Raw genomic sequence first — 55,450 nt, forward strand, 5'->3', positions numbered from 1 at the left:
CGGTCGGGGTCAGGACACCACGCAGCTCGCTGCTGCCGTCGGGTCGCTGCTTGGACACCACCAGCGCCCGGTCCCGGTGGGGTTCCGGGTCCCGGTCATCAGGTTCGGGACCATCCTGATCCCACTCATACAGCTTGCGCCGGACCACCGACCGCAGCGATTCAGGCGTGAGATTGCGGGCCGCGGCCACCAACGCCTGCTCGCACTCGTCGAGGCTGGCCAGGTTCGCCCAGGTGGGCAGTTTGGCGAAGAACGATTCGATGACATCGACATGATCAGCATTGATCGCGCCCGCGGCGACCGCGGCCGCGACATGCGGCCGCAGCGGCGGCAACGGTTCCCCGGTCAACGACCACCGCGGCCCCAACAACTCGGCGTGCCGGACCCGGCGGCGGGATTCCTCCAGGCTGAGCCGGTCCCGGGTACGCAGCGCGTCCGCCCAGTTTTTCGCCCCGATGTCTTTCGCCGTGGTCTGGGCCGCCAAAGCGGCCTGGATATGGTGATCGACCGCCGCCGCGGCACACGTCCACCGTTCCCGCTCCGATTGCAGCGCCAGGAGTTCGGGCACCGAGAGGGTGCTGTAGTCCAGCGACGCCACCTCGGCCAGCGCCGCGCCGAGGCCGGCGTACGCCGCCTCGGCACGGGTGGGGCTCGCAACGTCCATATTCGAACACTAGTACGAACCACCGACAAAAATCGGTCAGACTGTGTGACGCTAGTTATCTACCGTGGCTGGTGAGACCATTGAGATCAAAGTTGTTAAGAACACTCCTACGAGAAGACCGGCTGACCGTCCGCGCCGAGCAGATACCGCTCGGTACCCTCGCTGACCCGCGGTGCGTCGCCGCCCAGCGCGACCGCGATCTTGTTGATGCCGTTGCGCATCACGTCGAGGGTGATCTCGGTGGCCTCGGCGTCGGAGAAGTGCGCACGAACCCCTGCGGCGACGTCGGCCGGGATCCGCGACGGCGTCCACACCAGGGCGTCGACGTAGCGCAGCGCGGCTTTCTGCCTGTCGTCGAGCAGCTCCGACGACTCGTACAGCTCGATCTCCGAATACAGCGACTCATTGCCGCCGGCATCCAGCGCCGTGCCCTCGCGCAGCGACTTGCACAGCCGGCAGTTGTGCGCCGCCGCACCGCGCAGCCGGACCACCTCGGTCATCACCGGATCGAGCTCGCGCAACGCGCCGACAGTACTTGCGAAGCGGTTCAACAGCAGGTCCACCGGATCAGTGGAGTGGTCCCAACCGTCGGGATCGGCGATCGGCGGCAGCCCAAGTGCCGCGAATCCGGCCCGCACTCGCGGCACGAAGTCGGCGATGTACATCAGCGCCACCACGCGAAAAGTGTTGGCCCCCAGCGCTGCGGTGAGCTGTTCGCGCTGAGCCACAGAGATCACCGACACGTCGGTGCTGAACTGCTCGGCGAACTCGGCCACCAGCGGCTCGGTGTCGGACACGGGCCCGAACACCTCTTCGTAGGGCAACGCCTCGAGGCCCAACGTCTCGGCACACGTCTGCCGCATGACCGCATTGAGCCGCCGATCAGCCGGTGGCGACAACGCGATCAGGGCAGTCAGTAGATCCTCCACACTTCGGATTATTGCCGCGATGAGACCATCGACGCATGGGTTCGACCGTCTCGGCCGCATTCGCCTCCGACAACGCTGCTGGTGCTCACCCTCGCGTCATGGAGGCCATCGTCAGGGTCAATCACGACAGTGTGAGCTCCTACGGCACCGACGCGAGCACCGGACGCGCGGCGCAGGCCCTCAGAGAAGCCTTCGAGGCCCCCGACGCCGACGTGCTGTTCGCCTTCACCGGCACCGCGGCCAACATCATCGCGCTGGCCTCCGCCGTGCAGCCGTGGCAGGAAATTCTGTGCAGCGACATCGCACACTCCTTGCTCGACGAAGCCGGCGGACCCGTGCGACTCTCCGGCGCGCAGCTGACTCCCCTACCCAGCGATGACGGCCTGATCGCGCCGCGGGAGCTGGATCGGCACATCGCCCGCCGCGGCGAGGTGCACCACTCGCAGCCGCGCATCGTCACCATCACTCAGTCGACCGAGAACGGCCGCGTCTGGTCACCTGCCGCGCTGACGGAGTTCATCGACTACGCCCACCAGCACGACCTGTTGGTGCATGTGGACGGCTCGCGCATCGCCAATGCCATTGCCGCCCTTGGCATAAGCCCAAAGGAGGCCATCGGCGACGCCGACATCGTCACCGTCGGCGGCACCAAGAACGGCATGCTGTTCGGTGACGCCGTGCTCGTGCGCCGACCCGAGCATTTCCACGGAATTCGCTTCGTACAGAAACAGATCGGACACCTCGCCAGCAAGCACCGCTTCATCTCGGCGCAGTTCGATGCCATGCTGCACGACGATCTCTGGTTGCAGACCGCGGCACACGCCAACCGCATGGCCGCGACTTTGAGCGCCGGATTTGCGGAGGCGGGGCTGCAACTGGCCGCGCCGACCGAGGCCAACGAGGTGTTCGTCATCCTCGACGCCGCGATCACCGCGCGCGTGCGGGAACGCTTCGCGGTCCACGCTCCGGACCCACTGCGACCAGTCGTCCGCTTCGTCTGCTCATGGGCCACCACCGACGACGACGTCGCCACGGCGCTGAAAGTTATTGCGCCTGACTGACCGACGACATGTGGAAGTCCGGAATCCGCAACGACGGCATCTGCGCCCGGGTGGCCCAGTCGCCCCATTCGCGCGGCAGCGTGGTCTCGCTGATGCCGGCTTCGGTGGCGCGCCGCAGGAGGTCGAGTGGGCTCTCGTTGAACCGGAAGTTGTTGACTGCGCCCGTCACTTCACCGTCCTCGATGAGGTAGACGCCGTCGCGCGTCAGCCCGGTCAGCAGCAGCACCGTCGGATCGACCTCACGGATGTACCAGAGCGTGGTCAGCAGCAGGCCGCGTTGCGTGCCGGCGATCATCTCGGCCAGGCTCGCGGTGCCGCCGGTCATCAGCAGATTGTCGGCCGGCACGGCGACGGGCGCGTCGAATTCCGCTGCGGCCGAACGCGGATAGGCCAGGGCGTTCACCACACCGTCGCGAATCCAGTCGACGCGGCCGATGTCCAGGCCGTTGTCGAACACCGACACCCGTTCCGACGAACTCGACGTCGCCACGAACGGCAAGCAATCCAACCCTGGCGCAAAGGGGTCCGAGTACAGCGTCAGACCAAGGTCGGTGAGCTTCTCCCCCACCCGGGTGCCGCCCGGCGCCGACAGCGCGGTGCGCCCCTCCTGCGCTCCCCGGCCGTCCATCGTCCAGCCGAGGTAGATCATCATGTCGGCCACGGTCGATGGCGGCATCAACGTTTCGTACCGGCCGGCGGGCAGTTCGACGGTCCGGGACGCCCACCCGAGCCGCAGGCACAGGTCATCGAGCATGGAATCGATTGGCACACCGATGAAATCGGCAGTGCTGACCCCGGCCCAGGCGCTGGCGCCGTCGCGCTTGGCATTGACCTCGACTGAGCCGGTGGGTTGGGTGAACCGGCGCCGGATTCCGCCTGAGGTGGCCAGGTAGGTGGTGTCGAGTTCGTGTCGGGCGAACCCGTACAGCGCGTCGCTGCGGTGGAAACCGTCGACCAGGCGCGCCGCGACGTTGCCGAACACCGCGGCACCGGTCAGCGGCGACGGAGCCTCCCAATCGTCGGAAACTTCCTGCCCGGCCAGTGCCGGTGCGCTGTCCCGAGCTTCTGGCGCGGCCTGCGCGGCATCCTGCGATGCCGCGACCAGACCGGCGATGGCCTCCGGATCGACCTCACTGGACTTCACCGCGCCGACCCGGGCTTTATCCCCTTGCCGGACAATCGAAATGACGGTGGTCTCGCGACTCACCGACTCGCCATTGGTGGTCATGGTATTGCGGGCCCAGCGCAGCGACGCGGTGGACCGGTCGGTGACGAGAACGATGGTCTCGTCGGTGCGACCCCGGCGGGCCGCCTCGGCCAGGACGAGGTCGACAACCTGTGGTGCGCTGAGGCGAGCGAAGCGACGGGGAGTAGGACTGATCATCAACGCCCCGATTCAGTTCGCGTGTTGAGCACATTGATGCCGCGGAACAGCGCGGACGGGCAGCCGTGGCTGACGGCGGCCACCTGGCCGGGTTGGGCCTTGCCGCAGTTGAATGCCCCGCCGAGCCGCCAGGTCGACTGTCCACCAACGGCTTCCATCGATCTCCAGAAGTCGGTCGTGGTGGCCTGGTAGGCGACATCGCGCAGCTGACCGTCCAGCTTTCCGTCGCGAATCTTGAAGAACCGCTGGCCGGTGAACTGGAAGTTGTACCGCTGCATGTCAATCGACCACGACTTGTCGCCGACGATGTAGATGCCGTCCTCGACCCGGCTGATCAGATCGTCCGTGCTCAGGTCCTCGCTGCCGGGTTGCAGGGACACGTTGGCCATCCGCTGGATCGGCACGTGATGCGGCGAGTCGGCATACGAGCAACCGTTGGAGCGGGCCACCCCGAGTCTTGGTGCGAACACCCGGTCCAGCTGATATCCGACAAAGACGCCGTCGCGCACCAGGTCCCAGCTCTGCGCCCGGACCCCTTCGTCGTCGAATCCGATGGTGGCCAGGCCGTGTTCGACAGTGCGGTCGGCGGTGACGTTCATGATCGGCGACCCGTACTGCATGGTGCCCAGCTTGTCCGGCGTGGCGAATGACGTTCCGGCGTAGGCCGCCTCGTAGCCGATCGCCCGGTCGTATTCGGTGGCGTGGCCGATGGATTCGTGAATGGTCAACCACAGGTTGGAGGGGTCGATCACCAGGTCGGTGGGACCGGCCGTCACGCTCGGCGCTTTGACCTTCTCGGACAACAGCGACGGCAGCTCAGCCAACTCCGTTGTCCAGTCGCATACCTCGTCGCCGGCGACCGTTTCCCAGCCGCGGGCGGTCGGGATGCGGATCCGCATGCTCTCGAACGACCCTGCGGCACTGTCCACGGCGACGGCTTCCAACGTCGGCTGCACCCGCACCCGCTGCTGCGTGATCGATGAGCCGAACGCATCGGCGTAGAACACCTGTTCCTTGACCGCCTGCACGTCCGCCGACACGTGGTCCACTCCGTCGGCCGCGAGCAACCGGCCCGAATACTCGCCCAGCAGCGCGATCTTGTCGGCGGCGGTCACGTCAAACGGGTCGATGCGGTACGGCGACACCCACGACACGTCGGAGTAGACGGGCTCCGGAGCCAACTCGATACGTTCGGCGTTGAGCGGCGCCAGCGTCACCGCGACCTGCACCGCCCGGCGCGCCGTCTCGGCCGCGACCTCGGGGTTCAGCTCGGCGTGGGAGGCGAAACCCCAGGTGCCGTCGACGATCACCCGCACCGCGAGACCGATCTCGCGGGTCACCACCGAGGTCTCCAACTCACCGTCGCGCAGTTGGATGTGCTCGGTGGTGATCCGGTGAATCCGGAGGTCGGCGTAGCTCGCACCAGCAGCCAGCGCGGCCGACACCGCAGCATCGGCCAGCAAATGGCGCGGCAAGGCCAGGAAGTCGGCGTCAACCCGTCGCAGCGCAGTCACGGCTACACCGTAGTGGCACGACCGGCTTTGATGATCGCTTTAATATTCGAATGGCGCGCCGCAGTTTTCGGGACACCCTGACCGGCTATGCGCTGCTCGCCCCCAGCTTGTTCGGCGTGGTGATGTTCCTGCTGCTGCCCATGCTCGTGGTGGCGTGGCTGAGCCTGCAGCACTGGGACCTGTTGGGACCCATCCGATTCGTCGGGCTGGACAACTGGCACGCGGTGCTCACCGACCCGACATTCGGCCGCTCCATGGCAGTGAACTTTGGTTTCATCGCGCTCGTGGTCCCCGTCCAAACGATCCTGGGCCTGGTGGCCGCCATGCTGCTGGCCCGCGAGCTGCCGGGCTCCGGGTTCTTCCGCACGCTGTACGTCCTGCCCTGGATCTGCTCGCCGCTGGCCATCGCGGTGCTGTGGCGCTGGATTCTCAGCCCCACCGACGGCGCGGTCAGCACGGTTCTCGGGCATCGCATCGAATGGCTGACGGACCCGACACTGGCGCTGCCGCTGGTTTCGGCGGTCACCGTGTGGACCAACGTCGGTTACGTGGCGCTGTTCTTCCTCGCCGGAATCCTGGCTATCCCGGGCGACGTTCACGACGCCGCCCGGATCGACGGCGCAAACGCATGGCAGCGCTTCCGTCGCATCACCCTGCCCATGCTGCGGCCCACCCTCTTTTTCGTCCTCGTGACGGGAATCGTGAGTGCGGCACAGGTTTTCGACACCGTCTACGCGCTGACCGGCGGCGGCCCCGAAGGTCGCACCGATCTGATCGCGCACCGCATCTACGCCGAGGCATTCGGCTCGGCCGCGGTGGGCCGCGCCGCAGTGATGGCCCTGATCCTGTTCGTCCTGCTGCTCGGCATCACAGTGGTGCAGCACTTCTACTTCCGCCGGCGGATCAGCTATGACCTCACGTAACGCGCTCATCTACGCCGTGTTGGTAGCAGCCGCCGCCATCACCCTCGTGCCCTTCGGCCTGGGCTTGATGACCTCGTTCACCTCGGCGCGGCAGTTCAACACCGAATCGCCGCTGTCGCTGCCGAATCCGCCGACCCTGGCCAACTACACCGCGCTGGCCGACGCCGGCTTCGGCCGGGCCGCGCTGGTGACCGCTCTGATGACCGCGGTGATCCTGCTGGGCCAGTTGGCCTTTTCGGTGACGGCCGCCTACGCGTTCGCGCGGCTCGAATTTCCCGGGCGAGACACCCTGTTCTGGCTCTATCTGGCGACGCTGATGGTGCCCGCAACAGTGACGGTCGTGCCGCTGTATCTCATGATGGCCGAGGCTGGGCTGCGCAATACCTTCTGGGCGTTGGTGCTGCCGTTCATGTTCGGCTCGCCCTACGCGATCTTCCTACTGCGCGAGTACTTCCGGTCCATCCCGGCCGACCTCATTCGCGCCGCCCACATCGACGGTGCCGGCACGCTGGACGTCATCGTGCACGTGGTGCTGCCGGCCAGCCGGTCGATTCTGGTCACGCTGGGACTGATCACCGTTGTCTCGCAGTGGAACAGCTTCATGTGGCCGCTGGTGATCACCAGCGGCTCGTCATGGCGCGTACTGACCGTCGCAACCGCAGGGCTGCAGTCCCAGTTCGATGCGCAGTGGACCGTGGTGCTGGCGGCGACGACCGTCGCGATCGTGCCGCTGATCCTTCTCTTCAGTGTGCTGGGCCGGCACATCGTCCGCTCCATCGTCGTCACCGGCATGAAATGAAGTTCTCAACCCGTTTCGTCATCGCCCTGGCCGCCACCATGGCGGTGCTGCTGGTGGCCGCCGTGATCCTGGGCCGCACCGATGACAGCGGGAAAACCGTTGTCACCGTGCGACTGTGGGATGCTCAGGTCGCCGCCGCCTACCGGTCGTCGTTCGCCGAGTTCACGCGCCGGCACCCGGATATCGAGGTCCGGGTCGACGTCGTCGCCTACGCGTCGTACTTCGACTCGCTGCGCACCGACGTCGCCGGTGGCGGCGCCGACGACATCTTCTGGCTGTCCAACGCCTATCTGGCGGGCTACGCCGACACCGGCCGTCTGCTGGACATCGGAAAACTGTTGGGCCGCGGCGCCTCCGACGCGTGGGACGGATCGGTGAACCAACAGTTCACCCGCAACGGCACGCTGTGGGCGCTACCGCAACTGACCGACGGTGGCATCGCCGTGTATTACAACGCAGACCTGCTGGCGGCCGCCGACATCGATCCGGCCGAGCTGGACACCCTGCGCTGGTCCCCCGACGCCGACGACACCCTGCGCCCGCTGGTCGCCCGGCTGACTCTGGACCGGCACGGAAACCAGGCCGGGACACCGGGATTCGACGCCGGGCAGGTACGGCAGTGGGGCTACAACGCCGCCAATGATCTGCAGGGCATCTACCTCAACTACATCGGCTCGGCGGGCGGCCAGTTCAGCGACGGCGACCGGTTCGCCTTCGACAACCCCGGCGCACGACAGGCATTCGAGTACCTGGTCAACCTGATCAACGTCGACCACGTGTCTCCCTCCGCGGCCGACACCAACGGCAACGGTGACTTCTCCCGTAACCAGTTCCTGCAGGGCCGCATGGCGCTGTTCCAGTCGGGTACCTACAACCTGGCCGCCATCGCCGATCAGGCGCACTTCCGCTGGGGTGTGGCGATGTTGCCGAGCGGTCCAGCCGGTCGGGTCAGCGTCACCAACGGGATTGCCGCCGCGGCCAATTCGGCGACCCGTCATCCCGGCGCGGTGCGTGCGGTGCTGGCGTGGATGGGCAGCGCCGAGGGCAATGCGTTCCTGGGCACCAGCGGATCCGCGGTACCCGCCGTGCCGGCCGCTCAGCGCGTCTACTTCGACTACTGGGCACACCGCAACATCGACGTGCGGCCGTTCTTCACGGTGCTCGACGGACCGCGCATCCCCGCCCCCGGCGGCGCGGGCTTCCCGGCCGGATTCCTGGCCATCAGACCGTTTTTCGACGAGATGTTCCTGGGCCGCGCGCCCGTCGCATCGACCTTGACCGCCGCGCAGAAGGCGGCCAACGCCGCAGCCGACCGCTAAAGCTTGCTGGTGGCCAGCGGGGTGGCCACCTCGACCCACACCGACAGCACGCACATCGCCACCACCATCAGCAGCGCCACCGCATCCTTCAGCCCAGGACGTGCCGGACTTGCGACGATCTGACCCACCCCACCACGCGCGGTGATGGCGTCACCCATCTCGTCGCCGCGCCGCAGCGCCACCGTCACTGCGGCCGCCAGTAGGTCGACGATCTCGGCCCACCGCTGCCGACGCCGGGCCCGGCGGGTCTCCGGTCGCACCTTGGGGCGCAGCCGACGGGCCGCGAACAACACGCGGTATTCATCGATCAGCATCGGGAATGCCCGCAGCGCCAAGGCCAACGTGACGGCCCATTCGTCGACCGGGATCCGGAACCACTTCAGCGGCCGGCCCAATGTGGCTACGGCAGGCGCGATTTCGGCGACGTTGGTGGTCCAGGACACCAGCCCGCCCAGCCCGAGCAGCACGATGGACAACACCGTGATCTGCAGGAACTTCAGCAGCCCGCCCAGTCCCAGATGCGCCGACCCGATGTCGATGAACGGCTCGCCGCCCGCCAGGGCGGCGGTCGCGCCACCGAGCAACAGCAGCAGCCACACCAGCAGCGGCACCGACGGCAGCACGCTGCGTGGGATGTGCGCCAGCCACGCCGTCAGCATCACCAGCAGCGCCACCAGGCCGATGGGGACCCACCCGGGGTAGATCGTCAGGACGACGCCGATCAGCGCCACGACCAAAAGCTTGGTGCCGGCCCACAATTCGTGGATGGGCGACGTGCCGGGCACGGGGCGCAGCAGCACCATCGACCGGCGCTGGGTCGCGGGGGCGGTCATGATCGTCCTCCCGCGGTGATCGGTGATTCCGTCGACTGACCGGCGAGTTCGCCGCGGTGCAGCCGCAGGATGCGCGGACAGAGCTCGTCGAGTCCGGCGAAGTCGTGCGAGATGACGACGACCGTCAGCCCTGTGGTACGGCGCAGTTCGGCGAGCAGCGCCACGAGACCGCGCTGGCTGGCGGCATCCAGCCCGGCCAGGGGTTCATCCAGGATCAGCGCCCGCGGACGACGAGACAGCAACCCGGCCAACACCACTCGGCGCATCTGGCCGCCACTGAGCTGGTCGATGCGCCGGTCCGCGAGCTCCGCGTCCAGCCCGACCATCGCGAGAGCCTCGGTGACCCGGGCGCGGTCGCGCCGCGAGAACCCCGCAGCCGACGCGATTTCCGCACCCACCCGTGACCGCATCAACTGGAGCCTGGCCGCCTGGAACGAAATGGCGACGGCGCCAACCTGATCGGACACCGGCTTGCCGTCCAGCAGGCAGGTGCCGGTGGTCGGCACCGTGAGACCGGCCAGAATCCAGGCCAGCGTCGACTTCCCGGAGCCGTTGAGCCCGTGGATCAGGACGCCCTCGCCCTCGTGGACGGTGAAGCTGATGTCGCGCAATGCCGTTGATTCCCACGGTGTTCCGCTGCCGTACTGGTGCCCGACGCCGCGCACCTCGAGCACCGCAGGGCCGTCGGGCTCAACCCCTTCCGACACGATCGGCACCGGCGCGGTCGCGACCATCTCGATGTTGTCACTCGCACCGTCGAGCCGGACCACCCGGTCGGCAGAGTCGGCTTCGTCGTTGTAGTGCGTGATGTGCACGAGCGACGTCCGGTGGTGCCGGGTCAGGTCGGACAGCACCGACAGCAGCACGTCACGGCCCTGCTGGTCGACCATGCTGGTGACCTCGTCGGCGATCAGCAGAGCGGGCTCGCGGGCCAGGGCGGCCGCCACCGCCAGGCGCTGCAGCTCGCCGCCGGACAACCCGCCGGTGTCCCGGTCGGCCATACCACTCAAACCGACCTCGCCCAGCAGCCGTTCGACGTCGATGGTCGTCCCCGACGGCAGGCCCCACACCACGTCGTCGGCGACCCGGGTGCCCAGCACCTGACTCTCCGGGTGCTGCATGACGACCGCGGTGCCCCCGGTCTGGCCGAGGCCGACCGCACCGGGGCGATCGATACTGCCCGCGGTCGGCGCGCGGCCCGCGAGCGTGAGCATCAGCGTCGTCTTGCCCGACCCGTTGGCGCCGGTGACGGCGACGTGCTCACCGGCGTTGATGTCCATGGTCACCGGGCCGAGCGCATCGCGATTGGTACCGGGGTACCGGAACCGCACGTCGCGCAACCGGGCCGGGACGGGGGCCACCGGGCCGGCCGATTCGACGGCGTCGAGCTTGTGGACATCGGGGATGCCGAACAGCCGGGTCAGCACCCGCGACAGCGCCCACCAGCCGAGCAACGTGACGAACATGATGTGCATGACGACCGAGATCATCACCGGCGCCGGCCAGTAGTGCAGGAACGCGGCGAAACCGGCGCGCAGATCCTCGGCGGCACGTTCCCCACCGGGAACCACCGCGATGGCGTTCGCCACGCCGTTGATGTTGGCGGTCATCGAGGCGAAGATCAGCTCCCGCAGCCGCCCCACCAACAGCAGAATGCCGATGACGTAGGCGCCGAACGCCGCCCCTGCCGCCGCCGAAGCCAACAGCACAGTCGCGATGCCGCGGCCGGTGCGTTTGACGATGCCTGTCAGTCCGCCGATGTAGGCGCAGAACACCACGGTCATCAGACCGCCCATGCCGGCGATGAGGAAGGCGATGGTGCCACCGGCGACGGTCGCGGCGAGCAGGACCCGAAGTCGGTAGCGGTACGCAAGCAGTCCCATCGGGACCGTACCCAGCATTCCCAGGCCCGCGGCGAACGGAATGACGACAGCGATGATGGCGGTGGCCGCACTCAGCGCCGCCATCACGGCGGCCTGGGCGTACTCGCCCGGATTGAGGGGGCCGGCTTTGTCACGTGGGCCGGCAACAGTCATTTCACAATTCTGCCAGCTGCGTAGACGAGTAAACTCGACGGTGTTGTGACCGTCGACACTCTCGACGGTGGTTCGACTACATAGAGAATCTATGGAACTATGTTGAACATGGCAATTGCACCGGCGACCGAAACGACTCTCGCCTCGGATCTCCTCGCCGTCGTTGCACGAATCAACCGCTTGGCCAATCAGCGCGTGCGGCTCCCCCTGCCGTTCGCGCAGGCCCGGCTGCTCTCCACCATCGAAGCCGAGGGTCGCGCCCGGATCTCCGATCTCGCGGCGCTGGACCACTGCTCTCAGCCGACGATGACGACCCAGGTCCGCCGCCTCGAGGACGCCGGCCTGGTGTCCCGCACCGTCGACCCCGACGACGCCCGCGCCGTCCTCATCAGCATCACGCCCCACGGCGTCGCCACGCTGGAACAGGTCCGTGCCGACCGCGGCAACGCCATCGACCCGTTCCTCGAGGAGCTCGACAGCTCCGATCGGGACACGCTGGCGGCCGCCGTGCATATCATGCGCGGCCTGCTCGCCACGCACTGACGCTCCTACTTCGGACCGGGGATCGGGTCCAGGGCCTTGAGCGCGCCGGCCTCGATGGTGAAACGCACGCTGCCGATGCCCGTCGGCATCCCCGGCTGGTCCTTGGCCTGCTGCCACTGGTACTGAACTGTGGCAGTGTTCGGCGAACTCGCGGTGACGGTGATGTACGGCCGCGGGCTGGGCGTCGGGGTACCGAGCATCGTGCCCTTGTTGAAGAACACCACCTGCTGTGGGCTGTCCGGTGTCGAATTGTTCTGGCCCACCTGCACCCAATACAACGAGCAGTCCGACGTATGACCGCTGCCCGTTTGCACCCACTTGCCCACTGCCGGCTGCGGCAGCGAGAAGATCGAGGCTCTCACGATGTTTTCCGGCGGCGCGTCTGCCGGCGTGCACTTGTCGGCTTCCGGCGTGGGTTCCCCGCCTTTCGGGCTCCAACCGCACCCGGCGGCAAGCAGGGCCGATGCCGAAAGCAGGACGAAAGCTGATGTGTAGCCGGAAGACCGCATCGGGCCAGCCTACGGGTAAGCGCACCAAGCCTTTTGACACCGACCTGGTTTGCGCGAAGCGCCGGCCGTACCGGTAGCTGAGCGTTTCGCCGGATGTCCGCGCGGGTATTCGGTTGCCATGTCGATCACGGTCGGCGGTGGTCCGCCGGAGTACGACGATGGTTTGCCCGGCGGAGTGTCCGGGTTGTACGGCAGCGGATCATGGCCGGCCTCGGGCACCAAAGCGCAACGCCGCGTGCTGGCCCTCGCAGTGGGCGTCCTCGTCGGACTGCAGAGGCGACGGTGGCAGGACGCCGCGGTGGAACTGATCGGGGTCGCCCACGACCACGAGATGTCGCCGTACGTACTGGCCGAAGCGTTGGTCGAACTATCAGGCGGTCAGTCATTGCGGCTGACGGGAGGATCGCGTCCCGACACGGTACGCATCGCACGGAAGCAGTGGGGCCACCTACTGGATCCCGTTGAGGCCGGCGCCGACGACCCCGACCCCGATCACGTTCTGGTCTGGTGAGGTCTCATTACTCTGGGGCCGTGACTGCAACGCCTGGTTTTGTGCTCCGTCCATCCCACGGCCCCGCGGAATGGCCTGAGCTGGTGCGCATCTGGCGCAGTGCGGTCGAAGCGACGCACGACTTCCTGACTGCCGACGACATCGACTTCTACGAACGCCGCCTTGCCGAGGAGTACCTGAAGCTCGTCGACCTGACAGTGGCGGAGTTCGATGGCGCGCCGGTCGGGTTCGCGGGCGTCGCCGGCGGGAACCTCGAAATGTTGTTCATCGACCACCAGCACCGTGGTCGCGGTGCGGGGTCGGCCTTGCTGGTCGACGCGATGGCCACGAATCCGGGGCTCCTGGTCGACGTGAACGAACAGAACCCGCAGGCCGTCGGCTTCTACCACCGCCACGGGTTCATCACCTTGAGCCGTTCAGAGACCGACGGCGACGGGCGGCCGTTTCCGATCCTGCACCTGGGGCCCGCGGTGGAGATCGGCAATCACTGATCTGGAAGCTCCGGCTCAGTCGTACGTGCGGACGTGTTCGCCGCGGTGCCGCCGATGCCGGCCGCCGCGGCCGCGGCTTCCAAGAAATGTCTCCCCGCCGTCGACGACTGCTGTTGCGCCGCTCGGAGTCCGGTCGCGTGCCCCGCGGGCATCCCGTAGTGCCGGAGCAGCTTGGCCACCGCCAGCGCTGTGACGCGGTCGCAGCCGTCGACCCGCGGGGCGTTCCTGACGATGTTCTTCGCGACAGCAACCCGAACCGAACCGTCACTGCCTCGCGCCCCGACCAACGGTACGAACGACTCAGAACCACCGAACAACCCGATGCGGACTGACGCCCATTTCGGATGTCCGGTACGAGGGTCGACGTACACGCGATGAACTTTGCCGATCTTGCCGCCTGCGAGGTCGTAAACGGTCGCGCCGACAAACCGACTAACGGCATCCGACATCGTTCCCCCTGTTCCTCTATCGCGCCATGCAGGGCGGGATTCAGCCGTGGTGCGCGTGGTGGTGCTCGCCCAGCAAGATGCCCGACAGCAACCACACGGCGCCGAAGGTCGCGGCGGCCAGGGACACGAGCATTGCCACGGCGCCGAATGTCAGATACCCGGCGACCATCGCGACGGCACCGACAACCAGGGCGACGAAGCTGACGGCGATGGTCACCAGACCCGGCACCATGGCGCCGACCGGGGTAGGTGATTCATTCATGTCGTGGGGGTACCCGCATGCGCGGCGCCCAAAACTGCTCCGACGGGCACGCTCGACGCAGGAGCGGGAGCGGGAGCCCAGAACGCAAAATGACCAGCACTCTCGTGCTGGTCACCGTTGCTCCCCCGATTGGACTCGAACCAATAACCGCCCGATTAACAGTCGGGAGCTCTGCCAATTGAGCTACAGGGGATTGTGCTCAGGCCCCGGGCGCGTGTCCCTGAACCGAGGCATGACTCTAGCGCATGACCGCGCGGATCTTTGAATCGGCTGGTAGCTGCCGGTCGGGCCAGACGCATCGGCGATCGTGAGGCAGGATAGAGCCAAGCACCGTCATCAGGGAGGGGTCCAGTGATCCGAGCCGTCGCCGTCATGGCCGTGGGCTATGTGCTGGGAGCCAAGGCCGGCCGTCGCCGCTACGAGCAGATCGCCGGCACATACCGCGCCATCACCGAGAGCCCGAAGACCAAGGCCGTGCTGGATGCCGGCCGGCGCAAGCTCGCCGACAAGGTGTCGCCGGACCCGAATATGGTGCGGTTGACGGCCATCGACTCACAGACCTCGGTACTGCATCCGGAGTCGATTCACGACTGACGTGCACCTATAGGCGCGCGGAAAGAACCCGACTGTTGATCGGGTGGTTATCGGTTCGAGAAGCCTCAGCCGAGCGGCTGGTTCCAGCTCTGGCCGGGCAACAACGGGCCGGAGCTGACGCCGGCGCTGGGGCCCCACACGCCGAACGGCGTGCCCACGTTCACGGGCTGGCCGTTGGACCGGCCCATGCAGTAGCCGTCTTCCTTGTTGCCGAACCAGGCGAGGCAGGCGCCGTCAGCCGTGGTCTGCGAGGACGGGGCGCTGCTCAACGCGACGATGACAGGAGCAGCCACTGCGGTGGCCACGAGCGCTGCTGCGGCGAAGAGCCGGGTTGCTCGAATGGTCATGGTGAGACTCTCCCCTACGGTCGGTTCTGCCTCACCATATCGCGCACGGTCGTTCCGCGCGTTACAGCTGACAAAAGGCTCAGCTCACGTCGTCGCCGCTGGCCTGCTGCAGCAGGCTGCGCCGGTACTGCTCCATGGCAACGAGATCACCGAACAGCGCGTGGTACGCATCGCTTTCCTCGACCGGCGACATGCGCTGCAGTTTCGACTTCAGTTCGGCGATCTCCCGGCCCACCCAGACTTCCTGCAGCCGCGCGAGCACGCTCGCGATGTACCGCGGCAGCTTGTCCTCTTCAACCTGGAATGCCTCGACCGATAGCTCGTTGACCAGGCTCGCCGCCGTCGGTCCGGCCTCCCGGACCGCCTCGATCCATTCCGCGCCGCCCAGTCCGGCCGCCGTACCGCCGGCAGTGGTGATCGCCTGCCGGACCGCGGCATATCCGGGGTGTGTGAAGCTGTCGACCGGCAGCCCGTCGAACACCGGGCCGGCCATCGCGGGGTACTGCAGCGCCGACTTGAGCGCTTCCCGTTGCGGCCACAGCGTCGGATCCTTCGGGTTCGGCCGTCCCACTGTCGCGGCCGGGGCCGACGGCGCCGCCGGGCGCCGGACGTCGCGCTTCGACGTCGACGGACCCGACTTGGCCGTCTCGCGAACCCGCGCGATCACCTGCGCCACATCGTCCCAACCGACCCAGCCGGCGAGCTGACGGGCGTACTCGTCACGCAAGGTGGGGTCTTTGATCCGGGCCGCCAGCGGCACACACCGCCGCAGCGCCGCAACCCGGCCCTCGGCGCTGTCCAGGTCATGCTCTTCAAGCGCGGTGCGAATCACGAACTCGAACAACGGGGTTCGGCGTGCCACCAGGTCCCGCAGCGCGCCGTCGCCGGCCTTGAGGCGCAGATCGCACGGATCCATGCCGTCGGAAGCCACCGCAACGAACGACTGACCGGTCAGATTCTGTTCGCCCTCAAAGGCTTTCACCGCGGCGGCGCGTCCGGCGGCATCGCCGTCGAACACGTAGATCAGCTCGCCGCGAAAGAAGTTGTCGTCCATCATCAGTCGGCGCAGCATCGACAGGTGCTCGTCACCGAACGCGGTGCCGCACGACGCGACCGCGGTGGTCACACCAGCGAGGTGCATGGCCATGACGTCGGTGTAGCCCTCGACGACGACGGCCTGGTGGCCCTTGGCGATGTCGCGCTTGGCCAGATCGAGGCCGAACAGCACGTGGGATTTCTTGTACAGCACCGTTTCCGGCGTGTTGACGTACTTGGCTTCCATCTGATCGTCGTCGAACAGGCGGCGGGCACCGAACCCGATCACCTCACCCGTCGCCCCCCGGATGGGCCAGAGCAGCCGGCGGTGGAACCGGTCCATCGGACCGCGGCGGCCCTCCCGGGACAACCCGGCGGCCTCGAGCTCCTTGAAGGTGAATCCCTTGCGCAGCAAGTGTTTTGTCAGGGTGTCCCAGCCTGACGGCGCGAATCCGCAGCCGAAGCGCTTGGCCGCGTCGGCGTCGAAATTCCGGTCCATCAGGTACTGCCGGGCGGCGGCGGCCTCGGCCGACTGCAACGCCTCGGCGTAGAACTCCTGCGCGGCGGCGTTGGCGGCGAGCAGGCGGCTGCGGCTGCCCTTGTCCCGCTGCACGTTGGTGGTGGACGACCCCTCGTAGTTGATGGTGTAGTTCAGCCGGTCGGCGAGCAGTTCGACGGCCTCGACGAAGGTGACGTGCTCGATCTTCTGCACGAACGCGTAGACGTCGCCGCCCTCGGCGCAGCCGAAGCAGTGGAACAGCCCGTGGTTGGGCCGCACATGGAACGACGGCGACTTCTCGTCGTGGAACGGGCACAGGCCTTTCAGCGAGTCGGCCCCTGCGCGGCGCAGCTGCACGTGCTCACCGACGATGTCCTCGATGCGGGTGCGTTCACGAATGGCCGCGATATCTCGATCAGGAATCCGGCCGGCCACGCGCCCAGTGTAGGCGGCGCGGGATTCAGTCCAGCGGCCGCGGCGAGCGAGCCTCGTGCACGCGTTCCAGCCGGGTCTCGGTGTAGGACGCGATCTGGTCGACGACCACCCGCAGCCGGGCGCCGTCGTCGTCGGCGAGGGCGAACTCGGCCGCGAACTGCGGGTCGAGGCTCGCCGGGGCCTGGCCCCACAGCGACAGCGCGACCTCGCGGACCATGGTGCGCTGGTCGGCCTGAATCTGCAGGTGCTGGTGGTCGGACATGATGAACTGCAGCGCCAGCATCTTCAGCACCGCCACCTCGGCCCGGACCAGGGTCGGCACCGCGAGCTCGGCGTCGAAGCGACGCATCGTCGCGCGGCCCGCCTGTGCTTTGGTCTCGGTGACCGCGGCGTTGGCGAACCGGCCCACCAGCTCACTGGTGAGGCGCTTGAGCGCCACCGACGTCGCGACAGAGCCGTCGTACTTGCCGACGGCGGTGACGACGGGCAGCTGCGACAACCGCTGCGCGGCAGCGAGCATGTCGTCGTGTGTCACCGTCGGATGCGACCGGGCGCCCAGCTGGGCCAGGGCGTCGGCGGCATCGGCGTCGGCCAGGACCCGCAGGTCGATGCGGCCGGAGATGATGCCGTCCTCGACATCGTGCACGGAGTACGCGACGTCGTCGGCCCAGTCCATGACCTGGGCCTCCAAACACAGGCGCTCGGCCGGTGCCCCCTCACGCACCCACGCCGCGGCGGCCGCGTCGTCGTCGTAGAAACCGAACTTGACGCGGTCTTCGCGGAACCACGGGTACTTGATCACCGCGTCCAGCGCCGCCCGGGTCAGGTTCAACCCGGCCGAACGCCCCTCTGCATCAAGGATTTTCGGTTCGAGCCGCGTCAGAATCCGGAAATTCTGGGCGTTGCCCTCGAATCCGCCGAACGGCTTGGCGATCTCGTCGAGCGCGCGTTCGCCGTTGTGGCCGTAGGGCGGGTGGCCGATGTCGTGGGCCAGACCCGCGAGGTCGACCAGGTCGGGATCGCAGCCCAGCCCGACGGCCATATGGCGCCCGATCTGGGCCACTTCGAGCGAATGGGTGAGCCGGGTCCGCGGGGTCTCCCCCTGCCGCGGCCCGACCACCTGGGTCTTGTCGGCCAGCCGGCGCAGCGCGGCGCTGTGCAGCACGCGGGCCCGGTCGCGCGCGAAATCCGTGCGGTGTCCGGCATCGGTGCCGGGCAGTGTGGCGCTCTTGGAGCCCTCCTCGACCAGCCGCTGCCGGTCGAAGTCGCTGTAACCCTCGCTAATGCCCACGGCCGAAGTCTGCCAGCTCGGCCGCGCCGATCGGCCAGACACCCTCAAGGTAGATGCGCCTTCATTAGATTGACGGGCATGCGCCTGGCTCGCCTGATCAGTCTGATCGTCGCGGTGTTGACGGTCGGGGTCCTCCTGGCCCCGACTGCGGCGGGCAGACCGCCATTCCGACTACCCAGCCAGATCGTCGACGGTGCACATGCACTCAGCGGCCAGGACATGAACCACGTCACGCAAGCCATCGACAAGCTCTATGCGGACCGGCACGTGCGGTTGTGGGTCGTCTACGTCGATACGTTCGGCCAAGAACCCGAACCCTGGGCGCAGGCCACGATCCGCGCCAGCAGCCTCGGTTCGAACGACGCGCTGCTCGCGGTGGCCACCGAGGACCGGGCGTACGCCTTCCTGGCCGGCTCCGCGTCGGCGAGCGCTGCGGCCGTCGACTCCCTGCGCCGGAATGCAATCGAACCGGCTCTGCACAACGGAGATTGGGCACAGGCAGCCATCGTCGCCGCAGACGGGTTGCGGGCCCGGTCATCATCCGGCGGCTCCTTCCACTGGGTCGGGCTGGTGACCGTGCTGGCGGTGATCGGCGTCGCGCTGGCCGGACTCATCTGGTGGGCCCGGCGCCGACGTCGCGGACGTCGACAGGCCGACCTGAATGCCGCTCAGCAGGCTGACGCCACCGATCCGGCCGTCCTCGCGAAAATGTCACCGGAAACGCTGGAAGACCTGTCCAGATCGATCCTCGTCGAGGTCGACAACGCGGTACGCACCAGTGACAACGAGCTGGCGCTGGCCGTCGGCGAATTCGGCGAGCGGGACACCGCGCCGTTCACCGCCGCGGTGCAGAACGCGAAAAGCGCCATGGCACAGGCGTTCAGCGTGCGCCAGCGACTCGACGACGCGGCGCCCGAGACCCTGCAACAACGCCGGGAACTTTTGACCCAGGTGGTCGTCGCGGCAGCCCGCGCGGACAAGGAACTCGAGGACCGGCGTGCGGCGTTTCATCAGCTGCGCGACCTGGTGATCAACGCCCCGACGCGGCTCGATGCCCTGACGCAGCAGATGGTCGGCCTGACGGCCCGCATCGAACCCGCGCAGCAGACCTTGACCGGGTTGCACGGCCAGTTCGCCGACGCCGCCCTGGCATCGGTGGCCGGCAATGTCGGCGCCGCCAAAGAGCGGCTGGCGTTCGCCGACCAGAACATCACCGCGGCACGCGGTTTGGTCAGCAAGCCCGGCGACAGCCAGGCCGCACTGGTCAACGCCATCCATGCCGCCGAGGCGGCACTGGGCCAGGCACAACGCCTGCTGGACTCGGTCGACAGTGCCGCGACCGACATCACCCACGCGATCAGCGCCCTGCCCGCCGCGATCTCCGACATCCAGAACGGCATCACGGCCGCGGAGGCGATCGCGCCCGGCGCGCACTACACCGAGCTGACGGCCGCGCGTACCGCTGCGGCACAAGCGGTTTCGAATGCCCAGGCCACGGGTGCGGCCGACCCGTTGAGCGCCTTCACGCAACTGACCGCCGCCGACTCGCAGCTGGACAAGCTGCTCGCGACCATCTCCGAGGAAACCGCTGCCCTGAACCGGCTGCGGCAGTCGTTCGGGCAGGCACTGCTGACGGCGCAGTCCCGGGTGCGCGGCGTCTCGGATTTCATCGACACCCGCCGCGGCAGCGTCGGTCCCGAAGCCCGCACCCGGCTGGCCGAGGCGCAGCGCCGTCTGGAAGCCGCACAGTCGGTGCAAGCCACCGACCTGCCAGCGGCCATCGAACAGGCCAACGCCGCCGATGCTCTCGCGTCCCAGGCCCAGTCGTTGGCCGACAATGACGTTCAGGCCGCGCGCCAGGCCTACACCAGCGGCGGTTCGAGTACCGCCGCGGACATCGGCGGCATCATCATCGGCGGCGTGCTGTCGGGCATGATCCGCGGCGGCGGCGGTGGAAGCAGCCACGGCGGTGGTTGGAGCTCAACGACTTTCGGCGGCTCGGGCGGCGGCTTCTCCGGTGGTGGTGGCCGGTTCTAGTCGACGGCCGGGCCCAGGCTCAGGTGGTGTACAGCGACAGGTGGACGTACACCTCGTCGGGCCCGCGTTCGTCGACGACGATCTCGCGGTTGACCAGCTTGTGGTCCTTGGTGGTCACCTTGTCCTGCAGGAACAGCTGTGCGGGCGCGGTGGCCAGTGACGGTCCGGCAAGCACGGTAATGGTTTTCGGAACCTCGGACGGACGTGGCTGCGCCGGGAACTGGGCCAGGAACTCGCGCAGCTGACTGCCGGTCATCCGCAAGGCCAGGCGGTAGCTGGTGTCGCGGCCCGAATCCGTGTCGGTGGCCAGAACCTGCGCGCCCTGCGGCAGCGTCACATCGCCGAACGCCGCGGCCGTCTCGGCAGACACCTTCTGGCCTCCTCTTTTCTCGGTCGAACATGCGGAGAACGCACATACCGTCAGGAACGCTGTGGCCAAGGCAACCAGGAATCGCATTACCGGGGCACCCCGGCCTGTTGGTCGTTCGGATCGGCGGGACCACGTCCGTCGCGCCCGGTGATGTCGTCATAGTCCGCACCGATGTCGCGGATGCGCGCCGCGATGGCGTCCATGTCCGCATTCGACCGGTTGATGATGTCGGCGATCTCGGCGGTGCCCTTCGCCACCACGGGAAGCAGCGCACGATCACCCGCCGCGGTGGGCGGCACGGTGGCGGCCGCATCGACCACCCACTGTTTGACCGACTCGAGGTCGCGCCGGCCGGCTGTCACCACAGCCGCTGACCGTTCGACCTCGGCGCCGAGACGCCGGTCGAGTTCCGCGAGCCTGCCGATGGTCGCGGCATGAGCGCGATTGCGATCGTCGTATACCTCGGCCCCGGTGCCCGTCCATTCCCCGCCGGGCGCCGCCGACAGGACGGTGTCGCGCAATTCGTGGAACTGGCCGCTCATGTCGAAGTCCGAACCGCCGACCGGCGTCCCGGACCCGAACGTCGCACGCGCGTCGTCCCACGTCGACAGAAATGCGCCGAGTACTCCCACGCCGCCCCCTCTGATCCCCTTGACTCCTTTGACTCACAAGCCTATTCGCGCATGCGGTCGGTTCCCGGCGGCAATTTCTCACCCACAAGACGTGAAACGCTGAGCAAAAGCCCGGGTCACAGCTCGCCGACGGCACGCACCCGCACCCGCCACCAAGTTCGGTGACGCGAGGGGAGGTATCCATTCGAACGCTCGCGTCGTGGTAGAGCGGAGATCCGTGTCGAAACCTATTTTCGGCCAGACTTCACTCAGACCCCGGGGCACAATTGCACGAACGGTGCCCGTCACGGCTCAATTTTGGAGAATCGCTCGGACAAGTCAGCCCCAAAATCACCCAGTCGCAAGCTACGGCGCAATACCCATCGATTCCGCGTAGCCGGAACGAGCGTCACAAATCCAACTCGTGTTTCTAACGCAACCCATTTAACAATTGCTCGTGCACTAGTTTGTTTGAGGCGACGAAGTCTTGTTTTGCATCGCCGTTACCCCAATTTAGCTCTCTACCAGACCAATCCGATATCAGCCCCCCGGACTCGACCAAGATAAGGCCCGCGGCGGCTACATCCCAAAATCGAAGGTCCAACTCGAAGTGACCTTCAAATTTACCCTGCGCCACCGAAACCAGATCCAATGCCGCCGATCCAGACCTACGCAAATCCTGACAATGTGAGAACATTATTCGGGCGGCATCGAAAATTTTATGGGATCGTCGGCGATCGTAAGGCAATCCAAAACTGAGAAGACTTGATTTCAGGCTGTCGATTCTTGAAACACTTAACGGAACGTCCGGCTGGCCAAAAGACCGTCGATACGCACCATTATTTCTAGTCGCGTAAAACAAATCACCACTAAACGGATTGAGTACAACGCCCAGCCAGACCACGCGATCGCGAACGAGTGCAACACTTACCGCAGAGTGGTTAACCCCGTGAACCAAATTGGTCGTTCCATCGATCGGGTCAATGACCCACAGATGGCCATGGCTGATACCTTCCCCACGATGTTCCTCACCCAACACATCCGAGCCAACCACGAGTGGACGCAACTGCCGACCGAGCGTGAGTTCAACGCTCTCATCGAGGTCAGTGACGAGATCACCAATCGACCCTTTGGTTCTAACACCTGACGCCGAGCTACGAAACTCCGCCAGAGAACGGCCCACGTCGACGACAATCGCCATGACATCATCAAGCAGCGAATCGCCCACCGATGCCGTCATCGTGCCTTGCCCCACGGAAAATAGAAGTCGTCATCCTCCGCCAACCACCAGTAATAATCCGGCGCCTTATGATTTTTCACGGCCACCTTTGTCGCAGCAATTGCGGCCGAACGGATACGGTCGGGTTTTACATCGAGCCGGAGAAGGGCTTCGATCAAGCTGTCGAGAAAGTCGCCAGACATCACGAAGTCATCGACAATCAGTATATTTCCCGTGGTGATATCCTTAACAGCACCCGGAATACTGACGCTCCATTTTTTTGTATTAATAGAAATATCTGCGTCATTCTCTGGCCTGACAGCTTGTCCATCTTTCCATGTACTGATTCCCACATACACGATCGGCTCTTTGTTAAATTCGGAAATCAACAGGTTTGAAAATGTAGCACCACGCAGACCTGGGGTAACAATTATATCCGGCTGGAAGCCAGCCGACTTCAATCGCTTTCCTAGATCGTTCGAAGCCGCAAGAAGGTCGGCCCATTCAAGACGTTTGCGAAGTTTATTGAACGCTTCCGATCTACGGGCGTAGTGGACGGTTAAGACCACGCCGGCTATGCCAACCACTACACCGACCGCACCAAATGCGAAGCCGCCAACACCAAAAAGATCCATCAGCACAGCCTAATCGTTCAACGACGTGTATCTGGCGTTTTGGACACAGGCAATATCACCATCGAACTTCGCATGATTAAAGCCGCAAAAGGTTGTACCGGCCGAGCCAACCGCCGACAAAGACCGTTGCTATCGCGTCGTGGCCGATCCACTTTTCTACACAAATGCGCACGACTATCGTCGGAAGAACTCAGCAGCCCTTGAGGCGCACCGCGAGGTAGTCGCTGACGGCGTCGATGGCGACGCGCTCCTGGGTCATGGCGTCACGCTCGCGGATGGTCACGGCGTGGTCCTCGAGCGAGTCGAAGTCGACCGTGATGCAGTACGGCGTGCCGATCTCGTCCTGGCGACGGTAGCGGCGGCCGATGGCACCGGCGTCGTCGAACTCGACGTTCCAGTTCTTCCGCAGCTCGGCGGCCAGGTCGCGGGCCTTCGGCGACAGGTCGGCATTGCGCGAGAGCGGCAGCACCGCGGCCTTGACCGGCGCCAGGCGCGGATCGAGCTTGAGCACGGTGCGCTTGTCGACGCCGCCCTTGGCGTTGGGCGCCTCGTCCTCGTGGTACGAGTCGACCAGGAACGCCATCAGGGACCGGGTCAGGCCGGCTGCCGGCTCGATGACGTACGGCACGTAGCGGGTGTCGGTGCCCTGGTCGTAGAACGACAGGTCGACGCCCGAGTGCTCACCGTGCGTGCTGAGGTCGAAGTTGGTGCGGTTGGCGATGCCCTCGAGCTCGCCCCACGGGTTGCCGGCGAAGCCGAACTTGTACTCGATGTCGGTGGTGCCCGCGCTGTAGTGCGACAGCTTCTCCAGCGGGTGTTCGTACAGCCGCAGGTTCTCGGGGTTGATGCCGAGGTCGATGTACCACTGCAGCCGCGTGTCGATCCAGTACTTGTGCCACTCCGGCGCGGTCGAGGGCTCGACGAAGAACTCCATCTCCATCTGCTCGAACTCGCGGGTGCGGAAGATGAAGTTGCCCGGCGTGATCTCGTTGCGGAAGCTCTTGCCGATCTGGCCGATGCCGAACGGCGGCTTCTTGCGCGCGGTGGTCACGACGTTGGCGAAGTTCACGAAGATGCCTTGCGCGGTCTCCGGGCGCAGGTAGTGCATGCCTTCTTCGGACTCGATGGGGCCGAGGTAGGTCTTGAGCATCATGTTGAAGTCACGCGGTTCGGTCCACTGCCCCTTGGTGCCACAGTCCGGGCAGACGATCTCGTCCATCGGCACGGCGTCGGGGTCGTCGAGACCCTTCTTCAGGGCGTAAGCCTCCTGCATGTGGTCCTGCCGGTGCCGCTTGTGGCAGTTCAGGCACTCGACCAGCGGGTCGTTGAACACCGCGACGTGGCCCGAGGCCACCCACACCTGGCGCGGCAGGATGATCGCGCTGTCCAGGCCGACGACGTCGTCGCGGGAGGTCACGACGGACTTCCACCACTGCCGCTTGATGTTCTCCTTGAGCTCGACGCCCAGTGGCCCGTAGTCCCATGCCGACTTGGTACCGCCGTAGATTTCTCCCGACTGGAAGACGAGGCCCCGGCGTTTGGCCAGGTTGGCAACGGTGTCGATGATGGACGCCACGATGTTCGAGCACTCCTCGAGTCAGGTCGGATGCAACCCGTCCAGACTAGTGGGGGCTATTCCGCGACGAACTTGGCGTCCACCGCGGCACTGATCGTGATGTCGTCGGGAGTCAGGTCCAGGGTGGGCCCGCCGCCGGCCATCGCGGCCGGAGCCGCCAGGGGCATGGCGCGCGAGGCGCTGTACTCGGCTGGTGCCTGCAACATGCCCGGGTCCGCCAACTGCACCGCCGTCACCTCACCGCGTCCTGCGGCCTCGGCAAAAGCCCGTGCCTTGACTGCGGCATTGCGCACGGCTTCCTGCCGAAGTTCGGCTTCATAGGACTCCCGGTTCTCTTCGGTGACGTCCCAGTCGATGCGGCCGATCTCGAGTCCGTCCTCGACGGCCCATCGATCGAGGAACGTCGAAAGCTGTTCGAAGTCATCGAATTCCGCTTCCACTCTGATGTCGACCCGGAATCGCAGCTGGGCCCGGCCGTTCTTCGAGTACGGCCGGTAGCTGAACACCCGGACCTGGTCGCTGGTCCACTTGTTGACCGCACCCCCGTCCTGCAGGCCCCGCAGGTCGGTGGTCAGCCGGTCCTGCAGTGCGACGGCACGCCGGTAGACGTCGGTGCGCTCCGCGTCGTCCAGGCTGGCCGCCACTGCGACGGTCGCCCGCTCGGCGGCGTACTTGCGGCGGGCATGCCCGCGGACCACGACTTCCAGCTCACTCATGCCACGACCGTATCCGCGGGCACCGACGGATTCTTTGACATGCGATTGCGTGCATGGAAAGCTAAATGAAAATAGTTTCCAATAGCCGGGAGTACCGGGGTGCCACCCACCACTACGCATGACGAGCTCGACCACCAGCACAGCGGTGCGCCGTTCCCGTCGTCCCCACCGCGGGAGACGCTCGACGCCGCCGGCGACCTCCTGCGCGCCCTGGCCGCCCCCATCCGCATCGCGATCGTGCTGCAGCTGCGCGAATCGAAGCGCTGCGTGCACGAGCTGGTCGATGCCCTGGGCGTGACACAGCCGTTGGTCAGCCAGCACCTGCGCATCCTCAAGTCAGCCGGCGTCGTCGCCGGTGAGCGCGCCGGCCGCGAGGTGATGTACGGCCTGGTCGACCATCACCTCGCGCACATCGTCGTCGATGCCGTCGCGCACGTCGAGGAGGACCGGTCGTGACGGCGCCCACTCGCTCCACCAAGCAGCGCACCGCGATCGCCGCGCTGCTGACGAACGTCGACGAGTTCCGGTCGGCGCAGGAGCTGCACGACGAACTACGCCGCCGCGGCGAAGGCATCGGCCTGACGACCGTCTACCGCACCCTGCAATCCATGGCCGCAGCCGGACAGGTCGACAGCCTGCGCAACGACAACGGCGAGGCGCTCTACCGGCGTTGCTCACAGGCCCACCATCACCACCACCTGGTGTGCCGCCAATGCGGCGCAACGGTCGAGGTGGCCGGCACCGAAGTCGAGGCCTGGGCCACCGAAACCGCTGCGGCACATGGCTTTTCCGACGTCAGCCACACCATCGAGATCTTCGGGGTGTGCGCGGCCTGCACCGCGTCCGGTCCGGTCAGCTGACGCGCGCCCACTCCAGCACGGTGTCGCGGGTCAGGGGCGCCAACGCGATGTCACCGGGCGCATGCGGGTCGATCCAGGCCATCTCTTCGATCTCGGCGGCAATCTGCGGCATGCCGTCGAGCGTCACTGAGAACAGGTCGGCCGCGACGCTGTGCCCGGGTTCGTTGGCCGCAATCGCGGTGTGATGACCCAGCTCCCGCACGTCGGTGATGCCGACCCCGAGTTCCTCCCGGACCTCACGGGCCAGTGCGTCGACCGGTGACTCCCCCGGCTCGAGCTTGCCGCCGGGTTGCATGAACGCCGTCGTCCCGCGTTTGCGGACCACCAGCAGCCGCCCGCGCTCGTCGACCACCACTGCGGCGACGATCCGGATGACGGTCACGTCGGCGTCACGACGCCAGGTCGGCCCGCACGTCGACGCCGGTCGACAGCACCAGCATGACCAGTGTGGACAACGCGTCGTCACTGAGGCCGGCGGCCGGGAAGTTGTAGCGCAGCATCACGTCGCCGACCTTCTTGGCGCCGTTGCTCCGCGGATCGCCGGCGCGTTCGACCAGCACCACCGAGCCGAGCATGGTGCGTCCCGCGTGATCGGCAACCCGATCACGAAGCTTGTTGTCCAGCTTGATGTCCCACGCCAACGGTTGGGTCAGCGAGATCAGCTCCAGGCCTTCGCCGATGTTGACCACCCGCAGCGAGGCCACCGTCCCGTCGTGCGCCACGGTCAGGGCGCCGGCGGTCTCTTCGACGATGGTCACCGCATCGGCGAGCACTGATGACAACCGCTGCAACAAGTCCGACATCAGGCCCTCCCGAACCTTCGGTTCCGATTGACGTACTCCTCGCAGGCGGCCCACAGGTCGCGGCGGTCGTAGTCCGGCCACAGCTTGTCCTGGAAGACGTACTCGGCGTACGCCGCCTGCCACAGCATGAAGTTGCTGGCGCGCTGCTCACCCGAGGTGCGGATGAACAGGTCGACATCAGGTATGTCGGGGCGGTGCAGGTGCTTGGCCACCGACGCCTCCGAGATACGGGCCGGGTTGATCTTGCCCGCGGCGGCCTCTTCGGCGAGTTGACGCGCCGCTTCGACGATCTCGGTGCGGCCGCCGTAGTTCACGCAGTAGTTGACGGTGATGACGTCGTTGCCGATGGTCATCTGCTCGGCGATGTCGAACTCCTTGATGACGCTGCTCCACATGCGCGGCCGGGAGCCGACCCACCGCATGTTGACGCCCATCGCGTTCAGGTTCTCCCGGCGCCGGCGCACCACCTCGCGGTTGAAGCCCATCAGGAAGCGCACCTCTTCGGTGCTGCGCTTCCAGTTCTCGGTGGAGAACGCGTACACCGACAGGTGCTTGATGCCCAGTTCGATGGCTCCGCAGGTGATGTCGATCAGCACCGCCTCGCCCATCTTGTGGCCCTCGGTGCGCCCGAGCCCGCGCTGGGTGGCCCACCGGCCGTTGCCGTCCATGACGACGGCGACGTGGTTGGGCACCTGATCGGCGGGGATGTGCGGGGCCACGGCCTTGGAGGGGTGCTGGGGCGGCCGAGCGAAGCGGCCATTGGAGTTCGGCGGCAGCTCCGGAAAGACCACCGGCCAGGTCGAGACGTCCGGGAAAACGGGATAGTCGTCAGGCGCCTGCTGCAGCTGCGGATAGCTGGTCTTGCGCGCCCGGTTGAGTGCCATGGGCAATATCCTGCCTGAGGAGGGTTACTGGCTGTGGGGCGAGTGCGGTATCGGGTCTGACTCGGGCTGTCTGCTCTTCGCGCATGCGCTCATCGCCGCGCTCCACGAGCGGCAATGTCCGCAGCTTGCGCTCCAGATGCCACTGCAGGTGCGCGGCCACCAGCCCGCTGGCCTGGCTACGGTGCCCGGTCGGTGAGGCCTGCGCAAACTCCCAGTCACCGTCGTGCAGGGCGGCCATCAGATCCAGCACACCCTGCGGTGGGGTGACAGAGCCCGACGGCCGGCAGTGCACGCACACGCTGCCGCCGGCCGCGACGTGGAACGCGCGGTGCGGACCGGGCGCGGCGCAGCGGGCGCATTCGGTGATGGCGGGCGCCCAGCCGGCGATCCCCATGGCGCGCAGCAGATAGGCGTCGAGCACCAGTTCCCGGGGGCGGCTGCTGTCCGCGACGGCTCGCAGCGCGCCGACGGTGAGCCGTTGCAGCGCCGGCATCGGGTTGCGTTCCTCACCGGCCAGCCGCTCGGCGGTCTCCAGGATGGCGCAACCGCAGGTGTAGCGGCCGTAGTCGTTGACGATGTCGGCGGCGAACGCGTCGATGGACACCACCTGGGTGACGATGTCGAGGTTGCGGCCTGGGTGCAGCTGCACGTCGATGTGGGCGAACGGCTCCAGCCGGGAGCCGAACTTGCTGCGGGTCCGGCGTACGCCCTTGGCCACCGCACGGACCAGCCCGTGGTCGCGGGTGAGCAGCGTCACGATCCGGTCGGCCTCGCCGAGCTTGTGCTGGCGCAGCACGACCGCTCGATCCCGGTACAACCGCATCGGGAGATTGTCCCATCGCGGACCGACAACTTTGGTTAGGCGGCGCCGGGGAGTCGGCCGATCTATCCTCGGAATCGACATGGCCGAACCATCCGCTCCGCCCCGATTCCCGACTCTGACCCAGCAGTTGTACCGGCTCGCGAGCGGTGCGGTGACGTCCCAGCAGATCGTGCGGCAGTCGCTGGACGCCATCGCGGCCAGCCAGCTCGAATTGAACGCCTTCCGGGTGGTCTTCACCGAACAGGCGCCGGCCGACGCCGCTGAAGCGGACCGCAAACGTGCTGCCGGACAACATCTTCCACTCCTGGGCGTACCCATCGCCATCAAAGACGACGTCGACGTCGCGGGCGTGCCCACCCGCTTCGGCACCGACGGCCCGGTGCGCCCCGCCACCGAGGACGCCGAGGTGGTGCGGCGGCTGAAGGCGGCCGGTGCGGTGATCGTCGGCAAGACCAACACCTGTGAGCTCGGCCAGTGGCCGTTCACCAGTGGCCCCGGCTTCGGCCACACCCGCAACCCCTGGTCGCGCGAGCACACCCCCGGCGGGTCGTCGGGTGGTAGCGCCGCGGCCGTCGCGGCCGGATTGGTCACTGCCGCAATCGGATCCGACGGCGCGGGCAGCGTCCGCATCCCCGCCGCGTGGACCCATCTGGTCGGCATCAAACCGCAGCGCGGACGGATCTCCACCTGGCCGCTGCCGGAGGCCTTCAACGGCATCACGGTCAACGGGGTGCTGGCCCGCACGGTGGCCGACGCCGCGCTGCTGCTCGACGCGGCCTCCGGCAATGTCGAGGGCGATCTGCACAAGCCGCCGCCCATCGCGGCGGCCGAGGCCGTCGGCCGGGCGCCGGGCCCCCTGCGCGTCGCGCTGTCCACCAAGTTTCCCTTCACGCTGTTCCCGGCCCGGCTGCATCCGGAAATTCGGACCGCGCTGAATACCGTTGCAGGACAACTGGAAGAGCTCGGGCACACCGTCCGGCCGGACGACCCCGAATACGGCCTACAACTGTCCCTGGACTTCCTGGCGCGCTCCACTTCGGGACTTGCCGAATGGCGCGACCGTGTCGGACCCGAGGTGGCGCTGGACCGTCGTACCCGGTCCAACGTCCGCACCGGATGGCTGCTGTCGGAACACGCGCTCCGGCAGGCGCGGCGGCGGGAAAAGACCCTTGCGCGCCGGATCGGCTGGATCTTCAACCTCGTCGACGTGGTGCTGGCGCCGACCACCGCGCAGCCCCCGCCGCTGATCGACGCCTTCGACCGGCTCGGCAGCACCGCCACCGACCGCGCCATCATTGCGGCGTGCCCGGTGTGCTGGCCGTGGAACGCGCTCGGCTGGCCGTCGATCAACATCCCGGCCGGGTTCACCTCAGACGGGCTGCCCATCGGCGTGCAGCTGATGGGCCCCGAAGGCAGTGAGCCGCTGCTGATCTCGCTGGCCGCCAGCCTCGAGGCCATCAGCGGGTGGGCCACCAAGCAGCCCGACAACTGGTGGACCACTTAGTTTTTCCCGCGAGCGGCCGTGTCTGTACGCGACACACCGTCTATCTGCGTACGGCACGGGCCGCTCGCCAGCCGCGAGCGGCCCATAACTGCACGTCGAGACCGGCGTGTCGTGTACAGACACGGCCGCTCGCGTAGGTGTTTAAAAGCCCAACTTGCCAAGCTGTTTCGGGTCGCGCTGCCAGTTCTTCGCGATCTTCACCCGCAGGTTCAGGTACACCTTGGTGCCGAGCAGCTTCTCGATCTGGGTGCGCGCCGCGGTGCCGACCTCGCGCAGCCGTGAGCCGCCCTTGCCGATCACGATGCCCTTCTGGCTGTCGCGCTCGACGTAGATGATGGCGTGGATGTCGCACATCTCGCCCTGCTCCGGGGTACGGCCTTCGCGCTCAGTGAACTCCTCGATGACCACCGCGAGTGAGTGCGGCAGCTCGTCGCGGACGCCTTCCAGCGCGGCTTCCCGGATCAGTTCCGCGATGAGCACTTCTTCGGGTTCGTCGGTGAGTTCGCCATCCGGGTAGAACGCCGGTCCCGGCGGCAGCTTGCTCGCCAGCACGTCGATCAGGACGTCGACCTGCTCACCCGCCACGGCGGACACCGGCACGATCTCGGACTTGCCCTCGGTGAGCTCACTGACCGCCAGCAGTTGCGCGGCCACCTTGTCCCGCGGCACCTTGTCGGTCTTGGTCACGACCACCAGCAGCGTGGTTCTCGGTGCGACAGTGCGGATCTGCTGGTAAATCCAGCGATCGCCCGGCCCGATGGCCTCGTCCGCCGGGATGCACAGGCAGATGATGTCGACCTCGGAATAGGTGTCCTTGACCAGTTCGTTGAGTCGCTGGCCGAGCAGCGTGCGCGGCCGGTGCAGACCGGGTGTGTCGACCAGGATGATCTGGAAGTCCTCGCGGTGCACGATGCCGCGGATGGTGTGCCGGGTGGTCTGCGGCCGGTTCGACGTGATCGCGACCTTGGTACCGACGAGGGCGTTGGTCAGCGTCGACTTGCCGGTGTTGGGCCGGCCCACCAAACAGACGAAGCCGGAATGGAATTCGTCACTCATCGGATTCTCCTTCTTCGACGGCGTCAGCAGCCTCAACATCCTCGGGCTCGACCGGGGTCACCAGGACAGTGCCGATCCGGACCCGACCGCGATGGTCCCGGCCACCCTCGGCGCGCAATTGGAGGACCGCCGGGTGCTGCGATCGACGCGACGGGAACGACACCTGAACCTCCGCGCCGGGCAGTGGGACACGGCCCAGCTCGTGCGCCAGGAGCCCGCCGACGGTGTCCACGTCCAGATCGTCGTCGATCTCGAAGCCGCACAGTTCGGCCAGGTCCTCCAGCGGCAGCCGGGCCGACACCCGAAACCGGTTGTCGCCCAGTTCTTCTATCGGCAGCACTTCGTCGGTGTCGTACTCGTCGGCGATCTCGCCGACGATCTCCTCGAGCACGTCCTCGATGGACACCAGGCCGGCGATGGCGCCGTATTCGTCGACCAGCAGCGCCATGTGGTTGCGGGTGCGCTGCATCTCGTTGAGCAGATCGTCGAGTGGTTTGGAGTCCGGCATGAACACCGCGGGACGCATCACCTCGGCCACCTTGGTCTCGCGGCCGCCATTGGTGGAGTTGTACGTCTGCTCCACAAGGTCTTTGAGGTAGACGACGCCGACGACGTCGTCGACATTCTCGCCGATGACCGGGAGGCGGGAGTGCCCGCTGCGTACCGCCAGCGAGGTCGCCTGACCCGCCGACTTGTCGCTCTCGATCCACACCATCTCGGTGCGGGGCACCATCACCTCGCGCGCGGGGGTGTCGCCGAGTTCGAAGACGGACTTGATCATTCGGCGTTCTTCGGCGGCGACCACGCCGCGCTGCTGCGCCAGATCGACGACCTCGAGCAGCTCGATTTCCGAGGCGAACGGTCCGTTGCGGAAGCCGCGACCCGGGGTCAGGGCGTTTCCGATGAGCACCAGCAGCCGGCTGATCGGGGTCAGCAGCACCGAGATCACCTGCAGCGGCAGCGCCGAGATCAGGGAGATGGAGTAGGCGTTCTGGCGCCCGACAGTGCGCGGGCCCACGCCGATGGCCACGAAGCTGACGACCACCATGATGGCGGCGGCGGACACCAGCGCCCACCCTCGCGTCATCAGCTCATCGAGGTAGTCGACCAGCAGGACGGTCGCCGATGCCTCGCAGATAACCCGGAGCAGCACAACGAGATTGACGTACTGTGGCCGGTTCCGGATGATCTTCGCCAGCCGCACGGCGCCGGGCCGCTCATCACGGATCAGCTCGTCGACACGGGCGATCGAAACCGTGTTGATGGCCGCATCGATGGCCGCGAACACCCCGCCGAACGCAGCGAGCACTATGGCGCCGATCAACGGCGTCAACCCGGTCACGGCTCGTCGAAGTACCGCGACTTGTCGAGCAGCCTGCGGTCTTTCTCGGTCTGCCGGTCCTTGTGGTAGGCGTGCACCTGGTCGGCGACCCACTCTTCGAGCAGCTGGCGCTGCAGGTCGAACATCTCTTTTTCTTCGTCCGGCTCGGCGTGGTCGTAGCCCAGCAGGTGCAGCACGCCGTGCACGGTCAGCAGGGCCAGCTCATGGCCCAGCGAATGTCCCGCGGCCTCAGCCTGATTCGCGGCGAATTCGGGACACAGCACGATGTCGCCGAGCATCGACGGGCCCGGCTCGGGCGCATCCGGACGGCCACCGGGCTCGAGCTCATCCATCGGAAAGCTCATCACATCGGTGGGACCGGGCAGGTCCATCCAGCGCATGTGCAGATCGGCCATGGCCGACTGGTCCACCAGGACCATCGAGAGTTCAGCGGCGGGGTTGACGTCCATCTTGGAGATGACGAACCGCGCGACACTGATCAGTTCGTCTTCGGATACATCGATTCCCGACTCGTTGGAAACCTCGACCGTCACGCCGTCACCGCCTCGTCCGGCCAGTGGCTCTACGGTGCGCACGGTTGGCCAGACCGTGCTCGCTCACTTTGGCTTCCGCTGCTTCGTACGCGTCGACGATCTCCGAAACCAGCTTGTGGCGCACCACATCTGCACTGGTGAGTTCGGCGATGTGGATGTCCTCGATGCCGTCGAGCACCTCGATGGCCGACCGCAGACCCGACCGCATGCCGCCCGGCAGGTCGATCTGCGTGACGTCACCGGTGACGACGATCTTGGAACCGAAACCCAAGCGCGTCAGGAACATCTTCATCTGCTCGGCGGTGGTGTTCTGCGCTTCGTCCAAAATGACGAAGGCGTCATTTAATGTGCGGCCCCTCATGAATGCCAGTGGCGCAACCTCGATCACCCCGGCTGCCATCAGCTTCGGGATCATCTCGGCATCCATCATGTCGTGCAGCGCGTCGTACAGCGGCCGCAGATACGGGTCGATCTTCTCGTTCAGGGTGCCCGGCAGGAAGCCGAGGCGCTCCCCCGCTTCGACGGCGGGCCGCGTCAGGATGATCCGGCTGACCTGCTTGGTCTGTAATGCGCTGACGGCCTTGGCCATTGCGAGGTAGGTCTTGCCGGTACCGGCGGGGCCGATGCCGAAGACGATGGTGTGGGCATCGATGGCGTCGACGTAGCGCTTCTGGTTGAGCGTCTTGGGACGGATCGTCTTGCCGCGCCGGGACAGGATGTCCAGCGTCAGCACCTGAGCCGGTGACTCGCTGTCGGCGTCGTCGAGCATGCCGACACTGCGGCGCACGACGTCCGGGGTCAGCGACCCGCCACCGGCGGCGATCGCGATGAGCTCACTGATCACGCGCTCGGCCAGCGCCACGTCAGCGGGCCGTCCGGAGATCGACACCGAGTTGCCGCGGACATGGAGATCGGCCGCCAGCAGATTCTCGAGGGCTCGCAGATTGTCGTCGGCCGAGCCGAGCAGGCCCACCACAAGATCAGGCGGAACAGTGATGCTGCTTCGAACCGACGGGTCGAGCTCCGAGGAGCGCGACGCGGCGGCGTTCGTATCGCGGGGCGTCACGTGGTTTTCGATGCCTGCTTTCTTGGGTCGAGCTGAGGATCACATTCTACCGCCGGGCCGATGTGACGCCCAATGAGTTGGCTGGTCACGCAGCCGCGGGCGGTACCGATCCGGTACCGCCCGCGGGTTTCGTAGTTGTAGTCGCCGATTACCGACTCTGGTGGACGTTGGAGTCGACCTTGGGTGACTTGGCGCCCTGGTGGACGTCATCCAGCCAGTTCAGGTGGTCAACGCCCGTCGGCACCACGGTTGCCTGCACTCCTGTCGGTGCCGGGCCGACGGCGGCCACGGCGGGAACGGCGAACCCCATGGCACCGGCGGCCAATCCACCGGCGATAACTGCTGCAATTCCGAAATTCTTCATGGTGTGTTGCCCTTCGCTTCTTCTGTCCGTCTTTGTCCCCTTGCGGCCCGAGCCGCTGTGACATCCATGTAAACAGGCAGGTCAAGGGATTAATTCCGCTGGCAGGAAATTAATGTTTACTGGCAGGAATTGCTGTGCCCCAGGCCACACGAATCGACCTATTCGCCATGTCACGGAGTTCCGAATTAGCGCAATGGAGGGGCTTGCAGCGCTGTTAGGCTCGATTTCACCGGCGAGGGTCCGCCGGGGCGATTGAGGAATCGGGGAGGGTTCTGCATGGGTCCGCGTCATCGTGGCGGCAACAACAGATCGGATCATCCGTCGACGCCGCACAATCGGGACCACCGCCCGCGCCACGACGACGAGCCCACGCGGCCCATCCCACACCCGGACCGCAACGACCACGACGGCAACAACCCGCGGCGCGGCAACCAACACGACGGCAACCCGAGCCGGCGCAACCATGACGGCGGCGACGCGCCCAGCCTCGGCGAGAAGATCAACGACGTCCTCGGCAAGGCCAGCGATGCCCTCGACACCGCCGAATCCATCGGGGAGAACGTCAAGAAGCTGATGCAAGGCGATCCGATGGGCGCCATCGGGCTGGTGAGCGACGCGGGCGATCTCGCAAAACTGCTCCTGCCTGCGGCCGCACCGACCCCCATCATCGAGGTCGGCATGTACGGGCTGACGCTCGCGGCGCTCGGCTTCGGAATGGGCGACCCGGACACCGGGGAATCGTTCTCGGACGGCGCCGAGCTTTTTCAGGCCGCCGGCGACGGACTCAGCACCGCCTATCCGAACGAGTGGCACGGCAGTGCCGCGTCGGCGTATTCCAGCCGGAATGCCGAGCAGATCGGCAGTGCCGAACAGTTGCTGCAGGCCGACAACCTCGTCGTGCAAATCCTGGGCGAAGAAGCCGACCAGGTCGCTGCCGGACGCGAGACGATGGACAACATCGCCACCTGCCTCGGTGCGATGATCCCCGTCTGCATGGCGCTGGAGGCGACGGTCGTCGGCGCCCCGGAATCACTTGCGCTGCAGGCCGCTTCCGTCGCCGTCGCCGCCGCGGCCTCCGCCATGGCGATGAACAACATGATGTCTCAATCATCAAGCAACGCATCGAGATTGAGCCAGGCGACGAGCATGTACCAGACCGCGTCGCACGCTCCGCCGCTGAGCACCATGCCTCCGCCCCCGGCCGGCACCGGCAATGACGGCAAGGGCAATCCTTCCGGCGACCCAGGCAAGCCCAGCGCGCCGACCACGGATTCGCCGTACGGCCCGGGCACCGGTACCCCCACGGGCAATCCGCCCGGCACCGGCACGGGTACCGGCACCGGAGGCGGCGGTGGTTCGGGCTCCGGCGGCGGTTCAGGCTCCGGTGGCGGTTCCGGTTCAGGGTCCGGCGGTGGCGGCGCCCCGAGCATGCCGAAGGTGCCCGAAATGCCCTCGGCCCCAGCGGCATCGGGCGCCGGCACCGGCGCCGGTGCCGGCATGGGCGGCATGCCGTCCATGCCGCAGATGGGTGGCGGCTCCGGCAGTGGTGGCGGCGGAGGTCTCCTCGGTACCCTCGCCGGTCTCGCGGGACAGGCCGCGCAAACCGCGACGCAGGCGGCTCAAGCTGCACAGCAGGGCAAGCAGGACCCGGGCGCTCAGGATCCGAACGCGCAAGATCCCAACGCGCTCGGTGCGGACAAGGACGGCGACGGCAAGCCGGACGACCCGGCCGCCGACCCCAACGCCCAACCTGCCGAGGAGAAGCCGCCGGGTGCGCAGGCCGGAACCGAGTCACCGGCGGGCCGCGCACCCATCCAGGTGTCGTTCGACGACGGCGCCCACCACGTCGAGGTGGCCGTCGATCCCGAGACCGCCAAGGGCCCCGTCCACGTCAGCCTCGATCCCGCGAATCCCACTGCGCCACCGCGCATCACGACCGAAATCTAGTCTTCAACAAAGGAGCAACACATGGGCGGCAAGCTCAGCGTCGAGACCTCGGAGTTGCAGGAACTCTCCACCAAACAGAACGACGCCGCAGCGGTGTTCAGCGCTGCCGGCAACACCACGTCCTATGTCGAGGTCAAGGTGCTGGCCACCCATGGGCCGCTGTGCATGTCGACCCAGTCGGCCCTGAGCGCCGCGAACAACGCACGTAAGGCCGCCTGCGAGCAGATGATGAACAAGTCGCGCAAGCTCGCATCGAATCTGACGACGGCCGGGGCCCGGTACGACCAGACGGACGCGCAGGAAGGCTCCAACCTCAGCAAGCAGATGCAGATCTGATCGATGCCAGACCATTCTTGGGACGACCACGACGACGAGCACCTCGCCGAACCCGACGGCGCGCTCGACTACTTCGCCACGGACGGCACTGAGGACCCGGACCCGGAGGACTCGGGGCTGGATCTGATCGTGACATCGGACGAAAATCCCGGCGCGTCAGCCGAAACCGACTCGTACGCAGTAGCGATGGAGACCGTAGCCACCCCGGCAGCGGACGACGAAGAAGCGCAGGATGACGACGCGCCGCGCGTGGTGGTGTTCGCGGTGGCCGATCCCGCGGGCAACGTCACGGCCGAGGCGTCCATCGCCGGTTCGATCCAGCGGATCAAACTCGCCCCAGGGGCCGCCTCCCTGACCGAGGCCGACCTGACCCGCAGCATCCTGGCGACGGCGAAGCTCGCCAACATGAAGGGCCGTGCGGTGCAACGAGCCCTCATCGAAGGCGTCCTCGCGGCCGAAGGACTCGACGAGGACCGCGTCGAGGCCATCATCGAGACCAACGCGCCGGACCTGCCGACACCGCGCCAAGCCGATGCCGCGGTCGCCGCGGCCGAGGCCGCCTACCTCCGCGGTGAACATTGAGTGCCGACGCGCGGCCGGCCGGCGAACGCGCCTGGGCGGCATAGATGTTCGGCGGGCTCACAGACTTCCTGACCGATGTCGGTCGTGGCGCCGCCAAGGTTGTCAGCGGCGTCGACCACGCGGTCGATGAGGTCGGCCACGCGTTGGCCGAAGGCGTTCAGACCTACACCCACACCTTGAGTGAGGTCGGCGAAACCGTTCTCGACGGCGGTGAACAACTGGTCGAAGGTCTGGTCGACGGCGTCAAAGACACCGTGGCAGCCGAACTCGGGCTCCTGGGCGACGTCAACAACGCGATCATGAACGGTGTCATGGCCGTCGGCGGACTGGTCGCCGATGGTGCGGAGATGGCCGGCAAGTTGTTCGAGATGGCGTCGTGGGAGACGCCGATCATCGCGCGTGGCCTGCAGGACCTCGACAAGATGTCCAAGCAACTGGGCACCGGCGCACCCGAAAATGGCGAGTCGTTCAGCAAGGGCGCCGCCGAATTGAAGTCGGGCGCCACAACTCTCGGGCAGGCGGTCCCCGGCGACAGCTGGTCCGGCAGCGGCGCCAGCGCCTACTCGACCAAGAACAAGAGCCAGATCGAGCAGACCACCGCCATCGCCAAGGCCGACGCCGCCGTCGCGAAAATCCTTGCCCGAGAAGCAGGGCAGCTCGCCGCAGCGCGCAAGCAGCTGGACGTCATCTCCACAATGCTGTCCTTGGCGATTCCCGGGGCGGTGATGTCGCTGCACATGGGCGATCTGGTCGGGTGGCAGGTCAAGCAGATCACCGCGACCAACATCGCGATGGCCGCCGCCGGCCAGGTCATGAGCACCATGACGGCCCACGCCGCCACCAACGCCACCGAAATGACCGCGGCGGCAAGCGGTTACCAGACGGTGGCGACGGCTACCACGGCTCCCCCGCCGTCGGCGCCGAAGCCGCCGACCGCTGAGCCCCCGAAACCGGGCACCACGCCGAGTGGAAACACCGGCGGTGGCGGCGGGAGTTCGGGTGGTGGAGGGAGTTCCGGCGGCGGCGGCGGGGGGTCGCCCGGCGCACCGAAGATGCCGCAAATGGACATGCCCAGCGCGGCAGGCGCTTCCGGCGGGTCCGGCGGCGGCTCCCCGATGGGCGGCATGCCATCCATGGGCGGCGGCTCGCCGTCGGGTGGCGGGTCTCCTGCCGGTGGCAGCGGAGCCGGCGGTGGGCTCGGGTCGTTGGGCGAACTGATCGGTCAGGCGATTTCGGCCGCACAGGAGAAGAAGGACGACAAGGGCAAAGACGGCACCGAGGATGCGGCCGAAGAAAAGGACAAGGAAGAAGACAAAGACAAGGCCGAAGAGGACAAACCCGGCGAGGAACCGAAGGACGCGGCCGGTTCTGCTGCCGGTGACGGCGGCGCGGGGCGCCCGCCCATCCACGTCGCGGTCGACGACGGGGTCCGCCGCGTAGAGTTCGACGTCCAGCCCGAGCAGGCGCAGGGCACCGTCCACGTCAGCCTGGATCCGGCCAATCTGGATGCGCCGCCGCGCATCACGACCGAGACGTAACCCCGAGAGGATCGCATCATGACCGACCTGAAAGTCATCCCCGGGAAGCTGCGGGAATTGTCGGGCAAGCAGAGCGAAGCCGCTGCGCACTACCCCGCCGCGAGCAGTGCCACCGCGGGGGTGGCCGCCAAGGTGACATCGACGCACGGCACCATCTGCTCGGCCACGGCCTCCGCCGTGTCCACTGCCATGACAGCGCGCACCACCGCCTGCACCAACCTGCAGACCATGGTGACCCAGACGGCCGAAGACCTCATGACCGCCGCCGGGCAGTACGAGCGCGCCGACGCCCAGGGCGGCGAGAACATCAACCACACCCCGATGCCGCGCTGATCGACATGCCCGGCGACTGGGATGACCCCGACGAGGACGACACCGGCTGGCCCGCCGATGACCAGCCCGAAACTGCCTGGGCTCCAACGCAGTACGACGAGCCGATGCATGAAGAACGCTGGGTGCCCGGTGGCGACTGGGACCCGCAGCCCCCGGTCGCCGAGTATGAGCCACCCGCGCCGGATACGACCCCGGTCCCGAGTGTCCCGGTCTGGGTGAATGTCTCCAACCCTGCCGGTTCCATCACCGTGCAGGCCAGTACCGGCGGACGGATCCAACGCGTCGCGCTCTCCCCCGAGGTCGCCCGGATGCCGGAATCTCAACTCGCGCAACAAGTTCTGGCCACCGCCAAACTGGCCAACCTGAAGGGCCGGGCGGTGCAGCACCTGTTGATCGAACAGATGCTCATCTATCAGGGGTTGGATCGGGCTGCCGCTTGCGACTACATCGAGCAGCACATGCAGTTGCCGACGCCCGAGGAGTCACTGGCCGCCGAGTCCGAGGCGCGGGCGCAGTACCTGCGGGGCGAGTACTAGACCTGCCAGCGCGGCGTCAGCACCCCCAGGGCGCCCAACGCGACAGCCGCCGCGGTCGACGTCCGCAGCACCGACGGTCCCAGGCGAACGGCGACGGCGCCGGCGGCCACCAGGGCCGCCACCTCGCCGTCGGTGATACCGCCTTCCGGTCCGACGATCAGTGTCACGGCTTCGGTCGACGGCGAAATCACGTCGCGCAGCGCCACTTCGGCCGATTCGTGCAGCACCAGCGTGATGCCTGTACCGATCGAGGCGACCAGCTCAGTCGTGGATACCGGGCCGTTGACCGACGGCACGTACGGGCGCCGCGACTGCCGAGCCGCCGACCGGGCCACCGCGGCCCACCGTCGTAACCCCTTCTCCACCTTGGCCGCACCGTCCCAGCGCGCGACGCACCGTTCGGACTGCCAGGCCACGAAGGCATCGGCACCGGCCTCGGTGGCCAATTCGATTGCCAGCTCGGAACGTTCGGATTTGGGCAGCGCCTGGACCACCGTCACCGCCGGCACCGCGGCCGGGACCTCGGTGACCGACAGCACCCGCGCCGTCAGCCGCCCCTTCACCGCGTCCTCGATGACGCAGTGCGCCAACGTCCCGTCACCGTCCGACAGGTCGAGCTCTTCGCCCGGACGGATGCGCCGCACCGTCGCCGCATGGAATCCCTCGTCGCCGTCGACGACGGCCAGCCCGCCGACCTCCGGTACCGCATCGACGTAGAACAGCGCCCGGCTCACCAGAAGCCCCGAAGGCTAACGGCCGCTGAAGGTTTCGCGCAGGCGGCTGAACAGACCGCCACCACCGCCGGCCACCGCTTGCGTCGACCGCACCTCGGTGACGTCGCGGGACCGCTGCTCCTTGAACTTGCGCAGCAGCTCCAGATCACGGTGGTCGAGCCGGGACGGCACCACCACGTCGATGTGCGCGTGCAGGTTGCCGCGGACCCCGGACCGCAGGTGCGGCATGCCGTGGCCGCGCAGTGTGGTGACCGAACCGGGTTGGGTACCGGGCGCGATGGTGATCTCGGTGGGCCCGTCGAGGATGGCGTCGACGGTCACGGTGGTGCCGAGCGCGGCGTCGACCATCGGCACCGAGACGGTGCAGTGCAGGTCGTCGCCGTCGCGGAGGAACAGTTCGTGCGGTTGCTCGTGTACCTCGACGTACAGGTCGCCGGCGGGTCCACCGCCCGGGCCGACCTCGCCCTGGGCAGCCAGGCGCACCCGCATACCCTCTCCGACACCCGCCGGAATCTTGACGCTGACATCACGACGCGCACGCACGCGGCCGTCACCGCCGCAACGGTGGCACGGGTCGGGGATGACCTCACCGACCCCGCCACACACCGGGCAGGGGCGTGAGGTCATCACGTTGCCGAGCAGCGACCGCTGGACGGTCTGGACCTCGCCCTGACCGTGGCAGGTGTCGCAGCGGGACGGCTTGGAGTTGCCGTGCGTGCCCTTGCCCTGGCACAGGTCGCACAGCACCGCGGTGTCGACGGTGACCTGCTTGGTGACGCCCGTCGCGCACTCCTCGAGGTTCAGCCGCAGGCGCAGCAGCGAGTCCGAACCGGGGCGCACCCGGCCGATCGGACCGCGCGAGGACGCACCACCGCCGAAGAAGGCCTCGAAGACGTCGCCCAGGCCACCGAAGCCGGCGAAGCCGCCGCCCCCACCGCCACCGCCGGCGCTCTCCATGGGGTCACCACCGAGGTCGACGATGCGCCGCTTGTCCGGGTCGCTGAGGACCTCGTAAGCGGTGCTGATCTCGGCGAACCGGGCCTGCGCGCCCTCGTCGGGATTGACGTCGGGGTGCAGTTCCCGGGCCAGCCTGCGGTAGGCCTTCTTGATCTCCGAGTCGCTGGCGCCCTTGCTCACGCCGAGCAGGCCGTAGTAATCGCGTGCCACGCCTAAGAACCTTGCCTAATCTCTCGAATTGCTGGGCACCCTCACCGGGTGCCCAGGACCTCGCCTATGTACCGGGCGACGGCCGCGACGTTGGCGATGGTGCCCGGATAGTCCATCCGGGTGGGGCCCACCACGCCCATGCCGCCGTAAACCTTGCCCAAGCTTCCGTAGGCGGTGCTCACGACGGACGTCCCTGCCATCTGCTCGGCCTCGGTTTCGTGGCCGATGCGTACCGTGACTTTACCTGCCTCCTGCTGGGCGGCCAGCAACCGCAGGACCACGACCTGCTCTTCCAGTGCCTCCAGGACCGACCGCAGGGAGCCGCCGAAATCGGCGGTGTTGCGTGTCAGGTTAGCGGTGCCGCCGAGCAACAGCCGCTCCTCCTGGTGCTCGACCAGGGTCTCGACCAGCACCGTCGCCGCGCGGCCCACTGCGTCGCCGAGGCCGCCGTGACCGTCCATCTGCGACGCCAGGTCGGCCACCGCGATGGACGCGGCCGAGAGCAGTTTGCCTTCCAGGGCCGCACCGAGGCGCTCGCGCAGCTGGGCCAGCTCATGCTCGCCGATGGAGTCGCCGAGTTCGACAACCCGCTGGTCAACGCGTCCGGTATCGGTGATCACCACCAGCAGCAGCCGGGCCGGGGTCAACGCGACGACCTCCAGGTGGCGCACCGTGGACCGCGACAGCGTCGGGTACTGCACGATGGCGACCTGCCGGGTCAGCTGCGCCAGCAGGCGGACCGCGCGGCGCAGCACGTCGTCCAGGTCGACCCCGGATTCGAGGAACGTCAGGATCGCGCGGCGTTCGCCGGACGACAGTGGCTTGACGTCGTCGATCCGGTCGACGAACTCCCGGTAGCCCTTCTCGGTGGGCACGCGACCCGAGCTGGTGTGCGGCTGGGTGATGTAGCCCTCAGCCTCGAGCACGGCCATGTCGTTGCGCACCGTGGCGCTCGACACACCGAGGTTGTGGCGCTCCACGAGCGTCTTGGAGCCGATGGGCTCCTTGGTGGAGACGAAGTCCGCGACGATGGCGCGCAGCACCTCGAAGCGACGGTCGTCGGCACTTCCCATTCGTCACCTCCAGTTTTCTCCGCCCATTTTACGGTGACGCTGGATTCCGCCGGGTCACAGAGGCTATCTGGCGGCCGGATGCGTCGGCAAACGCCGGGTCAACCCGCTAGGGTCAGAGCCATGCCGACGCTGTCACCGCGGACCCGCTCGGCGCACGGGGAGCTTGCGGAGTGATCTACTCATGATTTTCAAAGGAGTGCGCGACGGGAAGCCCTATCCCGAGCACGGGCTGAGCTACCGCGAATGGGCCCAGATTCCGCCGCGACAGCTGCGCCTCGACGAGATCGTCACCACCACCACGGTCCTGGCCCTGGATCGGCTGCTGTCCGAGGATTCGACGTTCTACGGCGATCTGTTCCCCCATGCGGTGCGCTGGCAGGGCACCATCTATCTGGAAGACGGCCTGCACCGCGCGGTGCGGTCGGCGCTGCGGAACCGGGTCGTGCTGCACGCCCGGGTGTACGACATGGATGTGCCGCTGTCGCAGCAGATTGCACCGAACGGCCAGTGACGGCGCGCCGGCATCAGCCGGCCAGGGAATCCCGCAACGTCTTGGGCCGGATGTCGGTCCAGGTCTCTTCGACGTAGGCCAGGCAGTCGGCACGCGTGCTCTCACCGAACACGACCCGCCAGCCAGCGGGCACGTCGGCGAACACCGGCCACAGGCTGTGCTGCTCTTCGTCGTTGATCAGGACGTAGAACGCACCGTTCTCGTCATCGAACGGATTGCTGCTCATGGCAACTCCTCGCGGATTGTGGGGACAGTTCGGCACCCAGCACGCGGTCGCTGAGCAGACCGAGGCAGCTGAGGTTCGGGAATCCGGGGCCCTGGGTGAGCCAGGACAGGCTGGGCAGGAACAACTTCGGCGTGACGCCGCTGACGGCGAGGTCGTAGCCGATGGACCGCTGCAGCGAGTCCGATGACAGCGGAGCACCGATGCCGAGTTCCAGTAGGTCGAGCGCGTCCTGACTCAGCAGCGGGGCGAACCACATGGCGTCGGCACCGGAGCCGTCGATCACGAGGTCGAAACCGTGCACCGTCTCCAGGTTGCCGGACTCGCGTTCGGTCTGCAGGGTCAACCGGATTCGGTCCTGTTGGGGCACGGCATGGGCGACGCGCCCGCGCAGGTGCCGGATGCGGTCGTCGGCCAGCAGCGAATCCTGGACGCGGGCGGAGAACACGCCGCGGTCCGTGCGGGCCATGGCATCCCGGCGTTCGGTGATGCTGAGCCCGGCCCACCCGGTCGGGTCGGAGAACAGGGTGTTCTCGAAGTAGCCCTCGCCGCGGGTGAACAGGGTGACGCCCGGCGAGATGACCGTGATGGTCGAGACCCGGTGGGAGAACAGCTCATCGAGCATGGTCGCGGCGGTTTCGCCACCGCCGATGACCGCCACGCGTTCGGCGTTGATGCGCTCGTCCTGGGCGACGCGGTGCCAGAACTGCGCGATCGACAGTACCCGCGGGTGCCCCGGGAGAATCGAGCGCTCGGCCTGTCCCGGCCCGGTGATCATCACGCCGTCGGCGCGGACCTGCTGATCACGGCAGTGCAGCACCCACTGGTCGCCGTCCACCGACAGCTGGGTGACTTCGCCCGTGATCACCTGCATGGCAACGTTTTCCGCCACCCAGCCCAGGTACTGGCTCCAGCGCCGGTGGGTGGGCGCGGGCCGGCCGCGGTCGATCCACTCGGCGAACTGTCCTGTCGAGATCAGGTACGACTGCCAACTGTGCCGCATCATCCGTTCGTCGAGTTCGACATTGCGGCGGGGCACGAGCGCCGACCGGTATGGGAAGCCGACGTCCTTCTCGGGTCCGGTGCCCAGCCGGTGCCGGCCGTCGGTCCAACCGCCGGCGGACTGCCAATTGGCCCCGACACCAAGACGTTCCACGGCGATGACGTCGGGCGCGCCCACGCCCATGGCCCGTAGTTCGGCAGCCTTGGCGGCCACGGCCACCGCTTTCGCACCGGCGCCGATGACGGCCAAAGTGTTTCGGGTCTCGGTCATTTCACCACTTCCCTGAGCTGCGATTCCCACAGCTGCTGCATTTCGCGAATGTCGTCTGCACTGAGAATGTCTGGCACCGTGCGCCATTGGACACCGAGCGCCGCGGCGCCGTCATGGTCGATGACCCCCGCCATCAGGATCAGCTCGTGGTGCACGGCGTGGTTCGGTTCGGGCACCGGTGACGCGCCGGCCAGCAGCGCACCGTCGAGTCGCAGCGCGTCACCGCTCGCACCGAGGTGCACCCGGCCCAGGTAGTTCAGCAGCACCTGAGGCTCGGGGTACGCCGACAACCGCTCGGCGGTGTCCGCACGCAGGTAGCGCAGCAGCCCGAAGTCGATACCGTGGCCGGGTACCGCCGCGATCTCGGCGCTGACCTGGTGTGGCGCTTCGGAACTGATCCGCAGCGGGTAGATGGCGCTGAACAGGCCGACGGTGTCGCCGGTGTCGACCCGGTCCCCGGAGACGACGGTGTCGGCACGACCGTGGGTCTCCAGCGCCACCAGCGGAGCCGGAGTGTCCTGTCCACGGCGCTGCCGCCAGCGGGTGACGGTGCGGGCGGTCGCGGCGGCCAGCAGATCGGTGACCGGCTGGCCGGCCGCGAGCAGACGTGCGGTCAGGTCCGGGTCGATGATCGCCATGGATACCACCGCATCTGCGGCACAGTCGGTTTCGGGCCGCACGCGGCGGCGACCGAGCGCGGGATCCGGGCCGGCCACCTGGGCTTCCCAGAAGTCAGCGGTGTCGAGGCGCTGGGCGCGTTCGGCAACCAGCCGGGACCAGGCGCGGTAGCTGGTGTGCTCGCGGATGGTCGCGGGTTCGGCCCCGGAGGTCAGGGCGTGCCAGCCGTTCTCCAACTCGCCGAGCACAATTCGCCAGGAAGCCGGGTCGACGGCGAGGACGTGAGCACTGAGGACCAGCACCTTGCCGCCGGATCCCGTGTGCAGTAGCACCGCGTGCAGCAGGCGTCCCTGCTCCGGATCGAGTCGCTCGACCGCGAGATCGGTCTGCTCGGCGACCGCGGCCACGACGTCGCCGTCGCCGTCGCCGTCGACGGTGACCTCGGAGAGGACGCCCCCCACCGGATGGTCGACCAGGGTCATGGTGGCCCGGTCCAGGCGGCTGCGCAGGGCGGGGTGGGCGGCAATGACGTTGTCGAGCAACGTGGTCAATTGCTCGGCGGTGATGGCATCGGGTAGCCGCAGCGCCTGGGTCTGGGCCAGGCGGCGGGCATCGCCGTGCTGATACAGCCAATGCACGTTGGGCAGCACCGGTACCGGGCCGGAGTCGTCGACAGCCGCTGCGGCCAACTCGTCCTCGGCGTCCAGTTCGTCGGCCAGTTCACGAATGCTGCTGCAGTCCAGCATCATCCGCGCCCGCAAGGCCAGCCCGCGACGGCGCGCGGCCTGCACCACCGACAGTGCGACGATGCTGTCGAGCCCCAGATCGAGGAAATCGGCGGTGACGTCGAGGCCCGACGGATCGGCCACTTCGAGGACGTCGGCGAACAACTGGGCCACCTCCTGTTCGGTGGCGGTCGCCGGAGCCGCTGCCTGCCCAGCGCCTGCCGCGGCATCGACCGCAGCCAGCGCGGCGTCGTCCACCTTGCCGTTGACGGTCAGCGGAATCTCGTCGACGGCAATGATGTGGTGCGGCACCAGGTATCTCGGCAGCCGCGACGCCAGCATCCGCCGCAACGCGGTGGCCGTGGCCGTGCCGGCGACGTAGGCGACCAACCGTGGCCCACTGCCGTGGCGGCGGACGGTGACGTGCGCCGCCCGCACTCCCGGGTGCCCGTGCAGCACCGCGGCAACCTCACCGGGTTCGACGCGGAAACCGCGGATCTTCACCTGATCGTCAGAACGCCCCTGGAACTGCAGCCCGCCGGTGACCGGATCACGGCGCACCACGTCACCGGTGCGGTACATCCGCGCGCCGGGCACGAAGGGGTCGGCGACGAATCGCGCGGCGGTCTCGCCGGCGCGGCCCAGATAACCGCGCGTGAGCTGTCCACCAGCCAGGTAGAGCTCACCGGTGACACCATCCGGCACCGGGCGCAGCCAGGCGTCGAGAACGTAGGCACGCGTCGCGGTGGTCGGGTGCCCGATCGAGGGCGCGTCGTGCTGGGTGAATGCAGCCACGACGGCTTCGACTGTGGTTTCCGTTGGGCCGTAACAGTTGTAGGCCGACATGCCGGTGCGGTCGCATTCACCGCGGATGGCCGCCCACGCGTTCGCGTCGACGGCTTCGCCGCCGAGGGCCAGCGCCGTCAGCGGCACCGTCGTCAGCAGACCTTCGGCCTGCAACTGGGTGAACATCGACGGTGTGGTGTCGATCAGGTCAAGGCCGTACTGGCTGATGGTAGCCACCAGCGCCTCGGCGTCGCGCTGCACCTCATCGCTGACGATGTGCAGGGCATCACCGTCGAGCAGCGCGGCGAGCGGCTGCCAGGCCGCGTCGAACGTGAACGACCAGGCGTGCGCAACCCGTAGCGGCCGACCGGCTTTCGCGACCGCGGGCCGCAGCACCCGAGCCGCATGGTCAGCGGCGTAGGCCAGTACCGCGGCATGGGTGCCGACCACGCCCTTGGGCTTGCCGGTGGTGCCCGACGTGAAGACGACGTAGGCCCCCTGGCCGGGATACGTTGGCTCCGGCTCGAATTCGCCGCGCGGCGTGCTGTATGCGGCGGCCACCAGGGCGTCGTCCACGACCACCGAGGCGTCGGTCTGGCGCAGAATCTCCTCGACCCGGTCGGCCGGCATCGAGGGATCCAGCGGGACGATCAGGCCACCGGCCTTGAGCACGCCGAGCATCGCGACCACATAGTCGGGGCCACGGCGCAGCAGCATAGGCACCGGCGTCTCGGCTGCGACGCCGCGGCGCCGCAGTTCCGCCGCGACGGCGTCGGACGCCTCGTCAAGACCACGGAAGGTCAGGGCGCCGCCGTCGTAGGTCAGCGCCACCGATCCCGGCTTGTTGCGCGCGGTGGCGGTGAACTTCTCGTGGATGCCACCGGTTTCCGTGGTGGCAGGCGTGCACGCCAGGTCGGGCGCGGTCAGATGGATGCCGACGTCCCGCAGCGGACGGTCCCAGCAGTCGACGAGGCGCTGCATCACCGCAAGCACCTGCCGGCCGAGCGTGTCGGGCGAGAGCAGCCCGGTCGCACCGTCTTTCGTCTCGACCAGGATGGTCAGTTCACCGTCGGTCAGGTGAGCGGCGACAGTGATCGGGAAATGCGCCAGGCTCTGCAGCGCGCGGGGCCGGAATGTGGCTCCGCGGACGTCGAATTCGCCACTGCCGACGAGGGCACCCGGCGGGAAGTTCTCGTAGACGAGGAGGCTGTCGAACAACTCCCCCACACCGCCGAGGGATCGGAGTTCGGTGTGTGACAGGTAGCTGTGCTCACGCAATTCCGCAGCGTCCCGCTGCAGCGCCAGGCACTGCTCGCCGACGCCGCGCAGCGGATCCAGCCGAACTCGCAGCGGCACGGTGTTGATGAACAGACCGACCATCGACTCGACGCCGGCCAGCTCCCCCGGCCGGCCCGAGACCGTGACACCGAAGACGACGTCGCGCCGGTCGGTGAGCACCGACAGGATTGCGGCCCAGGCCATCTGGGTCAGGGTGTTGACGGTGACACCGCGGGCGCGCGCCGCCTCGACCAGGCGGTGGGTTTCGTCGCGCGGCGCCGTGATCTCGGTGGTGTGCGGGAGGTCGTCGCCGAGTTCGCCCGACCCGAGTGCCGGCGCCAGCATCGTCGGGCCGTCGAGCCCCGCCAGGTGGTGCTGCCACAGCCGGCGGCCGGCCTCGGGGTCGCGGGCCGCGAGCCAGCCGATGTAATCGCGGTACGGGCGCGGCGCGGCGGGCAACACCGTGATGTCGCCACCGCCGGCGTACAGGGCCAACAGCTCGCCGACGAACAACGGCAGCGACCACCCGTCGATGACGATGTGGTGCGCGATGACCGCGAAACGCCAACATTGCCCCGGCATTTCGATGAGCAGGAAGCGGAGGGCAGGCCCGCGCTCCAGCGCGAACGGCCGGCGCCGTTCCTGCGCTTCGAGGGCATCGGCGTGTGCGGCCGACTCGGCAGTGAGCCGCTGCCACGGCAGGTCGACCGCACTCGGAATCAGCTGCACCGTGCGGGACCCGGCCTGCACGAAGCTGGCCCGCAGGTTCGGATGGCGCACCAACAACGCTGCCGCGCAGTCCCGTAACAGGGCCGCGTCCACGTCACCCTCGATGTCGGCCGACATCGCGATCAGATACGGGTCGTCCGCCTGATCGAGTTGAGCCATCGAGTACAGCCCCTGCTGCAGCGGGCTGAGCGCCAGGACGTCCTCGATGACCGGCGCTGGTTGCAGTGTCGTCACTGCGGCCCCTGAGAGGAGGTCCACGAGGCGGTCAGCTCGGCCAGTTCGTCGGCGGACAGCCCCGACACCGTCATCGGTGCGTGCTCACGGTCCTCACCGTGTGCCCCTGGGGTTTCCGCCGACGACCGGGCGTCGATCGCCGCGGCCAACTCGTGCACCGTCGGGTACTCGAACACCATGCGGGCGGTCAGCTTCATGCCGGCGTCGCGGCCACGGGCCGCCAGCTGGACCGCCTTGATGCTGTCACCCCCGAGGCTGAAGTAGTCGTCGCCCCGGCCGATCTCTGCTCCTGCCTCGAGCACCTCGGCCAGCAGGGTGATGAGGGCCCGTTCGGTGTCGGTGCGGGCGGGTTCCGCAGTCCCCGAACCGGTTCCGGCCGCACGCAGCTGAACAGCCTCGATGCGCTCGAGTTGTCCGGTGGCCAGCCACCTGCCGCGTTCGCCTGTGGGTTCGGCATTCTGGTAGATGTCGCCGACGACACCGACGCCCACAGGCTGGCGCCACTCATCGAGCACGAGCACCCCATCTCTGCCTTCGACCGCGTCGTCGACCCGCAGGTCCCGCAGCCGCAGATCCGCGTTCTCGGCGATGGCGGTGATCACCCGGACCAACCGATCGGCGAGACGCTGTGCCGTCTCCGCCGTGTACAGGTCGGTGCGGAAGATCAGGTGCCCGCGGTAACTGTCCTGCGTGGCAAAGAAGTTCACCGACAGGTCTGCGTGCGCCACGTCGAACGTCGGCTCAAGCGCCGTGAACGTGGTGTCACCCTCAGCGCGGGAATCGATGACGTGGTTGGTGGGCAGGTCCTCCCGCACGTGCACGACGACACCGAACAGCGGGTTGCGCGACAACGACCGGGCCGGGCTGACCGCGTCGACGACGTGGTCGAACGGCAGGTCCTGGTGTGCGTAGGCGGCCAGCGCGGTGTCCCGGGACCGCACCAGAATCTCGCGCAGGGTCGGATCACCGGCCAGGTCGTTGCGCAGGACCAGGATGTTGATGAAAAAGCCCACCAGCGCGTCGAGTTCGGCCTCGGTGCGCCCGGCCACCGGGGTGCCGAGCGGAATATCGAGCCCCTCACCCGATTTCGCGAGCGCCACCGCCACAGCGGCCTGCAACAGCATGAAGTCGGTGATGCCGACCTCGCGAGTCAGCGCCGTCAGCTTGGTCCGCACCTCGGGATCGACGACGAACGGCACCGACGCACCCTCGCCCGAGAGTACGGGCGGCCGGGTGAAGTCGGGACGCAGACCCGGGTCGGCGGGCGGTTCGGCCAGCTGGGTGCGCCAGTAATCCCGTTGTGTGGCAAGTGTTTCGTCGGCCAGCAGCGCTGCCTGCCAGGCGGCGTAGTCCGAGTACTGCACCGGCAGCGGCGCGAACTCGGGTGCCCGCTGCTTGAGGCGCGCCCGGTAGGCGGTGACCAGGTCGGTGAACAGCACGCCGGCCGACCAGTGGTCGGCGGCGATGTGGTGCACCATGATCGACAGCACGTGCTGCCCCGGGATGGACAGCACCGCGGCGCGGATGGGCCACTGCGCTTCCAGGTCGAAAACGTAGCGGCGTTCGGCGTCGAGTTCGGCCTGCAACCACTCCTCGTCGGCGCCGCGCGCGCGGCGCACCGGTAGCGGAGCCGGGTCGTTCACGACCTGGTATGGCACGCCGTCGATTTCGGTGTAGGTGGTGCGCAGCACCTCGTGGCGCTCGACCAGGTCACCGAGCGCGGCGACGAAGGCGTCGACGTCGCACGGGCCGGTGATGCGGGCCGCGAACGGGATGTTGTTGACCGGGCCGGGACCGTCGATGCGGTACTGGAACCATTGGCGCAGTTGCGATGCCGACATCTGGCGCGGGCCGGTGTGCTCGATCGCGAGCAGCGGCGGGCGGTTGCGCGGCGCCCCGGTGTCGACCCGGGCAGCGATCTCGGCGACGGTGCCCAGCTCGAACACCTCACGCACCCCGATGTCGGCATTGCACCGCGCCCGGATCGCCGCGACGAGCTTCGTGGCCAGCAGCGAGTGTCCGCCGAGTTCAAAGAAGGAGTCGTCGGCACCGACCTGCTCGACACCGAGCAGGTCGGCGAACAGCTCGGCCACCTTCCGCTCGGTGTCGGTCGTCAGTTCGCGGAATGCGGTGCGGGACTGGATGTCCGGGTCCGGCAGCGCGCGGCGGTCGATCTTGCCGTGCGCGGTGATCGGGATTTCGTCGATTACGACGTAACCGGCCGGCACCATGTACTCCGGCAGCGCGGCCGCCACCCGCGCCTTGATCCGTTGCACGTCAACCGATTCCAGGTCGCCGCGCTCGGCCGGGGTGAGGTAGCCGACGAGGCTCTTGCCCAGCCCGGGCAGGTCGCTCGCCACGACGACGGCCTGGCCGACGCTGGGGTCCACCGCGATGGCGGCGGCGATCTCGCCGAGTTCGATGCGGAAGCCGCGGATCTTGACCTGTTCGTCGGCGCGGCCGACGAACTCGATGTCACCGTCGGCATTGAGCCGGGCCAGGTCGCCGGAGCGGTAGAGCCGGCCGCCCTCGGTGAACGGGTCTGCGACGAAGCGCTCGGCGGTCAGGCCGGGGCGCTGGTGGTAACCGTGCGCGACATGAGTTCCGCCGATGTAGATCTCGCCGATGACGCCGACCGGAACGGGGCGCAGCGCGTCGTCGAGCAGGTGCATCTGCGTGTTGATCTTTGGTTTGCCGATCGGCACGATGCGCGTGCCCTGCTTGCCCTCGACGCGGTACCGGCTGGCGTTGATGACGGTCTCGGTCGGCCCGTAGAAGTTGTGCAGCAGCGCGTCGAACGTGGCGTGGAACTTGTCGGCCACCTCGCCCGGCAGCGCTTCGCCACCGATCGGCACCCGCTTGAGGCTGCGCCATTCGTTGACGCCCGGCAGGGACAGGAACAGCCCCAGCAGCGAGGGCACGAAGTGCATCGAGGTGATGCCCTCAGTGCGCAGGAGTTCGGTCAGGTACCCGATGTCGTTGAGGCCGCCCGGGCGCGGAATGACCAGGCGCGCACCGCAGGCCAGCATGCCGAACACCTCGGCGATGGACACGTCGAAGCTCGGCGAGGCCACCTGCAGCAGCCGCTCGTCGGCGTCGATCTGGTACTCGTCGACGAACCACACGAAGTATTCGGCGACCGGACGGTGCGGCACCGGGACACCCTTGGGCAGACCCGTCGAACCCGACGTGTAGATCAGGTAGGCGGTGTTGGCCGCCGTGAGCGGCCGCACCCGATCGGCATCGGTCGGGTTGTCGTCGCGCCGACCGTCGAGGTCGGTGATGGGCTCGCGGATAAGAAGTTTCGGGTCACCGTCGCTCAGGATGAACGACAGCCGGTCCTCGGGGTAGGTCGGGTCGACCGGCAGGTACACACCGCCGGCCTTGACGATGGCCAGCGCCGTGATCACCAACTCGGGCGACTTCTCCAGCAGCACCGCGACACGGTCCTCCGTGCCGATGCCCTGGCCGATCAGCCAGTGCGCCAAGCGGTTCGCCTCGGCGTTGAGTTCGCGGTAGGTGTAGTACCGGCCCTCGTACGCGACGGCGACCGAGTCCGGGGTGCGCTCGGCCTGGGCTTCGATCAGTGCGGCCAGCGTCGTGTCGGGCGTGCTGAACTGCTCCCCGGTCGCCATCCGGCGCACCCAGTCGGCGTCGTGCTCGTCCATCAGATCGAGCTCGGCGAGCGCCCGGGCCGGGTCGGTCAGCGCGGACTCCAGCAGCACCACGTAGTGCCGCAGCAGTTGCTCGGCCAGTGCGGCGTCGAGGATTTCGGTCAGGTACTCGGCCTCGACCAGTGCGCCGTCGGCGTCGAATTCGACCATGAAGCCCAGCGGCAGCTGGGTCTGGTGGCCCCGGTACTCGGCCCGGCGGCAGGTGATTCCGGACGGGCAGAAGCCCCGGCCGTCGGCTTCGCGAGCACCGAACGACACTCGCGCCAACCGCTCCACACCGTGGCGGCGGTCCGGGTTCAGCTCGCGCACCACGCGGTCCAGGTTGATCTGCTGATGAGCGAAGGCCCCGTGCGTGGTGTCCTTGGCCTGCGTGACGAACTCTCCGAAACTCTGGCGCGCTTCGGGGCGCAGCCGCAGCGCCACGGTGTTGCCGTAGTAGCCCAGTGCGTCCTCGGTGCCGCCGCTGCGGTTGAGAACCGGGGTGGCGACCAGGATGTCGTCGGCGTGGGTGTAGCGGTGCAGCAGGGCACCGAATGCGGCCAGCAGCACCGTGTACGGAGTGGCCCCGGTCTGCCGGGCCAACTCGGCGATCCGGGCAACCGTGTCGGCCCCGATGCGCCGGGTGACGCGCTGCGAGCGGTGACCGGTCGGCACGAGCGAGCCGTGCGGGCCCGGAAGTTCCAGGGGCTCAGGCGGATCGGCGAGCACCGAGCGCCAGTACTCGAGTTCCTCCGTGTGGTCCGCGGCGGGCCCGACCGCCGGAATCAGCTCAGCCAGCTGCGCACCCTCGTACGCGCGCGTGAGGTCGGCGAAGAAGACCTGCCACGAGGCGTCGTCCCAGGCGATGTGGTGGGCGGTGAGCAGCATGATGTGCTCTGTGGGCGCAATGCGAATCAGGCTGATCCGCAAGGGTGATTCGGTGTCGAGCTGGAACGGCGTACCGAATTCCCGCTGTGCCAGCACTTCGAGCCGCAGGGCGCGCGACGATTCGGACAGCTCGCTGAGGTCGTGCGTGCTCCAGCCCGGCGCCAGTTCGTCGTGGACCGTCAGCCCGGGCTCGCCCGTCGCATCGGCCCGGTAGGTGGTGCGCAGGACCGGGTGACGGCCGGCCACCGCGTTCACCGCATCCCGCAGCCGCTGGTGGTCGAGCGCGCCGGTGATCGCAAAGGACACACAGACATTGAGCAGTGCCCCCGCGGGGTCTGCGGTCTGCACGAACCACATCCGGCGCTGGCCGTCGGACAGCACCGGCACGACAGGCGTGCCGTCGTGCGACTGCGGCTCGCCCTGGGACTGCAGGCCGCGCTCGGCGAGCTTGCGCCGCAACAGCTCCAGGCGCGCGTCGTCCTCAATTGCTCCTCGCGTGCGCAGGTCCCGGATATCGGTCTCGGTCACGCTAGCTCTCCACCTTTTCTGTTCTATCGGTTAGCAAATCCACCAGTTCGATACCGGTGATGCCGCTGAGCAACCCGGCCAGCGGCACGGACCGGCCGGTGCCCCGGCGCAGCCGCTTGCGCAGGTCCAGTGCCAGCAGCGAATCCAGGCCCAGGTCGAATAGGGCCGCGGTCAAGTCGATGGCGGCCGGGTCGCCCAGTTTGAGGACGGTGGACAGTTCATGACGAACGACGTCCTCGGGGCGTTCTCCCATGACGGCCGGAACCTGCTGCGCTACAGTCGGTTCCGCGATATCGGTGGTCGCGCCGAGCAGCATCGCCAGCCGCTCGGCATCGGCGCTGAAGATGAGCGGCGCGGGCGCGTGGGTCCCCAGTGCCGCCTCGATGGCGACCTCGGGATCCATTTCCCGGAGCCCGGCGCGCTCGATCCGCGCCACCTCCTCGGGAACGGCGATGCCGGCGCCCGGCCACAGTCCCCACCGCACCGCCACACAGTCGAGGCCCTTGGCGCGGAACTGGCCGGCCAGCACATCCTGCATGCGGTTCACGGCGGCATAGGCGACATGGCCGAGACCGCCCCACAGCCCGGACACCGACGAGCACACCAGAATTCGGGCATCCGGACGCAGCGGCCAGTACTCGGCCAGCCGGGCCAGACCCCCGACCTTCGCAGCCGCGGTGGCGATGAATTCGTCCGCCGCGACCGTCGTGCCGAACGCCGCCGCGCCGGCCGCATGGACCACGAGCGTCGCACCGTCACCGCCGTGGGCCGCCGCGGCGGCCGAAACCTGCTGGGGCGACGTGATATCGCACTGCACCGACACCACGTCGGTGCCGTCGAGGCCGGCCAGTTGCTGCGCGCCGGTGCCGCTGCGGCTCACCAGCACGATGCGGCGGGGGGCCCCCCCGGCCAGGGGCCGGCCGCAAAAGAG

Annotated in this window: 54 protein-coding genes and 1 tRNA gene; 19 read left to right on the forward strand and 36 right to left on the reverse strand. The window is 67.7% G+C overall.

The window, feature by feature from the left end:
- Together EB75_RS18430 and EB75_RS18435 are read right to left on the reverse strand one after the other, a co-directional pair.
- Nucleotides 1–664 (reverse strand): DUF222 domain-containing protein (locus EB75_RS18430; RefSeq protein ID WP_142239689.1); only part of this gene is annotated, 664 nt, incomplete at its 3' end.
- Nucleotides 665–771: 107 nt separating this feature from the next.
- Complete coding sequence (locus EB75_RS18435) at nt 772–1,614, reverse strand: carboxymuconolactone decarboxylase family protein (protein WP_073696824.1); 843 nt, start codon at nt 1,612–1,614, stop codon at nt 772–774.
- Nucleotides 1,615–1,628: 14 nt separating this feature from the next.
- On the opposite strand from EB75_RS18435, the gene EB75_RS18440 reads away from it, so the two are divergent.
- Nucleotides 1,629–2,654, forward strand: a complete 1,026-nt coding sequence (locus tag EB75_RS18440; RefSeq protein WP_073696776.1) for a threonine aldolase family protein — start codon at nt 1,629–1,631, stop codon at nt 2,652–2,654.
- Here EB75_RS18440 and EB75_RS18445 read toward each other — a convergent pair.
- Together EB75_RS18445 and EB75_RS18450 are read right to left on the reverse strand one after the other, a co-directional pair.
- Nucleotides 2,638–4,038, reverse strand: coding sequence for a metallopeptidase TldD-related protein (locus EB75_RS18445; protein WP_073696777.1), 1,401 nt, complete (start codon nt 4,036–4,038; stop codon nt 2,638–2,640). The two genes, EB75_RS18440 and EB75_RS18445, sit on opposite strands and share 17 nt — an antisense overlap.
- Nucleotides 4,038–5,552 carry a TldD/PmbA family protein gene (locus EB75_RS18450; RefSeq protein ID WP_073696778.1) on the reverse strand — a complete coding sequence of 505 codons (1,515 nt, stop codon included), beginning with the start codon at nt 5,550–5,552 and terminating at the stop codon, nt 4,038–4,040. The genes EB75_RS18445 and EB75_RS18450 overlap by 1 nt, the downstream gene beginning before the upstream one ends.
- Before the next feature lie 50 nt (nt 5,553–5,602).
- Between EB75_RS18450 and EB75_RS18455 the strand changes: the two genes are divergently transcribed.
- The 3 genes from EB75_RS18455 to EB75_RS18465 are packed head-to-tail and all read left to right on the forward strand — an operon-like array spanning nt 5,603 to nt 8,593.
- Nucleotides 5,603–6,475, forward strand: coding sequence for a carbohydrate ABC transporter permease (locus EB75_RS18455; protein ID WP_073696779.1), 873 nt, complete (start codon nt 5,603–5,605; stop codon nt 6,473–6,475).
- Nucleotides 6,462–7,274 (forward strand): carbohydrate ABC transporter permease, encoded by an 813-nt coding sequence (locus EB75_RS18460; RefSeq protein WP_073696780.1) that lies wholly within the window; start codon nt 6,462–6,464, stop codon nt 7,272–7,274. Before EB75_RS18455 ends, EB75_RS18460 begins: the two co-directional genes overlap by 14 nt.
- A complete protein-coding gene (locus EB75_RS18465) occupies nt 7,271–8,593 on the forward strand; it encodes an ABC transporter substrate-binding protein (protein WP_073696781.1) in 1,323 nt (440 codons plus the stop codon). The genes EB75_RS18460 and EB75_RS18465 overlap by 4 nt, the downstream gene beginning before the upstream one ends.
- Here EB75_RS18465 and EB75_RS18470 read toward each other — a convergent pair.
- Together EB75_RS18470 and EB75_RS18475 are read right to left on the reverse strand one after the other, a co-directional pair.
- Nucleotides 8,590–9,426 carry a CbiQ family ECF transporter T component gene (locus EB75_RS18470; protein ID WP_073696782.1) on the reverse strand — a complete coding sequence of 279 codons (837 nt, stop codon included), beginning with the start codon at nt 9,424–9,426 and terminating at the stop codon, nt 8,590–8,592. The genes EB75_RS18465 and EB75_RS18470 overlap by 4 nt on opposite strands.
- Nucleotides 9,423–11,462 carry an ABC transporter ATP-binding protein gene (locus tag EB75_RS18475; protein WP_073696783.1) on the reverse strand — a complete coding sequence of 680 codons (2,040 nt, stop codon included), beginning with the start codon at nt 11,460–11,462 and terminating at the stop codon, nt 9,423–9,425. The genes EB75_RS18470 and EB75_RS18475 overlap by 4 nt, the downstream gene beginning before the upstream one ends.
- A 99-nt stretch (nt 11,463–11,561) precedes the next feature.
- On the opposite strand from EB75_RS18475, the gene EB75_RS18480 reads away from it, so the two are divergent.
- Nucleotides 11,562–12,005: a MarR family winged helix-turn-helix transcriptional regulator gene (locus EB75_RS18480; protein WP_073696784.1), complete on the forward strand. Its 444-nt coding sequence runs from the start codon at nt 11,562–11,564 to the stop codon at nt 12,003–12,005.
- Nucleotides 12,006–12,010: 5 nt separating this feature from the next.
- Here the strand turns inward: EB75_RS18480 and EB75_RS18485 are convergent, their stop codons facing one another.
- A complete protein-coding gene (locus EB75_RS18485) occupies nt 12,011–12,514 on the reverse strand; it encodes an LppP/LprE family lipoprotein (RefSeq protein WP_073696785.1) in 504 nt (167 codons plus the stop codon).
- A 118-nt stretch (nt 12,515–12,632) separates the two neighbouring features.
- Here EB75_RS18485 and EB75_RS18490 point away from each other — a divergent pair, with 118 nt between their 5' ends.
- Together EB75_RS18490 and EB75_RS18495 are read left to right on the forward strand one after the other, a co-directional pair.
- The gene (locus EB75_RS18490; protein ID WP_083612404.1) at nt 12,633–13,025 is read left to right on the forward strand and encodes a hypothetical protein; all 393 of its coding nucleotides are present in this window, start codon (nt 12,633–12,635) and stop codon (nt 13,023–13,025) included.
- Between the two features lie 20 nt (nt 13,026–13,045).
- Nucleotides 13,046–13,516 carry a GNAT family N-acetyltransferase gene (locus EB75_RS18495; RefSeq protein ID WP_073696786.1) on the forward strand — a complete coding sequence of 157 codons (471 nt, stop codon included), beginning with the start codon at nt 13,046–13,048 and terminating at the stop codon, nt 13,514–13,516.
- Here the strand turns inward: EB75_RS18495 and EB75_RS18500 are convergent.
- The 3 genes from EB75_RS18500 to EB75_RS18510 form a co-directional block, all read right to left on the reverse strand.
- Entirely contained in the window at nt 13,510–13,965 is a 456-nt protein-coding gene (locus EB75_RS18500) for a PRC-barrel domain-containing protein (RefSeq protein ID WP_073696787.1), read from the reverse strand. The two genes, EB75_RS18495 and EB75_RS18500, sit on opposite strands and share 7 nt — an antisense overlap.
- Before the next feature lie 40 nt (nt 13,966–14,005).
- Nucleotides 14,006–14,227 (reverse strand): hypothetical protein, encoded by a 222-nt coding sequence (locus EB75_RS18505; RefSeq protein WP_142239690.1) that lies wholly within the window; start codon nt 14,225–14,227, stop codon nt 14,006–14,008.
- Between the two features lie 120 nt (nt 14,228–14,347).
- Nucleotides 14,348–14,420, reverse strand: a tRNA-Asn gene (locus EB75_RS18510).
- A 158-nt stretch (nt 14,421–14,578) separates the two neighbouring features.
- On the opposite strand from EB75_RS18510, the gene EB75_RS18515 reads away from it, so the two are divergent.
- On the forward strand, nt 14,579–14,821 hold the full coding sequence (locus EB75_RS18515) for a hypothetical protein (protein WP_073696789.1): 243 nt from the start codon (nt 14,579–14,581) through the stop codon (nt 14,819–14,821).
- Between the two features lie 65 nt (nt 14,822–14,886).
- Here EB75_RS18515 and EB75_RS18520 read toward each other — a convergent pair whose 3' ends face one another.
- The 3 genes from EB75_RS18520 to EB75_RS18530 all read right to left on the reverse strand — a co-directional run bounded on the left by EB75_RS18520 (nt 14,887) and on the right by EB75_RS18530 (nt 18,428).
- Nucleotides 14,887–15,168: a DUF7155 family protein gene (locus tag EB75_RS18520; RefSeq protein ID WP_073696790.1), complete on the reverse strand. Its 282-nt coding sequence runs from the start codon at nt 15,166–15,168 to the stop codon at nt 14,887–14,889.
- Between the two features lie 79 nt (nt 15,169–15,247).
- On the reverse strand, nt 15,248–17,137 hold the full coding sequence (gene dnaG / locus EB75_RS18525) for a DNA primase (protein ID WP_073696791.1): 1,890 nt from the start codon (nt 17,135–17,137) through the stop codon (nt 15,248–15,250).
- A gap of 25 nt (nt 17,138–17,162) precedes the next feature.
- Nucleotides 17,163–18,428: a deoxyguanosinetriphosphate triphosphohydrolase gene (locus tag EB75_RS18530; protein ID WP_073696792.1), complete on the reverse strand. Its 1,266-nt coding sequence runs from the start codon at nt 18,426–18,428 to the stop codon at nt 17,163–17,165.
- A 78-nt stretch (nt 18,429–18,506) separates the two neighbouring features.
- On the opposite strand from EB75_RS18530, the gene EB75_RS18535 reads away from it, so the two are divergent.
- Nucleotides 18,507–20,465 (forward strand): TPM domain-containing protein, encoded by a 1,959-nt coding sequence (locus EB75_RS18535; protein WP_073696793.1) that lies wholly within the window; start codon nt 18,507–18,509, stop codon nt 20,463–20,465.
- Between the two features lie 19 nt (nt 20,466–20,484).
- On the opposite strand, the gene EB75_RS18540 is transcribed toward EB75_RS18535, so the two are convergent.
- The 6 genes from EB75_RS18540 to EB75_RS18565 form a co-directional block, all read right to left on the reverse strand.
- The gene (locus EB75_RS18540) at nt 20,485–20,835 is read right to left on the reverse strand and encodes a hypothetical protein (RefSeq protein ID WP_286150244.1); all 351 of its coding nucleotides are present in this window, start codon (nt 20,833–20,835) and stop codon (nt 20,485–20,487) included.
- Nucleotides 20,836–20,921: 86 nt separating this feature from the next.
- On the reverse strand, nt 20,922–21,467 hold the full coding sequence (locus EB75_RS18545; RefSeq protein WP_073696795.1) for an EspA/EspE family type VII secretion system effector: 546 nt from the start codon (nt 21,465–21,467) through the stop codon (nt 20,922–20,924).
- Between the two features lie 409 nt (nt 21,468–21,876).
- Nucleotides 21,877–22,686, reverse strand: a complete 810-nt coding sequence (locus tag EB75_RS18550; RefSeq protein WP_142239691.1) for an inositol monophosphatase family protein — start codon at nt 22,684–22,686, stop codon at nt 21,877–21,879.
- Nucleotides 22,683–23,300: a phosphoribosyltransferase family protein gene (locus EB75_RS18555; RefSeq protein ID WP_142239692.1), complete on the reverse strand. Its 618-nt coding sequence runs from the start codon at nt 23,298–23,300 to the stop codon at nt 22,683–22,685. The genes EB75_RS18550 and EB75_RS18555 overlap by 4 nt, the downstream gene beginning before the upstream one ends.
- Nucleotides 23,301–23,490: 190 nt before the next feature.
- Nucleotides 23,491–24,876: a glycine--tRNA ligase gene (locus EB75_RS18560; RefSeq protein WP_073696798.1), complete on the reverse strand. Its 1,386-nt coding sequence runs from the start codon at nt 24,874–24,876 to the stop codon at nt 23,491–23,493.
- Between the two features lie 56 nt (nt 24,877–24,932).
- Nucleotides 24,933–25,592: an SIMPL domain-containing protein gene (locus EB75_RS18565; protein ID WP_073696799.1), complete on the reverse strand. Its 660-nt coding sequence runs from the start codon at nt 25,590–25,592 to the stop codon at nt 24,933–24,935.
- Nucleotides 25,593–25,691: 99 nt separating this feature from the next.
- Between EB75_RS18565 and EB75_RS18570 the strand changes: the two genes are divergently transcribed.
- On the forward strand, nt 25,692–26,048 hold the full coding sequence (locus tag EB75_RS18570; protein WP_073696800.1) for an ArsR/SmtB family transcription factor: 357 nt from the start codon (nt 25,692–25,694) through the stop codon (nt 26,046–26,048).
- On the forward strand, nt 26,045–26,452 hold the full coding sequence (locus EB75_RS18575; RefSeq protein ID WP_073696801.1) for a Fur family transcriptional regulator: 408 nt from the start codon (nt 26,045–26,047) through the stop codon (nt 26,450–26,452). The genes EB75_RS18570 and EB75_RS18575 overlap by 4 nt, the downstream gene beginning before the upstream one ends.
- Here EB75_RS18575 and EB75_RS18580 read toward each other — a convergent pair.
- Genes EB75_RS18580 through recO form a run of 4 tightly spaced genes read right to left on the reverse strand, consistent with a single transcriptional unit; the run spans nt 26,445 to nt 28,962 of the window.
- Entirely contained in the window at nt 26,445–26,834 is a 390-nt protein-coding gene (locus tag EB75_RS18580) for an NUDIX hydrolase (RefSeq protein ID WP_073696802.1), read from the reverse strand. The genes EB75_RS18575 and EB75_RS18580 overlap by 8 nt on opposite strands.
- 7 nt (nt 26,835–26,841) lie before the next feature.
- Nucleotides 26,842–27,255, reverse strand: coding sequence for a hypothetical protein (locus EB75_RS18585; RefSeq protein WP_073696803.1), 414 nt, complete (start codon nt 27,253–27,255; stop codon nt 26,842–26,844).
- Nucleotides 27,255–28,139, reverse strand: a complete 885-nt coding sequence (locus tag EB75_RS18590; protein ID WP_073696804.1) for a decaprenyl diphosphate synthase — start codon at nt 28,137–28,139, stop codon at nt 27,255–27,257. The genes EB75_RS18585 and EB75_RS18590 overlap by 1 nt, the downstream gene beginning before the upstream one ends.
- The gene (gene recO, locus EB75_RS18595) at nt 28,084–28,962 is read right to left on the reverse strand and encodes a DNA repair protein RecO (RefSeq protein ID WP_073696805.1); all 879 of its coding nucleotides are present in this window, start codon (nt 28,960–28,962) and stop codon (nt 28,084–28,086) included. The genes EB75_RS18590 and recO overlap by 56 nt, the downstream gene beginning before the upstream one ends.
- 79 nt (nt 28,963–29,041) lie before the next feature.
- Here recO and EB75_RS18600 point away from each other — a divergent pair, with 79 nt between their 5' ends.
- Nucleotides 29,042–30,466 (forward strand): amidase, encoded by a 1,425-nt coding sequence (locus EB75_RS18600; protein ID WP_073696806.1) that lies wholly within the window; start codon nt 29,042–29,044, stop codon nt 30,464–30,466.
- A 141-nt stretch (nt 30,467–30,607) separates the two neighbouring features.
- Here the strand turns inward: EB75_RS18600 and era are convergent, their stop codons facing one another.
- From era to EB75_RS18625, 5 genes are all read right to left on the reverse strand, one after another.
- Nucleotides 30,608–31,522 carry a GTPase Era gene (era, locus tag EB75_RS18605; RefSeq protein ID WP_053854020.1) on the reverse strand — a complete coding sequence of 305 codons (915 nt, stop codon included), beginning with the start codon at nt 31,520–31,522 and terminating at the stop codon, nt 30,608–30,610.
- On the reverse strand, nt 31,515–32,864 hold the full coding sequence (locus tag EB75_RS18610; protein ID WP_073696807.1) for a hemolysin family protein: 1,350 nt from the start codon (nt 32,862–32,864) through the stop codon (nt 31,515–31,517). Before EB75_RS18610 ends, era begins: the two co-directional genes overlap by 8 nt.
- Nucleotides 32,861–33,397, reverse strand: a complete 537-nt coding sequence (ybeY, locus tag EB75_RS18615; protein WP_020102089.1) for an rRNA maturation RNase YbeY — start codon at nt 33,395–33,397, stop codon at nt 32,861–32,863. Before ybeY ends, EB75_RS18610 begins: the two co-directional genes overlap by 4 nt.
- Before the next feature lie 4 nt (nt 33,398–33,401).
- Nucleotides 33,402–34,463 (reverse strand): PhoH family protein, encoded by a 1,062-nt coding sequence (locus EB75_RS18620; RefSeq protein ID WP_073696808.1) that lies wholly within the window; start codon nt 34,461–34,463, stop codon nt 33,402–33,404.
- Nucleotides 34,464–34,611: 148 nt separating this feature from the next.
- Nucleotides 34,612–34,827, reverse strand: a complete 216-nt coding sequence (locus EB75_RS18625; RefSeq protein ID WP_073696809.1) for a hypothetical protein — start codon at nt 34,825–34,827, stop codon at nt 34,612–34,614.
- A 276-nt stretch (nt 34,828–35,103) separates the two neighbouring features.
- Between EB75_RS18625 and EB75_RS29365 the strand changes: the two genes are divergently transcribed.
- The 6 genes from EB75_RS29365 to EB75_RS18655 are packed head-to-tail and all read left to right on the forward strand — an operon-like array spanning nt 35,104 to nt 40,099.
- On the forward strand, nt 35,104–36,774 hold the full coding sequence (locus EB75_RS29365) for an EspA/EspE family type VII secretion system effector (RefSeq protein WP_073696810.1): 1,671 nt from the start codon (nt 35,104–35,106) through the stop codon (nt 36,772–36,774).
- A 21-nt stretch (nt 36,775–36,795) separates the two neighbouring features.
- The gene (locus tag EB75_RS18635) at nt 36,796–37,110 is read left to right on the forward strand and encodes an ESX-1 secretion-associated protein (RefSeq protein WP_073696811.1); all 315 of its coding nucleotides are present in this window, start codon (nt 36,796–36,798) and stop codon (nt 37,108–37,110) included.
- 3 nt (nt 37,111–37,113) lie between these two features.
- On the forward strand, nt 37,114–37,692 hold the full coding sequence (locus EB75_RS18640) for a hypothetical protein (protein WP_073696812.1): 579 nt from the start codon (nt 37,114–37,116) through the stop codon (nt 37,690–37,692).
- 44 nt (nt 37,693–37,736) lie between these two features.
- Nucleotides 37,737–39,230: an EspA/EspE family type VII secretion system effector gene (locus EB75_RS18645; RefSeq protein WP_073696813.1), complete on the forward strand. Its 1,494-nt coding sequence runs from the start codon at nt 37,737–37,739 to the stop codon at nt 39,228–39,230.
- 18 nt (nt 39,231–39,248) lie between these two features.
- Nucleotides 39,249–39,563, forward strand: a complete 315-nt coding sequence (locus tag EB75_RS18650; protein WP_073696814.1) for an ESX-1 secretion-associated protein — start codon at nt 39,249–39,251, stop codon at nt 39,561–39,563.
- Between the two features lie 5 nt (nt 39,564–39,568).
- Complete coding sequence (locus EB75_RS18655) at nt 39,569–40,099, forward strand: hypothetical protein (protein WP_073696815.1); 531 nt, start codon at nt 39,569–39,571, stop codon at nt 40,097–40,099.
- Here EB75_RS18655 and EB75_RS18660 read toward each other — a convergent pair.
- The 3 genes from EB75_RS18660 to hrcA are packed head-to-tail and all read right to left on the reverse strand — an operon-like array spanning nt 40,096 to nt 43,073.
- On the reverse strand, nt 40,096–40,833 hold the full coding sequence (locus tag EB75_RS18660) for a 16S rRNA (uracil(1498)-N(3))-methyltransferase (protein ID WP_073696816.1): 738 nt from the start codon (nt 40,831–40,833) through the stop codon (nt 40,096–40,098). The two genes, EB75_RS18655 and EB75_RS18660, sit on opposite strands and share 4 nt — an antisense overlap.
- 15 nt (nt 40,834–40,848) lie before the next feature.
- Nucleotides 40,849–42,000 (reverse strand): molecular chaperone DnaJ, encoded by a 1,152-nt coding sequence (gene dnaJ, locus EB75_RS18665; RefSeq protein ID WP_073696817.1) that lies wholly within the window; start codon nt 41,998–42,000, stop codon nt 40,849–40,851.
- Between the two features lie 41 nt (nt 42,001–42,041).
- Nucleotides 42,042–43,073 carry a heat-inducible transcriptional repressor HrcA gene (hrcA, locus tag EB75_RS18670; RefSeq protein WP_073696818.1) on the reverse strand — a complete coding sequence of 344 codons (1,032 nt, stop codon included), beginning with the start codon at nt 43,071–43,073 and terminating at the stop codon, nt 42,042–42,044.
- A gap of 181 nt (nt 43,074–43,254) precedes the next feature.
- On the opposite strand from hrcA, the gene EB75_RS18675 reads away from it, so the two are divergent.
- On the forward strand, nt 43,255–43,584 hold the full coding sequence (locus EB75_RS18675; RefSeq protein ID WP_073696819.1) for a type II toxin-antitoxin system VapB family antitoxin: 330 nt from the start codon (nt 43,255–43,257) through the stop codon (nt 43,582–43,584).
- Between the two features lie 13 nt (nt 43,585–43,597).
- On the opposite strand, the gene EB75_RS18680 is transcribed toward EB75_RS18675, so the two are convergent.
- The 5 genes from EB75_RS18680 to EB75_RS18700 form a co-directional block, all read right to left on the reverse strand.
- The gene (locus EB75_RS18680; protein ID WP_073696820.1) at nt 43,598–43,810 is read right to left on the reverse strand and encodes an MbtH family protein; all 213 of its coding nucleotides are present in this window, start codon (nt 43,808–43,810) and stop codon (nt 43,598–43,600) included.
- The gene (mbtG, locus tag EB75_RS18685; RefSeq protein WP_073696821.1) at nt 43,788–45,080 is read right to left on the reverse strand and encodes an NADPH-dependent L-lysine N(6)-monooxygenase MbtG; all 1,293 of its coding nucleotides are present in this window, start codon (nt 45,078–45,080) and stop codon (nt 43,788–43,790) included. Before mbtG ends, EB75_RS18680 begins: the two co-directional genes overlap by 23 nt.
- Entirely contained in the window at nt 45,077–49,450 is a 4,374-nt protein-coding gene (locus EB75_RS18690) for a non-ribosomal peptide synthetase (RefSeq protein WP_073696822.1), read from the reverse strand. Before EB75_RS18690 ends, mbtG begins: the two co-directional genes overlap by 4 nt.
- Entirely contained in the window at nt 49,447–54,519 is a 5,073-nt protein-coding gene (locus EB75_RS18695; protein WP_073696823.1) for a non-ribosomal peptide synthetase, read from the reverse strand. The genes EB75_RS18690 and EB75_RS18695 overlap by 4 nt, the downstream gene beginning before the upstream one ends.
- A gap of 1 nt (nt 54,520) precedes the next feature.
- Nucleotides 54,521–55,450, reverse strand: a 930-nt coding sequence (locus EB75_RS18700) for a KR domain-containing protein (protein ID WP_142239696.1), incomplete at its 5' end; no start/stop codon positions are given.

The organism is Mycobacterium sp. ST-F2, assembly GCF_001905655.1.
In the GTDB taxonomy this organism is placed as follows: Bacteria; Actinomycetota; Actinomycetes; order Mycobacteriales; family Mycobacteriaceae; genus Mycobacterium.

Excerpts from the sequence above, each read along its gene's own strand:
- EB75_RS18440 (WP_073696776.1), top strand. The coding sequence starts at position 1,629 with ATGGGTTCGACCGTCTCGGCCGCATTCGCCTCCGACAACGCTGCTGGT.
- EB75_RS18445 (WP_073696777.1), bottom strand. The coding sequence starts at position 4,038 with ATGATCAGTCCTACTCCCCGTCGCTTCGCTCGCCTCAGCGCACCACAG.
- EB75_RS18455 (WP_073696779.1), top strand. The coding sequence starts at position 5,603 with ATGGCGCGCCGCAGTTTTCGGGACACCCTGACCGGCTATGCGCTGCTC.
- EB75_RS18460 (WP_073696780.1), top strand. The coding sequence starts at position 6,462 with ATGACCTCACGTAACGCGCTCATCTACGCCGTGTTGGTAGCAGCCGCC.
- EB75_RS18465 (WP_073696781.1), top strand. The coding sequence starts at position 7,271 with ATGAAGTTCTCAACCCGTTTCGTCATCGCCCTGGCCGCCACCATGGCG.
- EB75_RS18470 (WP_073696782.1), bottom strand. The coding sequence starts at position 9,426 with ATGACCGCCCCCGCGACCCAGCGCCGGTCGATGGTGCTGCTGCGCCCC.
- EB75_RS18475 (WP_073696783.1), bottom strand. The coding sequence starts at position 11,462 with ATGACTGTTGCCGGCCCACGTGACAAAGCCGGCCCCCTCAATCCGGGC.
- EB75_RS18480 (WP_073696784.1), top strand. The coding sequence starts at position 11,562 with ATGTTGAACATGGCAATTGCACCGGCGACCGAAACGACTCTCGCCTCG.
- EB75_RS18485 (WP_073696785.1), bottom strand. The coding sequence starts at position 12,514 with ATGCGGTCTTCCGGCTACACATCAGCTTTCGTCCTGCTTTCGGCATCG.
- EB75_RS18490 (WP_083612404.1), top strand. The coding sequence starts at position 12,633 with ATGTCGATCACGGTCGGCGGTGGTCCGCCGGAGTACGACGATGGTTTG.
- EB75_RS18500 (WP_073696787.1), bottom strand. The coding sequence starts at position 13,965 with ATGTCGGATGCCGTTAGTCGGTTTGTCGGCGCGACCGTTTACGACCTC.
- EB75_RS18505 (WP_142239690.1), bottom strand. The coding sequence starts at position 14,227 with ATGAATGAATCACCTACCCCGGTCGGCGCCATGGTGCCGGGTCTGGTG.
- EB75_RS18520 (WP_073696790.1), bottom strand. The coding sequence starts at position 15,168 with ATGACCATTCGAGCAACCCGGCTCTTCGCCGCAGCAGCGCTCGTGGCC.
- EB75_RS18535 (WP_073696793.1), top strand. The coding sequence starts at position 18,507 with ATGCGCCTGGCTCGCCTGATCAGTCTGATCGTCGCGGTGTTGACGGTC.
- EB75_RS18550 (WP_142239691.1), bottom strand. The coding sequence starts at position 22,686 with ATGACGGCATCGGTGGGCGATTCGCTGCTTGATGATGTCATGGCGATT.
- EB75_RS18555 (WP_142239692.1), bottom strand. The coding sequence starts at position 23,300 with ATGGATCTTTTTGGTGTTGGCGGCTTCGCATTTGGTGCGGTCGGTGTA.
- EB75_RS18565 (WP_073696799.1), bottom strand. The coding sequence starts at position 25,592 with ATGAGTGAGCTGGAAGTCGTGGTCCGCGGGCATGCCCGCCGCAAGTAC.
- EB75_RS18585 (WP_073696803.1), bottom strand. The coding sequence starts at position 27,255 with ATGTCGGACTTGTTGCAGCGGTTGTCATCAGTGCTCGCCGATGCGGTG.
- EB75_RS18590 (WP_073696804.1), bottom strand. The coding sequence starts at position 28,139 with ATGGCACTCAACCGGGCGCGCAAGACCAGCTATCCGCAGCTGCAGCAG.
- recO (WP_073696805.1), bottom strand. The coding sequence starts at position 28,962 with ATGCGGTTGTACCGGGATCGAGCGGTCGTGCTGCGCCAGCACAAGCTC.
- EB75_RS18600 (WP_073696806.1), top strand. The coding sequence starts at position 29,042 with ATGGCCGAACCATCCGCTCCGCCCCGATTCCCGACTCTGACCCAGCAG.
- era (WP_053854020.1), bottom strand. The coding sequence starts at position 31,522 with ATGAGTGACGAATTCCATTCCGGCTTCGTCTGTTTGGTGGGCCGGCCC.
- EB75_RS18625 (WP_073696809.1), bottom strand. The coding sequence starts at position 34,827 with ATGAAGAATTTCGGAATTGCAGCAGTTATCGCCGGTGGATTGGCCGCC.
- EB75_RS29365 (WP_073696810.1), top strand. The coding sequence starts at position 35,104 with ATGGGTCCGCGTCATCGTGGCGGCAACAACAGATCGGATCATCCGTCG.
- EB75_RS18635 (WP_073696811.1), top strand. The coding sequence starts at position 36,796 with ATGGGCGGCAAGCTCAGCGTCGAGACCTCGGAGTTGCAGGAACTCTCC.
- EB75_RS18640 (WP_073696812.1), top strand. The coding sequence starts at position 37,114 with ATGCCAGACCATTCTTGGGACGACCACGACGACGAGCACCTCGCCGAA.
- EB75_RS18645 (WP_073696813.1), top strand. The coding sequence starts at position 37,737 with ATGTTCGGCGGGCTCACAGACTTCCTGACCGATGTCGGTCGTGGCGCC.
- EB75_RS18650 (WP_073696814.1), top strand. The coding sequence starts at position 39,249 with ATGACCGACCTGAAAGTCATCCCCGGGAAGCTGCGGGAATTGTCGGGC.
- EB75_RS18655 (WP_073696815.1), top strand. The coding sequence starts at position 39,569 with ATGCCCGGCGACTGGGATGACCCCGACGAGGACGACACCGGCTGGCCC.
- hrcA (WP_073696818.1), bottom strand. The coding sequence starts at position 43,073 with ATGGGAAGTGCCGACGACCGTCGCTTCGAGGTGCTGCGCGCCATCGTC.
- EB75_RS18675 (WP_073696819.1), top strand. The coding sequence starts at position 43,255 with ATGATTTTCAAAGGAGTGCGCGACGGGAAGCCCTATCCCGAGCACGGG.
- EB75_RS18680 (WP_073696820.1), bottom strand. The coding sequence starts at position 43,810 with ATGAGCAGCAATCCGTTCGATGACGAGAACGGTGCGTTCTACGTCCTG.
- mbtG (WP_073696821.1), bottom strand. The coding sequence starts at position 45,080 with ATGACCGAGACCCGAAACACTTTGGCCGTCATCGGCGCCGGTGCGAAA.